The sequence below is a fragment of the Lysinibacillus xylanilyticus genome, assembly GCF_001708185.1.
Classification (GTDB): domain Bacteria; phylum Bacillota; class Bacilli; order Bacillales_A; family Planococcaceae; genus Lysinibacillus; species Lysinibacillus xylanilyticus_A.
The window spans coordinates 172,337-224,520 of the sequence record NZ_MDDN01000005.1 but is presented as its reverse complement, the minus strand read 5'-3'; the positions used below and the strand labels follow the sequence as shown (position 1 = coordinate 224,520).

The 52,184-nt window shown below is 36.3% G+C and carries 47 protein-coding genes, 6 tRNA genes, 2 rRNA genes and 2 pseudogenes; 46 read left to right on the top strand and 11 right to left on the bottom strand.

The window, feature by feature from the left end:
- Positions 1–128: ribosomal RNA gene (locus BFJ97_RS13090) — 23S ribosomal RNA — on the top strand; the annotation flags it as partial.
- A 186-nt stretch (positions 129–314) separates the two neighbouring features.
- Positions 315–430 (top strand): 5S ribosomal RNA (rrf, locus tag BFJ97_RS13085).
- A 103-nt stretch (positions 431–533) separates the two neighbouring features.
- Here rrf and mbcS read toward each other — a convergent pair.
- The gene (mbcS, locus tag BFJ97_RS13080; RefSeq protein WP_068985089.1) at positions 534–2,111 is read right to left on the bottom strand and encodes an acyl-CoA synthetase MbcS; all 1,578 of its coding nucleotides are present in this window, start codon (positions 2,109–2,111) and stop codon (positions 534–536) included.
- 268 nt (positions 2,112–2,379) lie between these two features.
- Here mbcS and BFJ97_RS13075 point away from each other — a divergent pair.
- The 17 genes and pseudogenes from BFJ97_RS13075 (at position 2,380) to BFJ97_RS12995 (ending at position 15,940) form a co-directional block, all read left to right on the top strand.
- Positions 2,380–2,456: transfer RNA gene (locus BFJ97_RS13075), tRNA-Asn, on the top strand.
- Between the two features lie 115 nt (positions 2,457–2,571).
- Positions 2,572–2,646: transfer RNA gene (locus BFJ97_RS13070), tRNA-Glu, on the top strand.
- A gap of 73 nt (positions 2,647–2,719) precedes the next feature.
- A tRNA-Val gene (locus BFJ97_RS13065) sits at positions 2,720–2,795 on the top strand.
- Between the two features lie 14 nt (positions 2,796–2,809).
- Positions 2,810–2,893, top strand: a tRNA-Tyr gene (locus BFJ97_RS13060).
- Between the two features lie 15 nt (positions 2,894–2,908).
- A tRNA-Gln gene (locus BFJ97_RS13055) sits at positions 2,909–2,983 on the top strand.
- A 14-nt stretch (positions 2,984–2,997) separates the two neighbouring features.
- Positions 2,998–3,070: transfer RNA gene (locus BFJ97_RS13050), tRNA-Lys, on the top strand.
- A 425-nt stretch (positions 3,071–3,495) separates the two neighbouring features.
- Positions 3,496–4,401 carry an arginase gene (gene rocF, locus BFJ97_RS13045; RefSeq protein ID WP_068985088.1) on the top strand — a complete coding sequence of 302 codons (906 nt, stop codon included), beginning with the start codon at positions 3,496–3,498 and terminating at the stop codon, positions 4,399–4,401.
- A gap of 133 nt (positions 4,402–4,534) precedes the next feature.
- Positions 4,535–5,098: an RNA polymerase sigma factor SigW gene (gene sigW / locus BFJ97_RS13040; RefSeq protein WP_068985087.1), complete on the top strand. Its 564-nt coding sequence runs from the start codon at positions 4,535–4,537 to the stop codon at positions 5,096–5,098.
- 13 nt (positions 5,099–5,111) lie between these two features.
- Entirely contained in the window at positions 5,112–5,738 is a 627-nt protein-coding gene (locus BFJ97_RS13035) for an anti-sigma factor family protein (protein ID WP_068985086.1), read from the top strand.
- Between the two features lie 149 nt (positions 5,739–5,887).
- The gene (gene cdaA / locus BFJ97_RS13030; RefSeq protein ID WP_068985085.1) at positions 5,888–6,724 is read left to right on the top strand and encodes a diadenylate cyclase CdaA; all 837 of its coding nucleotides are present in this window, start codon (positions 5,888–5,890) and stop codon (positions 6,722–6,724) included.
- On the top strand, positions 6,717–7,847 hold the full coding sequence (locus BFJ97_RS13025) for a CdaR family protein (RefSeq protein ID WP_083227030.1): 1,131 nt from the start codon (positions 6,717–6,719) through the stop codon (positions 7,845–7,847). The genes cdaA and BFJ97_RS13025 overlap by 8 nt, the downstream gene beginning before the upstream one ends.
- Positions 7,848–8,164: 317 nt before the next feature.
- Positions 8,165–9,517 carry a phosphoglucosamine mutase gene (gene glmM, locus BFJ97_RS13020; RefSeq protein WP_068985084.1) on the top strand — a complete coding sequence of 451 codons (1,353 nt, stop codon included), beginning with the start codon at positions 8,165–8,167 and terminating at the stop codon, positions 9,515–9,517.
- A 904-nt stretch (positions 9,518–10,421) separates the two neighbouring features.
- Positions 10,422–12,224 carry a glutamine--fructose-6-phosphate transaminase (isomerizing) gene (glmS, locus tag BFJ97_RS13015; RefSeq protein ID WP_068985083.1) on the top strand — a complete coding sequence of 601 codons (1,803 nt, stop codon included), beginning with the start codon at positions 10,422–10,424 and terminating at the stop codon, positions 12,222–12,224.
- Between the two features lie 410 nt (positions 12,225–12,634).
- Positions 12,635–12,951 (top strand): annotated as a pseudogene (locus BFJ97_RS25835) (IS4 family transposase); the annotation flags it as partial.
- A gap of 45 nt (positions 12,952–12,996) precedes the next feature.
- A complete protein-coding gene (locus tag BFJ97_RS13005; RefSeq protein ID WP_068985081.1) occupies positions 12,997–13,659 on the top strand; it encodes a response regulator transcription factor in 663 nt (220 codons plus the stop codon).
- Entirely contained in the window at positions 13,652–15,109 is a 1,458-nt protein-coding gene (locus BFJ97_RS13000) for a sensor histidine kinase (RefSeq protein WP_068985102.1), read from the top strand. The genes BFJ97_RS13005 and BFJ97_RS13000 overlap by 8 nt, the downstream gene beginning before the upstream one ends.
- Positions 15,110–15,229: 120 nt before the next feature.
- Positions 15,230–15,940, top strand: a complete 711-nt coding sequence (locus tag BFJ97_RS12995; RefSeq protein WP_068985080.1) for a hypothetical protein — start codon at positions 15,230–15,232, stop codon at positions 15,938–15,940.
- 559 nt (positions 15,941–16,499) lie between these two features.
- On the opposite strand, the gene BFJ97_RS12990 is transcribed toward BFJ97_RS12995, so the two are convergent.
- Positions 16,500–17,411 (bottom strand): DMT family transporter, encoded by a 912-nt coding sequence (locus BFJ97_RS12990; protein ID WP_068985079.1) that lies wholly within the window; start codon positions 17,409–17,411, stop codon positions 16,500–16,502.
- A gap of 126 nt (positions 17,412–17,537) precedes the next feature.
- Between BFJ97_RS12990 and BFJ97_RS12985 the strand changes: the two genes are divergently transcribed.
- A complete protein-coding gene (locus BFJ97_RS12985; protein WP_068985078.1) occupies positions 17,538–18,983 on the top strand; it encodes a PLP-dependent aminotransferase family protein in 1,446 nt (481 codons plus the stop codon).
- A gap of 928 nt (positions 18,984–19,911) precedes the next feature.
- Positions 19,912–20,117: pseudogene (locus BFJ97_RS23680) on the top strand (protein rep); the annotation flags it as partial.
- Between the two features lie 155 nt (positions 20,118–20,272).
- On the opposite strand, the gene BFJ97_RS25205 reads toward BFJ97_RS23680, so the two are convergent.
- A complete protein-coding gene (locus BFJ97_RS25205) occupies positions 20,273–20,470 on the bottom strand; it encodes a hypothetical protein (protein WP_254660165.1) in 198 nt (65 codons plus the stop codon).
- 760 nt (positions 20,471–21,230) lie between these two features.
- Between BFJ97_RS25205 and BFJ97_RS12975 the strand changes: the two genes are divergently transcribed.
- The 3 genes from BFJ97_RS12975 (at position 21,231) to BFJ97_RS12965 (ending at position 24,638) form a co-directional block, all read left to right on the top strand.
- Entirely contained in the window at positions 21,231–21,578 is a 348-nt protein-coding gene (locus BFJ97_RS12975; protein ID WP_068985077.1) for a VOC family protein, read from the top strand.
- Positions 21,579–22,445: 867 nt separating this feature from the next.
- Positions 22,446–23,660, top strand: coding sequence for a tyrosine--tRNA ligase (gene tyrS, locus BFJ97_RS12970; protein WP_068985076.1), 1,215 nt, complete (start codon positions 22,446–22,448; stop codon positions 23,658–23,660).
- Positions 23,661–24,116: 456 nt separating this feature from the next.
- The gene (locus BFJ97_RS12965) at positions 24,117–24,638 is read left to right on the top strand and encodes a DoxX family membrane protein (RefSeq protein WP_068985075.1); all 522 of its coding nucleotides are present in this window, start codon (positions 24,117–24,119) and stop codon (positions 24,636–24,638) included.
- A gap of 131 nt (positions 24,639–24,769) precedes the next feature.
- Here BFJ97_RS12965 and BFJ97_RS12960 read toward each other — a convergent pair whose 3' ends face one another.
- A complete protein-coding gene (locus tag BFJ97_RS12960; RefSeq protein WP_083227029.1) occupies positions 24,770–26,434 on the bottom strand; it encodes a methyl-accepting chemotaxis protein in 1,665 nt (554 codons plus the stop codon).
- Positions 26,435–26,881: 447 nt separating this feature from the next.
- Between BFJ97_RS12960 and BFJ97_RS12955 the strand changes: the two genes are divergently transcribed.
- The 10 genes from BFJ97_RS12955 to BFJ97_RS12910 all read left to right on the top strand — a co-directional run bounded on the left by BFJ97_RS12955 (position 26,882) and on the right by BFJ97_RS12910 (position 34,214).
- Positions 26,882–27,163 (top strand): CD3324 family protein, encoded by a 282-nt coding sequence (locus tag BFJ97_RS12955; RefSeq protein ID WP_068985073.1) that lies wholly within the window; start codon positions 26,882–26,884, stop codon positions 27,161–27,163.
- A 133-nt stretch (positions 27,164–27,296) separates the two neighbouring features.
- A complete protein-coding gene (locus BFJ97_RS12950; protein ID WP_068985072.1) occupies positions 27,297–27,878 on the top strand; it encodes a GNAT family N-acetyltransferase in 582 nt (193 codons plus the stop codon).
- Between the two features lie 122 nt (positions 27,879–28,000).
- Positions 28,001–28,516 (top strand): GNAT family N-acetyltransferase, encoded by a 516-nt coding sequence (locus tag BFJ97_RS12945; protein ID WP_068985071.1) that lies wholly within the window; start codon positions 28,001–28,003, stop codon positions 28,514–28,516.
- 208 nt (positions 28,517–28,724) lie between these two features.
- Positions 28,725–29,102, top strand: a complete 378-nt coding sequence (locus tag BFJ97_RS12940) for a GntR family transcriptional regulator (RefSeq protein WP_068985070.1) — start codon at positions 28,725–28,727, stop codon at positions 29,100–29,102.
- Positions 29,102–29,959: an ABC transporter ATP-binding protein gene (locus tag BFJ97_RS12935; RefSeq protein ID WP_068985069.1), complete on the top strand. Its 858-nt coding sequence runs from the start codon at positions 29,102–29,104 to the stop codon at positions 29,957–29,959. The genes BFJ97_RS12940 and BFJ97_RS12935 overlap by 1 nt, the downstream gene beginning before the upstream one ends.
- 4 nt (positions 29,960–29,963) lie before the next feature.
- Complete coding sequence (locus BFJ97_RS12930) at positions 29,964–30,578, top strand: ABC-2 transporter permease (RefSeq protein WP_068985100.1); 615 nt, start codon at positions 29,964–29,966, stop codon at positions 30,576–30,578.
- Positions 30,579–30,602: 24 nt separating this feature from the next.
- The gene (locus tag BFJ97_RS12925; protein WP_068985068.1) at positions 30,603–30,860 is read left to right on the top strand and encodes a hypothetical protein; all 258 of its coding nucleotides are present in this window, start codon (positions 30,603–30,605) and stop codon (positions 30,858–30,860) included.
- Between the two features lie 214 nt (positions 30,861–31,074).
- Positions 31,075–31,596 (top strand): class I SAM-dependent methyltransferase, encoded by a 522-nt coding sequence (locus BFJ97_RS12920; RefSeq protein ID WP_068985067.1) that lies wholly within the window; start codon positions 31,075–31,077, stop codon positions 31,594–31,596.
- Between the two features lie 256 nt (positions 31,597–31,852).
- Entirely contained in the window at positions 31,853–33,301 is a 1,449-nt protein-coding gene (locus tag BFJ97_RS12915) for a PLP-dependent aminotransferase family protein (RefSeq protein WP_068985066.1), read from the top strand.
- 4 nt (positions 33,302–33,305) lie between these two features.
- A complete protein-coding gene (locus BFJ97_RS12910; RefSeq protein ID WP_068985065.1) occupies positions 33,306–34,214 on the top strand; it encodes a D-alanine--D-alanine ligase in 909 nt (302 codons plus the stop codon).
- An 86-nt stretch (positions 34,215–34,300) separates the two neighbouring features.
- Here BFJ97_RS12910 and BFJ97_RS12905 read toward each other — a convergent pair whose 3' ends face one another.
- Positions 34,301–35,140, bottom strand: coding sequence for a YitT family protein (locus BFJ97_RS12905; RefSeq protein WP_068985064.1), 840 nt, complete (start codon positions 35,138–35,140; stop codon positions 34,301–34,303).
- Positions 35,141–35,521: 381 nt separating this feature from the next.
- Between BFJ97_RS12905 and BFJ97_RS12900 the strand changes: the two genes are divergently transcribed.
- A complete protein-coding gene (locus BFJ97_RS12900) occupies positions 35,522–36,646 on the top strand; it encodes a serine hydrolase (RefSeq protein ID WP_139114437.1) in 1,125 nt (374 codons plus the stop codon).
- 511 nt (positions 36,647–37,157) lie between these two features.
- On the top strand, positions 37,158–37,703 hold the full coding sequence (locus BFJ97_RS12895) for a cupin domain-containing protein (RefSeq protein ID WP_068985063.1): 546 nt from the start codon (positions 37,158–37,160) through the stop codon (positions 37,701–37,703).
- A 26-nt stretch (positions 37,704–37,729) separates the two neighbouring features.
- Here the strand turns inward: BFJ97_RS12895 and BFJ97_RS12890 are convergent, their stop codons facing one another.
- Genes BFJ97_RS12890 through BFJ97_RS12880 form a run of 3 tightly spaced genes read right to left on the bottom strand, consistent with a single transcriptional unit; the run spans position 37,730 to position 40,039 of the window.
- Positions 37,730–39,196 (bottom strand): serine hydrolase domain-containing protein, encoded by a 1,467-nt coding sequence (locus BFJ97_RS12890; protein ID WP_068985062.1) that lies wholly within the window; start codon positions 39,194–39,196, stop codon positions 37,730–37,732.
- Between the two features lie 7 nt (positions 39,197–39,203).
- Positions 39,204–39,701 (bottom strand): hypothetical protein, encoded by a 498-nt coding sequence (locus BFJ97_RS12885; protein ID WP_068985061.1) that lies wholly within the window; start codon positions 39,699–39,701, stop codon positions 39,204–39,206.
- On the bottom strand, positions 39,698–40,039 hold the full coding sequence (locus BFJ97_RS12880) for a PadR family transcriptional regulator (protein WP_068985060.1): 342 nt from the start codon (positions 40,037–40,039) through the stop codon (positions 39,698–39,700). The genes BFJ97_RS12885 and BFJ97_RS12880 overlap by 4 nt, the downstream gene beginning before the upstream one ends.
- Positions 40,040–40,201: 162 nt before the next feature.
- On the opposite strand from BFJ97_RS12880, the gene BFJ97_RS12875 reads away from it, so the two are divergent.
- From BFJ97_RS12875 to BFJ97_RS12855, 5 genes are all read left to right on the top strand, one after another.
- On the top strand, positions 40,202–40,723 hold the full coding sequence (locus BFJ97_RS12875; protein WP_068985059.1) for a GNAT family N-acetyltransferase: 522 nt from the start codon (positions 40,202–40,204) through the stop codon (positions 40,721–40,723).
- A 30-nt stretch (positions 40,724–40,753) separates the two neighbouring features.
- The gene (locus BFJ97_RS12870; protein WP_068985058.1) at positions 40,754–41,098 is read left to right on the top strand and encodes a YunG family protein; all 345 of its coding nucleotides are present in this window, start codon (positions 40,754–40,756) and stop codon (positions 41,096–41,098) included.
- A 587-nt stretch (positions 41,099–41,685) separates the two neighbouring features.
- Complete coding sequence (locus tag BFJ97_RS12865; RefSeq protein ID WP_068985057.1) at positions 41,686–42,279, top strand: NADPH-dependent FMN reductase; 594 nt, start codon at positions 41,686–41,688, stop codon at positions 42,277–42,279.
- Positions 42,280–42,712: 433 nt separating this feature from the next.
- Complete coding sequence (locus BFJ97_RS12860) at positions 42,713–43,651, top strand: ring-cleaving dioxygenase (protein WP_068985056.1); 939 nt, start codon at positions 42,713–42,715, stop codon at positions 43,649–43,651.
- 14 nt (positions 43,652–43,665) lie between these two features.
- Positions 43,666–44,274, top strand: a complete 609-nt coding sequence (locus tag BFJ97_RS12855) for a flavin reductase family protein (RefSeq protein ID WP_068985055.1) — start codon at positions 43,666–43,668, stop codon at positions 44,272–44,274.
- A gap of 45 nt (positions 44,275–44,319) precedes the next feature.
- Here BFJ97_RS12855 and BFJ97_RS12850 read toward each other — a convergent pair whose 3' ends face one another.
- Positions 44,320–45,261 (bottom strand): aldo/keto reductase, encoded by a 942-nt coding sequence (locus tag BFJ97_RS12850; RefSeq protein WP_068985054.1) that lies wholly within the window; start codon positions 45,259–45,261, stop codon positions 44,320–44,322.
- A gap of 132 nt (positions 45,262–45,393) precedes the next feature.
- Complete coding sequence (locus tag BFJ97_RS12845) at positions 45,394–46,146, bottom strand: IclR family transcriptional regulator (RefSeq protein WP_068985053.1); 753 nt, start codon at positions 46,144–46,146, stop codon at positions 45,394–45,396.
- Positions 46,147–46,552: 406 nt separating this feature from the next.
- Here BFJ97_RS12845 and BFJ97_RS12840 point away from each other — a divergent pair, with 406 nt between their 5' ends.
- Positions 46,553–47,953 carry an amino acid permease gene (locus tag BFJ97_RS12840; protein ID WP_068985052.1) on the top strand — a complete coding sequence of 467 codons (1,401 nt, stop codon included), beginning with the start codon at positions 46,553–46,555 and terminating at the stop codon, positions 47,951–47,953.
- A gap of 103 nt (positions 47,954–48,056) precedes the next feature.
- On the opposite strand, the gene BFJ97_RS12835 is transcribed toward BFJ97_RS12840, so the two are convergent.
- On the bottom strand, positions 48,057–48,446 hold the full coding sequence (locus BFJ97_RS12835) for a RidA family protein (RefSeq protein ID WP_068985051.1): 390 nt from the start codon (positions 48,444–48,446) through the stop codon (positions 48,057–48,059).
- Between the two features lie 425 nt (positions 48,447–48,871).
- Between BFJ97_RS12835 and BFJ97_RS12830 the strand changes: the two genes are divergently transcribed.
- From BFJ97_RS12830 to BFJ97_RS12815, 4 genes are all read left to right on the top strand, one after another.
- The gene (locus BFJ97_RS12830; RefSeq protein ID WP_068985050.1) at positions 48,872–49,912 is read left to right on the top strand and encodes an AI-2E family transporter; all 1,041 of its coding nucleotides are present in this window, start codon (positions 48,872–48,874) and stop codon (positions 49,910–49,912) included.
- A 347-nt stretch (positions 49,913–50,259) separates the two neighbouring features.
- Complete coding sequence (locus tag BFJ97_RS12825) at positions 50,260–50,523, top strand: CD3324 family protein (protein WP_068985049.1); 264 nt, start codon at positions 50,260–50,262, stop codon at positions 50,521–50,523.
- Positions 50,524–50,648: 125 nt separating this feature from the next.
- Complete coding sequence (locus BFJ97_RS12820) at positions 50,649–51,188, top strand: GNAT family N-acetyltransferase (protein ID WP_068985048.1); 540 nt, start codon at positions 50,649–50,651, stop codon at positions 51,186–51,188.
- A gap of 533 nt (positions 51,189–51,721) precedes the next feature.
- Positions 51,722–52,177, top strand: a complete 456-nt coding sequence (locus BFJ97_RS12815; RefSeq protein WP_068985047.1) for a GNAT family N-acetyltransferase — start codon at positions 51,722–51,724, stop codon at positions 52,175–52,177.
- The last annotated feature ends 7 nt before the right edge of the window (positions 52,178–52,184 follow it).

Below are 52,184 nucleotides of genomic sequence, written 5' to 3'. Positions count from 1 at the left end.
CTCAAGATGAGATTTCCCATTACGCAAGTAAGTAAGATCCCTCAAAGACGATGAGGTAGATAGGTTCGAGGTGGAAGTGTGGTGACACATGGAGCTGACGAATACTAATCGATCGAGGACTTAACCAAAATGTTTGAAACATTCAATGCACGTTTATCCAGTTTTGAAAGAACAAAACCTTTCATATAAGGGTTTCAAGATACGAGTAGTTCGAGGAAGCGATGGAGAGAGGGAAGGAGCGTACTCAAGTACGTGACTGACTGAGCGACAGAAGCTGACGAAGAAATACGACGTATATTGGAAGCCGACAATAGTCTAGTGATGATGGCAAAGAGGTCACACCCGTTCCCATACCGAACACGGAAGTTAAGCTCTTTAGCGCCGATGGTAGTTGGGGGCTTCCCCCTGTGAGAGTAGGACGTCGCTAGGCGCAAAAAGTCGCTGCTGATAAAATCAGTAGTGGCTTTTTTTATGTTCAAAAGTAGAAGGAGACATTTCAACCGAGTAATTGGTGAAATGTCTCCTTTATTATTTTATACAGTTGCTGCTCGTAACTCTATACGACGAATCTTGCCCGAAGTTGTTTTTGGTAGTTCATCGATAAAGACAATACTACGAGGATATTTATAAGGAGCTGTTAATGCTTTAACGTGCTCCTGTAGCTCTTTTGTTAACTCCTCTTCATCTCGATCTCTGAACCCTTCTCGTAAGATGACGAAGGCTTTAACAATATGTCCTCTAATTTCATCTGGTGCTGCAACAACAGCACATTCTTGTACAGCTTCATGTTTATTTAAAGCATCCTCTACCTCGAATGGACCAATTGTATAGCCTGATGAAATAATAATGTCATCTCCTCGACCTTCAAACCAGAAGTAACCGTCTTCATCACATTTTGCTTGGTCACCAGTAATATACCAATCGCCACGGAAGGCAGCTTGTGTGCGTTCAGGTTCGCGATAGTACTCTTTAAATAGAGCAGGAGATGATTTGTGTATTGCGATATCTCCAACCTCTCCAATCGGTACCTCGTTGCCTTCATGATCTATAATACGGACAATATTGCCTGGGGTAGGAACACCCATTGACCCCGGACGTAACTCAGTGTTTTCAAGTGTGCCGATTAATAAAGTGTTTTCCGTTTGGCCATAGCCATCGCGCACTTTAAGATCAAAGTTGTTCTTAAATGTTTCGATGACTGGTCGATTTAATGGCTCACCAGCAGAAACTGCACTACGTAGAGAAGATAGATTATAGTCTTTTAAATTATCAAGCTTCGCCATAATTCGATATTCCGTTGGAGTACAGCATAATACATTGACCTTTTCATCTTGAATTAGCTGAAGGTATGTTTTTGGATCAAATCCTCCGTGATATACAAATGCAGTTGCGCCCAACATAATTGTGGATAAAAATGGACTCCAAATCCATTTTTGCCATCCTGGAGCTGCTGTAGCCCATACTAAATCACCTTCGCGTACACAAAGCCATTGAGACGCGGCTGTTCTAATATGTGCATATCCCCAACCATGAGAATGAACAGCTCCTTTTGGTTTGCCAGTTGTACCAGACGTATAAGAAAGGAATGCCATATCATCTCGTTTAGTAGCAGCTGCCGTAAATGTATCTGGCTGTGTACTAGCCAATTCATTTAAAGATGTCCAATCACCTATAGCAGAACCTATAATCAATTTATTATTTAAAGCCTCTACTGAAGAAGTAATACGATCAACCTCACCAATGAACGCTTCATAGGCAATTACGGCACTTGCAGAAGAGTGCTCCATACGATACTCTAAATCACTAGCACGTAACATTTCTGAACATGAAATAGGAACAATACCAGCTTTTAGGCAGCCAAGGAAGACAAAGTAAGCCTCAGGCAAACGTGGAATAATAACTAATACGCGATCTCCCTTTTGAAGCCCCTTCTTCGTAAAGGCATGCGCGTATTGATTCATTTTTTGTACAAGCTCAACATAGGAAATTGTCTGGCGCTCTTGTTGAGTATTTAGCCATCGTATTGCTTGACGGTCATTATCCTGGGAAAATTTCTCTAACTCCTCTGTAATATTATAAAATTCTGGTGCAATTAAATCGTTTGTTACCATGTGAACATTCCTCCCCCAAACAAATTTAATAGAAAATTCATAAAACTATTCTCATTTTAACAATTACAATAATATACAGCAAGAATATTTTATACATAGGATAGAAATATTAGATTTAATAGAGAACTATTATGGTATTTGTTAATGTCCAGGAAGGCTTCGACAAAAAATATAAAAATTTTCACAAAAAGTATTGCATAATTTAGTGTGCTTGCTATAATAATAAATGTACTTAAGAGGTTTTAAAAACCAAATTGAATACTATTGTTCCGAAGTAGCTCAGTTGGTAGTAGCACCTGACTGTTAATCAGGTTGTCGCAGGTTCGAGTCCTGCCTTCGGAGCCATTTTTTTGCTCATTTTTAAGATAATCTTATACATATAAATAATTTTAAAAAAGTGTTGCATTAAAAAACAAATAGTGTTAGAATAAATATTGTCTTGTTTGAGACATTGAAAAATGGCCCCTTGGTCAAGTGGTTAAGACACCGCCCTTTCACGGCGGTAACACGGGTTCGAATCCCGTAGGGGTCACCATTTTAAAAGCTTTGTAGTAATGCGAAGGCTTAAAAAGAATATAAACTGTTAAGAAATAAACACCTGTTTCTATGGAGGATTAGCTCAGCTGGGAGAGCATCTGCCTTACAAGCAGAGGGTCGGCGGTTCGAGCCCGTCATCCTCCACCATAATGTGTTATTTCGGAGGGGTAGCGAAGTGGCTAAACGCGGCGGACTGTAAATCCGCTCCTTAGGGTTCGGCGGTTCGAATCCGTCCCCCTCCACCAGTTTTTATAAATGATTGGGGTATAGCCAAGCGGTAAGGCAACGGATTTTGATTCCGTCATGCCTAGGTTCGAATCCTAGTACCCCAGCCATTTTTTTCTTTTATGAGCCATTAGCTCAGTTGGTAGAGCATCTGACTTTTAATCAGAGGGTCGAAGGTTCGAGTCCTTCATGGCTCACTTTTTTATAGAATAAAACTTATTCAAAAGTGTTACATTAACTACAGATACTAATCTCTTGCTGAAAACAGTAGGAGATTTTTTTTATGTTTTTTTTCTGACTCTTCATCGAAATATGTACTTAACTGCACATTCTACTCCGGGAGAGCGCTTTCTACAAACATAGTCTAAAGCCTCCTCGTTGCTCATACTTCGCTCCTGCGGTGTCTGAGATCTCACGGCTATTCCTCCAGAAAGTTTTGCTCTGTGACGACAACAAAGCGACCGTAGCTTCTCGCCTTCCTTCGCGCCATATGCTTTCATGACAACAAACCTTTTAATGAAGACTAGATTTTAGTTGTATAAATATGCGAAAAACTGTTGAGTTGAGCCAAGGTAGATGTAGGCTTTACAATAGTCTTACAACTCAAAGGGGGTATGGAAAGATGAATAAATTAAATATTTCTATTATTGGTGTGCCTACTGATTATGGGCAAACACGTAGAGGAGTAGATATGGGACCAAGTGCTATTCGCTACGCAGGTGTTGTAGAACGCTTAGAGGCAATTGGTCATGAGGTACAGGATCAAGGGGATATACGTGTTAGTCAGAAACAAGAAGGTACTATTGTGGATAAACAACTATTAAATTTAGAGGAAGTTATTGATGTAAGTACATCTTTAGCAAACAATGTAAATGAAGCATTGGAACAGAAGAAGTTTCCACTTGTATTTGGTGGTGATCATAGTATTGCTATTGGTACACTTGCAGGGCTTGGCGAGCATTACAAAAACTTAGGCGTTATCTGGTTTGATGCACATGCTGATTTAAATACTCCTGAAACGACACCGTCTGGTAATATACATGGTATGCCGTTAGCTGTTAGCATTGGGCTCGGTCATGAACGCTTAGTGCAAATTCGTAATTATGCGCCAAAAATTAAACCGGAAAACGTTATTATTATTGGGGCACGTTCTGTAGATCCAGGAGAGCGTGAATTGATTCGTCAACAAGGAATCAAGGTGTACTCAATGCATGAGATAGATCGTCTTGGTATGACGCGTGTAATGGAAGATGCTCTGGCCTATTTAAGAGAGCGCAATGTAGATGGTTTGCATTTATCACTCGATTTAGATGGGTTAGATCCACTTTATACGCCAGGGGTGGGGACACCTGTACCTGGTGGTATTACGTATCGAGAAAGTCATTTAGCGATGGAAATGATTCAGGAATCAGGTATGCTAACATCTGCTGAATTTGTTGAGGTTAATCCGATTTTAGATGAAAAGAATAGAACAGCAGATGTTGCTGTTGCATTAATGGGTTCTTTATTTGGTGAAACACTAGTTTAAAGAAATTTAACAAAAATTTGCCTATTGCCACAATGTATAAAAATCTTTTGATATAATTAATAACAAAATGAAACTTTTCTTATAGTTGGGTCGTATAGTATAAGACAGTTGTAAAGGTGGAGAAATCAACACAATGGATGCGTTCGTAAACAAGAAAATAAAACAAGTGCTTAAGGGCGATCAAAACGCATTTGCCGATATTGTGAGTCTCTATCAGCACAAACTGTACCAAGTATGCTATAGGATGTTAGCAAACAAGCAAGAATCTGAGGATATTGCTCAGGAAGCGTTTGTTCGTGCCTATATGAACTTGCATACTTTTGATCAGAAAAGAAAATTTTCGACGTGGCTTTATCGTATAGCGACAAATCTCTGTATAGACCGCATCCGGAAGAAAAAGCCGGATTATTATTTAGATGCGGAAGTAGCTGGTACAGAAGGGCTTGATATGTATTCGCAAATCGCAGCAGATGATCAGCTACCAGAGGAACAGGTAGAGCAAATGGAATTACAAGATCGGATTCAATATGAGATTGGATGTTTGCCGGATAAATACCGTTCAGTTATAGTGTTGAAATATATTGAAGAATTATCGTTGCAGGAAATTAGTGAGATTTTAGATATGCCTCTTGGAACGGTGAAAACGAGAATTCACCGCGGACGTGAAGCATTACGTAAGCAATTAAACAATCTGTAGGAGGGGAAGCGTCATGAATACTTGTCCAGAGCATATTATAGACTATATGCATGATTATTTAGATGGTGACATTAGTCGTGAGCATGAGCAAGAGTTAAAACAACATTTGCATACATGCAGTGATTGTAAACAATTGATGCAGGAATTGAGTGAAACAATCGCCTTTGTGAAGAGTGCTTCCCATATTACAGCACCTCCGCATTTTGAAGAAGCTGTGATGGCTCGTTTACCGAAACCCAAAAGTCGTGTAGGCATACAAAAATGGATTCGCCGGCATCCGTTCTTTGTGGCAGCAGCAGTTTTTTGTTTATTCATGAGTGCAACTTTACTTGGTAATTTTATGGATGACCAGCATTTCTCCGTGACCACACAACCAAACCTAGTTGTTGAAGGGCAGACGGTTATTGTGCCTGAGGGAGAAGTTGTAAAAGGCGACATTGTTGTTAAAAATGGTGATTTAATTGTTGAAGGTGAAGTGGATGGCAATGTCACAGTTATTAACGGACAGTATATGGCATCTTCAGCAGTTGTTTCAGGTAAAATAGAGGAAATTGACGAAGCATTCGAATGGCTCTGGTATACGATCAAAAATTCAGTAAAAGATGCCATAACATTCGAAGAGAACCAAGAAACTAAATAACACTCTATACGTCCTAAAAGATAGTGCACGTGAGAGGCTGAAAGGTCTACTCTTTTGAGTAGACTTTTTATTTGAAAAAAGTTACATTTGTTAAGGATGTGCTATACTAAAATGTGTATGTATTCGCAATGAAAAGTGGGGGATGCCACATGCAAATTATCGAACAATTCACAGATTTAACACCCGTGAATATTGTTATTAACTTCATAGATGTACTGCTTGTTTGGTACGTTGTTTATAAAATTTTAACCCTCATTAAAGGTACGAAGGCTGTCCAATTATTAAAAGGAATTTTCGTGATTATTATTGCGCGCATCGCTACTGATTATTTAGGGTTACAAACTTTAGGTTGGATGCTAAATCAAGTCATCGAGTTCGGTTTCTTGGCGATTATTATCATTTTCCAACCTGAAATAAGACGTGGTCTTGAACAAATTGGTCGAGGTAAGTTATTCCAACGTTCAACTAGTCAAGTGGAGGAAGAGCAAACCAGACTTATTGAGGCCATGAAGAAATCTGTTAGTTATATGGCCAAACGTCGTATTGGGGCGTTAATTTCTATTGAGAAGGAAACTGGTCTAAATGAATATATCGAAACAGGCATAGGTCTAAATGCTGAAATTTCATCAGAGTTACTGATCAACATTTTTATACCTAATACACCACTTCATGATGGAGCGGTTATTATGCAGAAAGATAAAGTAACGGCAGCAGCCTGTTATTTACCGCTTTCTGAAAGCCCGTTTATCTCAAAAGAGCTTGGGACACGCCACCGTGCTGCACTTGGCTTAAGTGAAGTGACAGATGCCATTACTATTGTTGTATCAGAGGAAACTGGTGCCATCAGTATTACACTGAATGGTAATCTACACCGAAATCTTACTCTAGAGGAATTCGAAGGTCTGTTACGTAAAATGTGGTTCGGATCAACACAAGAATCAAATGCAGCCTCTAAGTTGACTTGGAGGGGGAAAAAGAATGGATAAAATGATGGATAGCCCTTGGGTGTTACGAATCATCGCATTAGTTCTAGCTTGTTTGTTATTTTTCTCCGTTCGTACTGAATTATCTCCTTTAAGTAAAACAATAACAAGTGAGCAAACAACGGTAATTCGCGATGTACCAGTAGATGTTTTTTACGACGATAAGAACCTTATTGTTACAGGGATACCAAAGACTGTGGATGTTACAATAAAAGGACCGATGCCGCTTGTTATACAAGCACAGACATCGAAGGATTTCTCCATATTCGCAGATTTAAGTAAATTACTAATTGGTGAACATACCGTAGCGTTGAAGTACGAGAATATTTCTGATAAGTTGCAAGTTACATTAGACCCAGCGACTGTAAAGGTAAGTATTGAGGAAAAGGTCACGCAGGAATTTCGTGTTGACCCTGAGATGAATAATCGTTTAATTGAACAAGGCTATATATTAGAAGGCATGACTGCTAATCCAGCTACGGTGTATGTTACAGGTCCCAAAAGTGTTATTGAAAACATTAGTTATGTAAAAGCTACTGTAACGGGTGAGCAAGGCATGAAAGAACCGTTCTCACAGGTAGCGACAGTTAAAGTACTAGATCGTGATTTAAATAAGTTAGATGTGAAGATTGAACCAGAAACTGTGAAGGTACAAGTAGATATTGGAGCATATAGCAGAGAGCTGCCTGTTGTGCTTAAAGAAGTAGGGAAAGCGGCGGATGGTATTATCGTCAACAAATTAACATTTAATCCTACAACGGTGAAAGTGTATGGTAGAAAATCTATCATAGATGCTTTAACGGCCATACCAATAGAGGTGGATCTATCAAAAATTACAGAATCAAAAACTTATGAATTTGATGTGAAATTACCAGAAGGTGTCACAAGTAGTTCTGCTTCAAAAATTAAAGTGAAAGCAGATATTACGAAGGTAGAGCAGGAAAAAACAACGACTACAACAACGACTACGACTCCTGAACCTACACCTGATGCTAAGCCCGATACTAAGCCTGATAGTAAGCCTGATACTAAGCCTGATCTTAATCCGTCGCCTCCTTCAGAGGAATCTAACGATCATTCTGAGGACAACACGACTACTGAGAAAACAGAAGATATTGATTCTTAAACAATAACTGACTATAATTTTATTTTGATTCAGTAGAGATTTTGTTCTCTATCGGTAAGGGTATTCATTTTCGAATTTGAAGCATTAACGAAAACGAGGTACTCAGGCTAAAATCAAAATAGCCTATGCTAAATTAATCTGTGCTGACTAGAAAGTGTAACGCATTACAAGCCCAGATAAATTTGGATAGGGGCATAATTAATGGTTACAGTAAATGAACGAAAATAGACTTTTCCAAAAGTAAGCAGATGAGCGGTCTAGTTGTCAGTGTAGACAAGCATGACCACCATCTTGCATTGAAGGAGAGAATAATCAAAATGGGTAAATATTTTGGAACAGATGGCGTCCGTGGCGTCGCGAATAGTGAATTAACACCGGAATTTGCATTTAAGCTTGGCCGCGTAGGTGGCTATGTTTTAACAAAGGATGCAACTGACCGTCCAAAGGTTTTAATCGGTCGTGACACACGTATTTCAGGTGAAATGCTTGAAGGTGCACTTGTAGCTGGTCTTTTATCAATCGGCGTAGAGGTAATGCGTCTTGGTGTTATTTCTACACCAGGTGTGGCTTATCTTACTCGAATTATGAGCGCAGATGCAGGCGTCATGATTTCAGCTTCACATAACCCAGTTGCTGACAATGGTATTAAATTTTTCGGTCCTGATGGCTTTAAGCTAACAGATGCGCAAGAAGCCGAAATCGAAGCGATACTAGATGCACCAGAGGATACATTGCCACGTCCAATCGGGGCAGATTTAGGCTCTGTAACCGACTACTTCGAGGGTGGACAAAAATATATTCAATACTTAAAACAAACAGTGGATGAAGAATTTGATGGTATCCATGTAGCATTAGATTGTGCGCATGGTGCTACGTCTTCACTAGCTACACACCTATTTGCAGATTTAGAAGCTGATATTTCAACGATGGGTGCCTCACCAACAGGCTTAAATATTAATGACGGTGTTGGCTCAACACATCCAGAGGGCTTAGCTAAATTCGTTACTGAAAAGGGTGCTCATGTTGGTCTAGCATTCGATGGCGATGGTGACCGTTTAATCGCAGTAGATGAAAAAGGTAATATTGTTGATGGTGACCAAATTATGTTCATCATTGGGAAGCACTTGAATACAGTTGGTCGTTTGAAAAAGCAAACAATTGTTTCGACGGTTATGAGTAATATGGGCTTCTACAAAGCTGTTGAAGATCATGATATGCAAAGTGTACAAACAGCTGTAGGTGATCGTTATGTCGTAGAAGAGATGCGTGCCAATGATTATAATTTAGGTGGCGAGCAATCTGGTCATATTGTTTTCCTAGACTTTAATACAACGGGTGACGGCTTATTAACAGGTATTCAGCTTGTCAACATCATGAAAGCTACAGGTAAAAAACTGTCAGAGCTTGCTTCTGAAATGAAAATTTTCCCACAGCGTTTAGTCAACGTACGTGTAACAGACAAGCATGCTGTAACGGAGAATGCAAAGGTTGCTGCAGTGATTGCTGAGGTAGAAGCTGAGATGGCTGGGAACGGTCGCGTTTTAGTGCGTCCTTCTGGTACAGAGCCACTTGTACGAGTAATGGTGGAAGCGGCTACAGAGGCAGACTGTGAGCGTTATGTAGAGCGTATTGCAGATGTTGTCCGTGCTGAAATGGGCTTAACAGAATAAACAGTCTATAACTCGATTTCCTTAAACAAGGAGGTCGAGTTTTTTTAGGTTCCATAATATTGGTTGGAGTATCTGTACAATTAAAGGCGATTATGAATACAGGGTGCAAGTTTCCTATTGTACCTGTAGAAACAAGAGTGACGGAGGATAGAAGAGCCAAGGTGATGGGTAGAACTTTATAAGCCGCCAGAACGTTTGGGGAAGCTTCATATTGTGCTTCTGCCTTGACATGAATCCCTTGTAGTAAGAAGTTACAATAACAAGAATTAGCATCATATTTCTAATAGAATTTCCAGTTATTGTTTTATAGCAGATGTTTGTCTACATTTTGTCACTAAAAAGAAGGGTAAGTAGGTGTTTTTTATAACGAAAATTTGACGTACAGCATATGATTGAGTATGATAGTGAAGTTGAAGATGAGGTCCGACCTTATCATTTAACGAGCGCATAAGGAGGGAAGGAAGCGCAAAAACGGAAAACAATTATAGCGCCTGAGCTGAAGAAATTGGACGAAAGTATCTTCAGCAGACGAGGTGGAGGTTTATCGAAAGTTCGGCGGATGCCTCCCGATCGACATACCCGATTGTCACTTTTCATTTTGAAAGCATTTGAGTGATTGAATGTACAGAAGATGGAGAAGGTATAGTTAAAGCAATAGATAAATAGAGAATCTCTCGTATCGAATGATAACTCTTCAGACGGCTGAATGAGTGTTGATAATATGCATGTATTTGTATGTTTATTTTATCTTTTAGTGGGTGTCCAAACACCTGCTAAATCGGACGCAATTATGCCGAGGCAAAATGATAAATAAGCATAGCTTTTACGTTCATAAAAAATTTCGATAGGCTGAGGTCAAATTTGTCATTGCGTCAAATTGACAATATCGGAGGATAAGAAATTTATGTGTGGAATTGTAGGATATATTGGTGAATCAGATGCAAAGGAAATTTTATTAAAAGGTTTAGAGAAACTAGAATACCGTGGTTATGACTCAGCGGGTATTGCAGTACGCAATGAAGATGGTGTAACAGTCTTCAAAGAAAAAGGACGTATTGCAGATTTACGTGAAGCTGTAGACGAAGACGTTGCTGCTAAAGTAGGTATTGGTCATACACGTTGGGCAACTCACGGTGTGCCGAACCGTTTAAACGCGCACCCTCACCAAAGTGCATCAGGACGCTTTACGCTAGTACACAATGGTGTGATTGAAAACTATCATTTATTACAAAAAACTTATTTAAAAGGCATTCCAATGAAATCTGATACAGATACAGAGGTCATCGTGCAATTAGTAGAGTTATTTGTGAAAGAAGGTCTAAGTACGACTGAGGCGTTCCGCAAAACTTTATCTTTATTACACGGCTCTTATGCATTAGCTCTTTTAGATGCAGAATCGGCTGATACGATTTTCGTTGCGAAAAACAAATCTCCACTTTTAGTAGGTGTTGGTGACGGCTTCAATGTTGTAGCTTCAGATGCGATGGCGATGCTACAAGTAACAGATCAATATGTGGAGCTACACGATAAAGAAGTCGTAATCGTACACAAAGCTGGCGTTGAAATTACGACATTAGACGGTACAGTAGTAGAGCGTGCACCTTATACAGCAGAGCTTGATATGAGCGATATTGAAAAAGGTACTTACCCTCACTATATGTTAAAAGAAATGGATGAACAGCCAACAGTTATGCGTAAAATTATTCAAGCATACGAAGGCGAAAATAGCGAATTAACAATCGACGCTGATATTTTAGAAGCATTACGAGCAGCAGACCGTCTATACATTATTGCAGCCGGCACAAGCTATCACGCGGGCTTAATCGGTAAGCAATATTTCGAAAAAATGGCTGGTATTCCAGTGGAAGTTCATATTTCAAGTGAGTTCGGCTACAATATGCCATTACTATCAGAAAAACCATTGTTCATCTTTATTACACAATCAGGTGAAACAGCAGATAGCCGTCAAGTACTAGTGAAAATTAAAGAGCTAGGCTACCCAACGTTAACAATCACAAACGTACCAGGCTCTACACTATCACGTGAAGCGGATCATACGCTTTTATTACATGCAGGCCCAGAAATTGCAGTAGCTTCAACAAAAGCGTATGTAGCACAAGTAGCTGTACTTGCTCTAGCAGCATATGTAACTGCGAAAGCTAATGGCAAAGGCTTAGAATTCGATTTAAAACAAGAGCTTGCGATTGCAGCAAACGGTATCCAAACAATTATCGATTCAAAAGATGTCTTAGAGGATATCGCAGAGGACTACTTAAAGATCGCACGCAACGCATTCTTCATCGGCCGTAACATAGACTTCTATGTAAGCCTTGAAGGTGCCTTAAAGTTAAAAGAAATCTCTTACATCCAAGCAGAAGGTTTTGCAGGAGGCGAGCTAAAACACGGTACGATTGCCTTGATCGAAGAAGGTACACCAGTGTTTGCCCTTGTAACACAAGAAGCAGTAGCATTAAATATCCGTGGTAACGTCAAAGAGGTAGCTGCACGTGGAGCATACCCATGCATTATTGCAATGGCTGGCGTAGATGAAGATGGTGACCGTTTAGTAATCCCTCATGTGCATGAATTACTAACGCCTCTTGTATCTGTAGTGCCATTACAATTAATTAGCTATTATGCTGCCTTACACCGCCGCTGTGATGTAGATAAACCACGTAACTTAGCTAAATCGGTAACTGTTGAGTAGTTGATTAGTTAGAGTTCGCTACTATTGTTGTATCGAAAAAAAGATTGACACTTGTTAAAAAAGTGCGTTACTTGAAAAAAAGATTATTACCGCTGTAGCTGTGGAATGACAAAAAAGTCGGGAACTGACATTCAACGATATAAATGAGAGTAGAAAAAATAAAATCAAATAAAAAACTCGATCCATTAGTCATGGATCGAGTTTTTTATTTATTTTAATGAACAAGGTGAAATCCTAAAGTCATTAACTCAAACTTCGCAGCTAGAAAAACCAGTTCAAAACAGATAGCTGTAGGTTGCACTATATGGATTTATGTTTCTTGACACAATTTTAGGTATACAAAAAGCACCTCATTCTTTGGTATAGTGTGATTGACTAAAACACTACCAAGCAGAAGAGGTGCTTCCACTATGATAGAACAGAATGACCAAAAGAATCAACTACCAAAAGAATTTCGTGAATTAGAAATTAATAAACATATAAAAAACGCCGGGATTATAAAAGTATTTGGCTTTTCGACAAGCTATTTATTTCAGCTTGTCTTTTGCCTCGTATTCCAACACAAAAGCTGGTTTACCCTACTTCAAAGTAAAAAAGTGATCAATATCCAGGAAAAGATACGGTTTATCGTTTCCTAAACCATTCGAAATTTGCATGGCCCCGATTTCTCACTCTATTCAGTGCACACACGATTAAAAAAGTAAGTGTGTTACAACTTCATACAAAATACAGATTGCGAGACTATAATGATTAGAATAGGAGGGATCAAAACATGTCATACCATATTTTAGTAATCGAAGACGACCAAGATATTCAGGAAGTCATAAAAGAGTTTTTATTGGCTCAGAATTATATTGTCCATGCGGCATCGGATGGGTTGGAAGGCGTACAATTATTTAACCGATTCGATTTTGATTTGGTGATTCTAGATATTATGATGCCGAACTTGGACGGTTATCAAGTATCTCAATTGATCAGAAGTAAATCGAACGTACCGATCATTATGCTGACCGCACTTGATGAAGAGCAGAATCAAGTGAAAGGCTTTGAATTAGGCATTGACGATTATATAACGAAACCTTTCTCTTTTCACATTTTTATCAAAAGAGTCGAGGCGATTCTCCGAAGAAGCCACTCTAAGGAAAATGAAAATATCCTTAAGTTCCACGAACTTGAGCTTGATTGTGATGGGTATAAAGTGTTCATAAATGGAAGCGAAGTGACTCTGACTATCAAAGAATTCGATATCGTTCAGACACTGCTCGAGAACAGGGGCAAGATTGTAACAAGAGAAGCCCTGATAGACAAGCTTTGGGGCTACGACTTCTATGGGGATACCCGCATTATCGATACCCACATGAAGAACATTAGAAAAAAAATAAATGTTCCTTATATCAAAACGGTGAAGGGTGTGGGATATAAAATTGATCAATAAACTGCGAAAACGGGCTTTCTGGAAAAGTATAACCTGGAAAATATTTGTCGTCACTACGCTGCTTTTATTTATATCTGCGGCGATTATTTATTCTACCTTGTATTTTTTTCTGCCGATATTTTACGAAAACTATAAAAAGGCGCAAATGGATACCGCTGTAAAGGAATTGATAACAGACGCCCATAGTCTTTCTTTTCAAGATGCGCTTCAACGCCTCGATGAATTTGGACAAAAGACGAATGCTATGCCATTTTTGTTTAATGATCAACAGCAGATCGTGTACCCCAATTTTGTTTCGTCAAGCGGCAGCGCGGTTGTGAGCGGTTCTTCCGTGGATGATATATCCATTTTTATATCGTCGGGCAGTCCCCTAACGGAACATTCTCCGAATCAATACATCATTACCGAACCAATTGCTTTTAAGGATCGTGTATTGACGCTTAGAGTAAATACAACACTGCAGCCGATAAATGAAGCTTCACAAGTATTACTTATGTTGATTCCCTATATCGGCCTTTTTATTTTCTTTGTCTCGGTTAGCGGGGCGTTGGTGTACTCGCGAATCGTATCCAAGCCGCTGCTGGCGATTAACCAGGCGGCCAAGAAAATGTCTAATCTGGACTTTGCGGTTAAAATCGAACATAAGTTGACGGATGAAATCGGCGAGCTGTCTGATAGCTTAAATGACATGTCGACAAAATTGCAGAGAACGATGCAGGACTTGAAAACAACGAATATGAAATTAAGAAGCGAAGTGGAGAAGGAAAGGCAAATCGAAACCAAACGTCGGGAGCTATTCGGAGTCATTTCCCATGAACTAAAGTCGCCGATTACAGCTGTGAAAGGGCAGCTTGACGGGATGATTCACGAAATTGGCATTTACAAGGATCGAGATACGTATTTGAGAAGGTCCTATAAGATATTGGAAAACATGGAGCATTTGATCCATGACATCCTACATATATCTAAATTCGAACACCAAATCGTTTCTCCAAAATCGGAGTATATCAACCTGTCTGCATTGATCGGAGCGATTATTAAAGACTTCGATTATTTTACAATGGAGAAAAATATTCGAGTAATCATTGATATTGAAGCCGATCTTTTTATTCATACGGATCCAAAGCTTTTAGAAAAAGCGTTAAAAAATGTGATTCATAATGCGATTGTCTATTCCCATTCGTCAGAGCAAGTGATGATTCAATTAAAAAAGACGGAGAGCGGAATATTAAAGTTTCAAGTTTTAAATACAGGCGCCCATATACCGGAGGATGCTTTCAATCAAATCTTTGAGCCTTTTTACCGTCTGGAAAAATCAAGAAACCGAAATACCGGAGGCAGTGGGTTGGGATTATATATTGTAAAGATGGTACTCGAAGCTCTGTCGATCAATTTTTCAATGAGAAATACGGAGCAAGGCGTTTTATTTAGTGCCGATATTCCCGGGTAAAATACACACAAACTCCAGATTAACTACAAATCAACTCCAGTTAGCCCTGTTAGATTTATAGACAAGAGGAAATTGAAAAACAAAAACAATTTTCCTCAAACCAAAATGGAGGGATTCACCATGAAGAAAAAACTTTTGTTAGGCACATTTGTATTGGCAACTGCACTCGCCCCGCTCAGTGCATATGCGGAAAATGGGGCACAATTCGGAGGAAAGATTGGCAACACTTATAGCACGTCTGTCAAAGTGCAGCCGGGAATAGAATCTGAAAATGAGATTGGATTTGCGGGAAGCGTTCCTCCGAAGGAAATACTTACGCAAATGATTGAACAGGTGAAGAAGAACGTAGACAAAACAGGTTCTCAAACACTTGTTGTAAAATATGTACCACAAATGGGTCAGGAAGAAAAACTGACGGTTTCGCTTGACGACTCGACAGGGAACATCATTACCAAGATTCAAAAGAAATTTAAAGATGCTAGGCCTCTTAGCGCAACCGCAGCTCCCGTAGGCAAGCAGGAGATAAACGGTTCGGCTGCGAGTAGCATCACAAGCGTGTCTGTCAAAGTGCAGCCGGGAACAGAACCTGAAAACGCGATCGGATTTACGGGAAGCGTTCCTCCGAAGGAAATACTTACGCAAATGATCGAACAGGCGAAGAAGAACGTAGACAAAACAGGATCTCAAACACTTGTTGTAAAATATGTACCGCAAACGGGTCAGGAAGAAAAACTGACGGTTTCGCTTGACGACTCGACAGGGAACATCATTGCCAAGATTCAAGATAAATTTAAAGATGCCAAGCCTCTCAGCGCAACCGTAGCTTCTTAGCAAAAATAAATAGTAAAAATTATGGAGAAGGTTATCAATAAAAGTCTCTCGCTTGGGTACGTTGTTTATTGATGATCAAGATCAAGATCATAAAGAAGAGCATAAACAGGCCAAAATCTGAACTCAGGCAGATTTGGTCTGTTTGACATTTGTTCGGTTATTGCTGTCGAACAAGGTACCTCCTTACATACTCAGTGGCTGCCCAACTATAGGGTGCAAGTCCCGAACCCCGAAGACAGAAGAAGAGGTTAGCCAAGAGCAAGGGTATCCGTGGCGACGCGGAATCTGAAGGTAAAACACCGGTCCAAGGAACACGAATCTCATATAAGGCTAGGTATGATTGGATGAGTGTGCATAACGAGGAATGATATCAGAAATCGTAATTGAAAAAGTATATCTTGCATAAGGGGCAACAGATTTACGTAAATCAATTGATGAGCTAGCGGCTATTGTAAAAGAAGAATTTGAGTTAGACACCTTTTCAAACGCGAGCCATGAAGCAATCAAACTTGTTTTGTAAACAAAAATGACCACTCTTAGGACGTGGTCACTTTTCATACTAACTTATCTTTTTTAAATTGAGGGCTGGGTTTATCACTGCTCCTTTTTTCACAACATATAACCCAGCGAAAATAACAAGTCCACCAAACAATTGCATGATATTCACCTGTTCGCCTATCGTTACAGCTGCAAATATAACTGCAAATAGTGGGACAAGATACATATAAACCATTACTTTTGTTGAACCAATTTTACTAATTCCAACATACCACATTGCTAGTCCAAAAATCGTTGCAAATATAATAGAATATCCTAACGATCCCCAACTTAGCGTATCAGACGGCAATGTTAAGGAGTCTACATTTATTAAGCAGTATAAAACAAGCGGGACAATTCCTAATAACGTTGACCAAGCGGTTACTCGCATCGCAGAATATTTTGTAATTAGCGGCTGAGCAAGGATTGGATACCAGCCCCATGCGATTGACGCAACCAATCCAATTATATTTCCAAACCATGCATATTCATATGCAGATTGGTTCGTATGCCCAGTTAATAGTACAAGTGCTGCTCCTCCGAAAGAGAGCATAGATCCGATTTGTATTTTCAGAGAAAAACGTTCTTGTTTATGCAATACAGCTAAAATCCCTGTAAAGATTGGTGACATCGCAATTAGTAATGAGGCGTTCGTCGCAGAAGTATATTTTACTGAAAGCATAAATAGCGTTTGATATAATGTTGTCCCAACAATACCAACCACCAAAAGTCTCAACCAGTCTTTCCTCCCTATACGTAATGAACGTTCCATAATAAAGGTAATAAGTAGCAAAATTGGTGATGCAATTAAAAATCGCATACTATTAAATTGAATGGATGACATATATGCCACTCCATATTTTCCTATCGAATAGTTTGCTCCCCATACTAAAGCAACTGACATTAGGAGCCATTCCATTTGCTTTTGTTTCATCCAAATCTCTCCTTCACACATTTAGTATAGAGAAATTGGCCCCCTGTTACACCAGCCAATTCACTGTTTTTTCACACAGCCAATTTGCTATAATGGTTAGAATGAAGGAACAAGGAGACGTTACAATTGAAATGGAAGTTAGATCTAGATAGTAAAATTCCGATTTATCTACAAGTTCTTGATTATATTGAAAGGCGTATTATGTACGGAGAGCTTCCACCAGGGAGTTTTCTCCCTTCGGAACGCAAGCTAGCAGAACAGCTTCAAGTAAATCGAAGTACAATTACAACAGCCTATAATGAACTACGTGCAATTGGAATTGTTGAGAGTACAACTGGAAAAGGAACAAGGGTGAGTACACAGATGTGGGGTGTATCACCAAAATTCGCACCGAATTGGAGTGGTTTTGTGGAAGGTGGGACATTTTTACCTAACTTACCACTACTTCGTTATATTCGTGAGGAAGTACAGCAAAATGAAAATATCATTGATTTTGCAAATGGTGAACTTGGATGTGATTTATTTCCGCATCAGCAATTACAAGCAATTTTGCATCAACAACCACTAACGCAATCGTTAAGCTATGATCACCCACAAGGATATCTTCCTTTACGAAAAATTGTAGCTAAGTATATGAAGGAGCATTTACAAATTGATGCAACCGAACAATCGATTATGATTACTTCCGGTGCGCAACAAGCACTGCACCTTATTGTGCAATGTTTATTAAATCCAGGTGATGCAGTAGCATTTGAAAGTCCGTCGCATTGTTATTCCTTACCTCTTTTTCAATCAGCTGGCATTCGCATTTTCCCATTACCTGTTGATGAACATGGCATTCATCCAGATGATGTTCATGAACTTTATCGAAAGCACCGGATTAAAATGATTTTCTTAAATCCCAATTATCAAAATCCAACAGGGACACTCCTTCATCCAAAAAGAAGAGAAACACTTCTATCTTTATGTGCCGATTTACGAATTCCGATTGTCGAAGATGACCCTTCTAGTTTATTAACATTAGAAAATAGAGAACAAACATGTTCAACATTAAAATCAATCGATACAAACGGAACAGTCATTTATGTTCATTCTCTGTCTAAACTGATAGCACCAGGCTTGCGAATCGGCTGGCTCGTTGCTCCTCAGTCCGTTATTGAACGATTATCAGATGCAAGGCACCAAATGGAATTAGGCTTAAGTATCTTTCCGCAATGGATTATGCAACAATTCTTTGAAACAGTTCCATTTGAAACACATTTACAACAGCTACGTTCTAAATTATTACAAAAAAGAAATGTATTGGTAGACGCATTACAATGCTCCCTACAGAAGGAACTCTCATTCCCCGTGCCGACAGGTGGCATTTACATATGGGGAAAATTAACGCAACCTATACAAGAAAAACAACTCACTATTCAAGGTTTAAAACAACAAGTTGCCTTTATGCCTGGCAGTATTTTTGGTGCAAAAGATGGTTATATCCGTCTATCATATGGAAAAGTAGATATAAATGATATTACTGAAGGGATCTCTCGACTTCAAAAAGCAATCAACTCTTGTTATAAGTAAAGGCTTCCAACTATACAATTGGAAGCCTTTTGATTTACATATATGATTTGTACCAATCCGGTATATAAGTAAATGTAAAGTAACTCCAAAATATACGATAAAAGTTGATTTTGGAGTTATTTTTTGTTTACCTCACTTTTTTTGGCACACTACAACTGGATGGCATATCCGTTGACCATGGCAAGACTTTATCAATTTCTTCTTTATTTTTCAATCGGTATTGGGGAGTGTTTCAAACAAATAAAGAAGATAGTGATAGGGACTTAAACTAGTAGGTGGGGAATATTTGACGCTTACAATTAAAATGGATTTAATAATTGGAATAGCTATTGTACTTATTGTGTTTTTCTCTTCAAGCATAATTGAAAAAAGGTTAAAATCTATTGAAAAAAAACAATCGTGTAATAGAAATACTGGAAGACATTAGAGATAAAATATAAATTGATATTCCACTAATAGGTGCTTTAGTGCAACAAGGATTTATACAATATACAAAACAAACCTAATAAACGTTCTCAAATGAAAGTTTGGAAACACATCAAAAAGCCACAAATGTTGTTAAATCAACGTTTCGTGGCTTTTCTTGTGAACATTGTTTATACATCTTTTTATACATGTGGCGCAAACGGTTGATGTAGCAGTATGTTTACTTGTTGGTTTGTTCTTCACTTTGCATAAAATCCTGTATATTTCTGTAACGTTATACGCATAAATCTGACGGGACCCCATGTTGCGGAAAATATGATAATTAGAAAAAGTAAATTAGTTTAAACTAGTTTCAATTAACTCATTTTTTTGAATCAAAATTACTAAGAGCCATAGGTAATAAAACGAATCGTACAAACAAGAACAATCTCGTTGTTCCTTTATTGGTTCGTTTAAATCATCTTAGAATCAACGTTAGTTCGTTCTTTCGTTGGAACGTCCGCTCAAAGATTTGGAAGAAGAATTGTATCGAAAACGTATGGTTTCATATGGCGGATTGCTGAAAGAAATACATAAGCAATTGAACTTGGATGACATCGAAGTTGGTGATTTGATACGGGTGGATGATGAGGATTCGGATGTTGAAGAAAAAGCGTATTCGATTGTTATCAGTGGAACTGGAAGGCGCAAAATTATTTCATTTGTTAGGAGGAGCAATTAATATAATAAAAGAGGAACGAAAACATCCAAGTGAAAGGGTCAATAAAGAATTGCTGGAAGCTTACAGTCACTATAACCGTATCTATCAGCGGTCGCCAGAAGAACAAGACTATATGGCTTTGTTGCGAAGAGAACTGTTAGAATTACATATTTTTATTAAGATTTTTTTTTTCCAATAATGAAACAATTAATAATAAAACGATAATAAAAACAAAGGGAATAGAATAAGGGATATTTGAAATAAAATTAGGGATATCAATTATTTTTAAAAAGGTTAGAAGCGAAAAAAAAGCCATTATGCCTAAAACTCCTGATAACATTAGTCTTATTTTTTTAAGCATAATTTATCATTCCTTTCGTTAGTAGTTTCCGTTTGCTTACCTACGCATTCTGAACATTCTTTTGTTCATTGCTATCAATCTTTTTCATGTTCCTCTTTTTTTTACTTTTCCCCGGGTATGTTAATAACATATCATTAGTTATGAATATTAAGAAATCAAGTTTTGTTAATAATTGAACAAAAATTAGGGAAAGTCAGTAAATTATCTATTACTTCCGAGAAATTTGTTTTAATTTTGCTTGTTTTTATAGTGTAATAAGTTACTATCTTTCACTTAATCAATATTTTGTGTTCATATCTACATGAAATAGTTCCTAATTTAAATCGTGTTTTCCGCCTTCTTTGCTTTTTATCAATTTTTGTAATAAATAGAACAAAAATTGATAAGTTCAAAAGAATACTTATCGACAAAATTTTGGATGACAAAATCGGCGATCTGTTTCTAAACGTAGCCGAAGTAATAAGCTATTACTGAAGATCGCTAGCCAGTTACCCCTAATCCTCCATGCAGTGTCATAGCTTCGCTTGTTATACGGGATCTAAGCCCCAACCAGCCTCAATCATGTTTCTACAAGTAGGGGGCGAACGGTTTAGTTGACGGGGTCAAGCCCCACGAGCAGTTACGTTCTAGCCTGGCTACTACTATAATAAAACCATATAAAAAATGGTCAACCAGAAATATCTGGCTGACCTTATAATACGAACGGAGCAGTATAGTAAAAGAAGGGATTAAATTTAAAGAAAGACAGGGGTTAGATACGATGATAAAAGGTTTCGGAGGAATATTTTGGAGAACGGAGAATCTGGACGTTGTGAAAAAATGGTACAGTGAAGTGCTGAAGATTGAAATGGGAGATTGGAATGGGACTGTGATTAAACCTCAATTAGGAAATGAGACTATCTTTTCTTTCTTTAGTGAGAATGACAGTTATTTTCCAACAGAACAACAGGTGATGTTAAATTTCCAAGTGCATGATCTAGACGAGACTATACAGCATCTTGAACATATTGGTGTACCTCTTGTAAAGAAAAAAGAGGTTAGTGAATTTGGACAGTTTATTTGGATAAAAGATCCTGAAGGTCGACTGATCGAGCTTTGGGAGAAATAGCGGGTGTAATCGTTAATTTAACTTCTTTCAGCAAGTGTTTTTTGTACCGAAAGCGTAGCGTAAATCAATCACATTTTATGGAGATAAATAAATTTATTGACAATTCTAATAATGGTGCTATGATAATTATCAAGATTTGCATAACAAAGAATTGTTGATAACAGTTCGGAGTATAAGAGTAAAAGCGTTGAAGAGAACGAGTAGTTTTAACTTCAATCAACGTCTGTCCAAACATCCACTGAAATATAGGAACTCAGTCAAAGAACGCCACGTCCTGTGGCAACGACTGAGTGACCAACATCATGTTGGCCAAAAGCTTCGGCGGATGTCACGGAATCGGTTAGGAGTTCACAAAGGATGTTAGCCTAAAATCATCGCATCCATGCGATAACGGCTAATTGACCTGCATCGGTGCTGCTGCCGCTACGCTTTCGCGCAAAAAACATCTGCAGGCCTAAGCACAAAGCCGATTCCAGACGCAATTATGCCGAGGCATAATTGATTGAATACCTTACAGAAAGTAGCCGGATGCTGAGAGGCGCAAGGAAAGTTAAAATGAATACATCTTGGAGCTGCGTACCGAACTTTAGTAGGCTACGACGGGTTTGCATCCGTAATCAATGCAAAGGTATCGCAATTTTGCCGTACCTATTGAGAAGGGTTATGTAAATAACTCTTAAATTAAGGTGGTAACACGTTCATAAACGTCCTTTAGGTTAATTCCTAAAGGGCGTTTTTTATCTTCATTTAGTAGGTGTCCTACATCGAATAAAGATAAAGCATCCGGACGCAATTACGCCAAGGCGAACTTGATTTTTGCTCTTATAGAACTTGCAATATTAATTCATATTTAAGGAGTTGTATTGTATGTTTTTAAAACCAGAGGAACAATTAGAGATTATTCAAAAGGGTATAGACCAGATTGTGAATGAAGAAGAGTTATTAGCAAAATTGGAGCAATCTTTTAAGGAACAAAAGCCTTTAACGATTAAGCTTGGTTTAGATCCTTCTGCGCCAGATATTCATTTAGGGCATGCTGTTGTTCTACGGAAAATTAAACAAATGCAAGATTTAGGTCATCGAGTTGTCATTATTATTGGCGATTTTACAGGCCGTATAGGAGATCCAACAGGAAAAGCAAAAGGGCGCGTTGCACTAAGTGATGAAATTGTTAAGGAACATGCTAAAACATATTGTGAGCAAATTTTTAAAATTTTAGATGAAGAAAAAACAACTGTACGTTTTAATAGTGAGTGGTTATCAAAATTAACATTTGAAGAAGTCATTAAATTAGCTGCGACAACTTCTGTAGCGCGTATTTTAGAGCGGGATGATTTCCAGAAACGCTATAACAACCAAGTACCAATTGGCATTCATGAATTCTTCTACCCATTAATGCAAGCATATGATTCAGTTGAAATTTTAGCTGATATTGAATTAGGGGGTACCGATCAAACATTTAATATTTTAATGGGGCGTACATTACAAAAGCATTTAGGGCTCGAAAAACAAATTGCCATTTTCATGCCGTTATTAGAAGGATTAGATGGTGTTGAAAAAATGAGTAAAAGCCTAGGGAATTATATTGGAGTCAATGAAGCACCAGAAGTAATGTTCAAAAAAATAATGGAAGTACCGGATGCATTAATTATTAAATACTTTGAACTTGCAACAGATGAGCATCCTAGAGTGATTAAGGAAGTGGAAAATCGATTATTAAAAGGGGAAAATCCACGAGATATAAAACTAGAATTGGCAGAGATTATTACTACTTTATATTATGGTGAAGAAGCTGTGAAGGAAGCGAAACAATTTTTTGAAACAGCTTTTCAAAAGAAACAAATCCCTGATAACATTCCCTCAATGTTAATTGAAATAGGAAAAGAATCGGTGCTAGATATTATTCCAGCATTGATTGCAAAAAACTATATTAAAAGTAAAAGTGAATTTATGCGATTAATTAAACAAAATGGTGTTTCTTTAAATGGTGAAAAAATTACAGTAGATGACACTGACCAAATTTTAATGAATGGGGAGGTTTTACAAATAGGGAAGAAACGATTTGTAAGATTTTTAAAATAAGGGGTAAGAGGAGTGGTCAACTTTCCGTTGCAACCACTCCATTTTTTATGGAGATTTGAATTCGTTATTATCACTAGTAAACCTTATAAATCTCTCCTAAATATACCATTGACGATAATAATTAATATTGATATTATCTTTCAGTAATGATTATCATTATCAATTGTAAAAGGTAAATCCATTGAAAAAATCATGACAATTTTGCACTAAATACGATCTTAATAGTATCAGTTGCTAAACACCACGAAGGAATGGATGGAGATGTAATGATAATTCATAGGACTGAAAATGGAATGGAGATTAAGGCTGTTTATATACCCTTAAAGGAAAAGAGGGAAGATGACTGAGCTCGTCACGTTGAAAATGTGGAAGAGTTCCACGAACCAATAAATTAAGTCTGATAGGTCTATAAAAAATAGTAAGTTAGAATTTTAATAATAGGGGATAATTAAGCTTATGACATTATTATCAAAACGATTTGGAGAACAAGTCTTTCAATTACTAGTTACTTTAATGCGTCTTCTTTTTGGGGTTGGGTGGCTTTTTGCTGGTATAACGAAAATTACGGAGAAAAATTGGTTTAGTGAACCTGGAGTATTTATAAAAAACTATTTAATAATGGCACTTGATAAACCAAATGTGCCAGAATTTTATAAGTACTTCATTGCACATTTCGCATTAAAACATATTATGTTTTTTAATTACATGATTCCAATTGCTCAGATTATAATTGGTATTGTTTTAATAATGGGATTAATGATTATTCCTTCCGTTATCATTTGTCTTCTTATGCATATTAATTTTATTCTTTCCGGAAATATGAATTTAATTAGTTTAACTCTTTATACTAGTGCATTTTGTATATTGCTATTTTTAAATCGTAGCTATGTTTTAAGCTTAGACCGTTACCTTGGTATTGAAAAACGATTTAAAATAAAGAAACAAAAGATTGGAAAAACCATTAATTCAATAGCGTAGATAGATCCTTTTTTACGAAGTGTTTGTAATCAAACTATATTTTAAAAAGTGGATCTCTAATACATCCATAGAAAAAGCTGATTCAATGAATCAGCTTTTTTACTATAGAACTCAATATAATTAACTTATCCTTAAATAATGAATTTTTTCATTTCTCCTCGTAAAGCATCAGCAATAGCATTCAGGTCCTTAGCTTTTTCAGAAACGGTCTCGATGCTGTTAATTTGTTCATTTGCGGAAGCAGAAACTTGTTCTGTCCCTGCAGAGGTTTCGACTGCAGAAGCAGATATGTTTTGAATCACACCAATGATTTGCTCTTTGCGCTCATTCATCTCATAAGATAAATGTTTCACCTCTTGTGCTACTTCACTTGTTTGATCTAGAGCTGCCTTTATTGTATTAAAGATCTCACTCGTATCCTCTGTAGCTTTTGCGTTTTGTTCAACAATGCTAAGGCTCGTACTAATTTCCTGTACAGCACTTTTAGAAATATCCTGAATTGCGGTGATTTTGTTTTTAATAACTTCAGTTGCTTTAGATGTCTGTTCTGATAATTTTCGAATTTCATCAGCAACAACTGCGAAACCTTTTCCTGCTTCGCCTACACGAGCTGACTCAATGGAAGCATTTAGAGCCAATAAATTCGTTTGATTTGCGATATCTGTAATGGTATTGACAATACTTGATATATCAGAAGATGTTTTATCTACTTCTTGAACGATGCTACTTACCTGTTGTGAAGACAAGCGATTCTTCTCTGACCAAATAGAGAGTTGGTTGACGGTTTCCACACCTTGATTACTTAAATGATCAATATCCTCTGTCATGGAAGCAATCTTCTCTGTACGCTCCATAACGCTGTCAATATTTACAGAAAGCTGATTTAATTGTTCAGCACTTTTTTCTGTATCATGAGCCTGTTCTTCGGTAGCTTTTGCTATTTCATTAATGGCTAAGCTAATTTCATCAGTTGTACGTACTGAATCTTCAGAAATTTGCAATAAAATATTAGAAGAATCTGATAACTCGGAACTGGTTTTATGTATATTGACGGTAACATCCTTTAATGCCGACCGCATGCCAGAGATTCCTTTTGCCATAAGCCCAATTTCATCTTGATGATTTAATAACTTCTCTAATTCTAGGTTTTCTGTAAAGTCTAAACTTGCTGTTTGATGAATGGCTTTTTCAAGATTTTTAATGGCAGCGACAATGCGACCAATAATCCACCACATTAAAGCACCAATAATTAAAAAGCTTACTACACCAGTAATAATCTGATAGGTTAGAACAGAGTTTGTAATGGATTGAATGCCGCTTTCAGGCACCCCAATGTCGAGCACGCCATAAAGCTTGCCATCTTTATATATAGGCTCCATGATGTCATATGTCCATATACCTTGAACTTCAGCGTACCATCTTATAAATTGGTTTTTCCCGTTTTTAGCTCCATCAATCGTGTATTTGTCTTCATACACTTTTCCTAATTTATTTTTATCACTATGTGCCACCGCTTGAACGTTTGTATCAATGACAACAGCATAAGTTACATTATCTTGTTTTGCTTTTGATTCCACAAAATCTTGTAAAGATGAAATGGGGTCACTTTCTGAATTTAAGATAGTCTCCGCTTGTTTTGCCATTTCAAAGACCTGTTCGTTGGCTTTTTCAATTAAAACTTCTTTGCTATTTTTTCCAACAAACCATACTCCAAATAAAGAATTGACTACAGATGACAATAACAGCAAACCTAATGTAAATAACAATAATCGACGCTTAATACTTTTGCTTTTCAAATAGTTTCCCCCTTTTAAATAATTTATATGTAAATTCAGTTATTGAGGTTCTTTATGCCTATAAAAACTCAATAAATGCATAATTTTCAACTTTAGTATTATGCAAAAAAGACGGATTGTCAATAACAGATTATATAAGGCTTATTACTTAATAAATAAGAAGTTAAGGTGTAAAAGTCCCTTTGTTGTTTAATGAGTTTTGAAGTTTTGAATAGGTCGAAAATGCCTGTTTAAAATATATAGTAAGTTGGTAAAGCGGAAGTCAACCACACGTTATGGTGATGAGCCAATATTTCAAACTATATGGTATAATATGGATTTAACTTACGAAAAACAAGGGGGATTGTTTGATGAGAAGGTATACTATTTCTGCATAGCAAAGGCTATTGCGATAAGATGAAATGGCCTTTGCTCTTCCTAAAAAATATTAATGTTTAGGAGTGCAATATGAGCTATAAAAAAGCAAAGCATATTCTACCAGTGGAGTTACTTGAGTTGATACAAGAATATGTTGATGGTGAATATATTTATATACCGCGAAGAACAGAACATAAAAAGACCTGGGGATCCAGTACTGCAACTAGAAAAGAATTGGAAGTAAGAAATTCTAATATTTATAACGATTATCTATCGGGAGTGGATACGGGTACTTTAGGTGAAAAATATTATTTGTCCTCAAAGAGTATTCAAAGAATTGTACTAAAAGAGAAAAGAAGAAGAATAGAATAAGCCAGTGTGGTTTTTGACTGCAATGGCTTATTCTCTTTTATGAAATATGTATAAGGTTTTTTCTAGTAATATAGGTCAGCTATAATCTAATCAGCTTCTTTTGATTTCTATTCAAAAAATAGGAGAGAAAAAAATGAACTTTTCCAAATTATTAGGAACCACTTTCCCAACAGTACAAACTGAACAAATTAAATTAAGGAAGTTGAGATTGGAGGATGCCCCTACATTATTCAATTATTATTCAAATGAAAATGTATATCGTCATCTCGATTGGAATGGACCAGAAAGTTTAGAAAGATGTTATGAAGTAATGAATGCTTGGAATGAAGGCTATGATGAAGGTTGGATTTTACGTTTTGCTATTGCCAACAAAGTAACTGATGAAATTATTGGTACCATTTTCTTGAGTGAATTTGCAGGCAAACGAGCTGAAATTGGCTATGAATTATCTGAAGAATATTGGCATCGTGGTATTATGTCGGAAGCTGTGAAAGAAGTATTATCAATAGGATTTAATCAGTTAGGTTTAGTGAGAATACAGGCAATTGTTACGGAAGAAAATATAGCTTCAAAGAAGTTATTGACGAAATTCAACTTTAAGGAAGAAGGCTGCTTAAGACAATTTGAATGCCATAGTGTTACGGGCGAATGTAAAGATATGTTGATCTATAGTTTATTGCATACAGAGTTTTCGAAGAAGAATGACGAGTATTGATCTGTATTTTTTCACTTATATCAATAAGGACTAGGGGATGGCTATGAACAATTTATTTACAATCGACTGTGGTGAAGTATTACTAAGAGAATTTAGAATTGAAGATGTGGAGGCACTTTAGCTTGGACATAGCAATTAATAGTTTACAAGAACATGACGCAGAAGAATTGTATCAGTTTGAGAAGAATAATAGACTATTTTTTGAACAAATGGTACCTAGTCGTGGGGAAGATTATTATAAGTTTGAAACGTTTCAATTAAAACATAGAGAGCTATTAGCAGAACAACAAGAAGAAAAATCAAAATTCTATTTAATAAGGGACAACTCAGGCAATATTGTTGGAAGAATAAATTTAGTAGATATTGATACAACGAATAATATTGCAGAAGTTGGATATAGAGTAGGTAAAGAATATGGCGGCAAAGGGATAGGGGCTACAGCCTTAAAACTACTTTTAGAAACAGAGATCAGTGTACAAAAGATTAAGGCAAAAACAACAACAAATAATATTGCATCTCAAAAGGTTCTTGAAAAAAGTGGCTTTAAACAAATCTGTATAAGTGATGATATGTTCGAAATGAATGGTCAAATATTGCAGTTTATACATTACCCTTGGAAGAATGATTCTAATCATTAGCCGTCTGTCAAATTCAAATTTTTCAACGAGTTGTGATGATGAATAGGCAAGGTTAACAACATATTTAAATACAGAAAACATGAGGTTTGTTTTTTCAATCTCATGTTTTCTTTTTTGTGTTCAATACTAATTTTACTTGCAAAATAATAAAAATGTAGATATATTGTATATAAAGTATATACACAATATTCATTGAAGAGGTATTTGCATGCAAATTATAATTTCAAACAGCTCAAAAGAGCCAATTTATGAGCAAATTTATGCTCAAATCAAAAAGCTTATTTTAACAGGTGAATTACAAGAAGGGCAGGCATTGCCTTCTATGCGACAGCTTGCAAAGGATTTAGAAATTAGCGTTATTACAACAAAACGTGCTTATGAAGAGCTTGAAAAAAACGGATTTATTTATTCGATTGTTGGAAAAGGTTCATTCATCGCCGAACAAAATAAGGAAATGATGAGAGAAAGAAAAATAAAGGTAATCGAAGAAAATTTGTTGATTGCTATTCAAAACGCAAAAGAGATGAATCTAAGCTTAGCAGAGCTTAAGGAAATGCTTACATTATTGTATACGGAGGATGCATGATGGAAAATGTTATTGAATTACAGCATATTCATAAATCTTTTAAAGGATTTGAGATAAAGGATTTTTCTATTAATGTGAAAAAAGGCTTTGTTACTGGATTTATTGGAGGAAATGGGGCAGGTAAATCAACGACGATTAAGTTGATTATGAACTTACTTAAGCAAGATAGTGGTACGGTTTCAGTGTTTGGCATGGATTATAAGAAGCATGAAAAAGATATAAAGGAACGTATTGGTTTTGTCTATGATGAAAATATCTTTTATGAAAATTTAACGTTAAAGGATATGAAAAGGATTATTAAACCAGCCTATAAAAACTGGGATGATACCGCTTTTCAACGCTATGTTAACGAATTCGAACTGCCACTGAACAAAAGTATGAAAACATTTTCAAAGGGAATGAAGATGAAAGCTTCGTTAGCGATTGCACTAGCTCATCATGCGGAATTAATTATTATGGATGAGCCAACTGCCGGGCTCGATCCAATCTTTCGTAGAGAGTTACTAAATATTCTACATGAACTAATGCAGAATGAAGATAGAACGATTTTCTTCTCGACGCATATAACAACAGATTTAGATCGCATTGCGGACTATATTACCTTTGTTCATAATGGGGAACATATTTTCACGAAAGAATTTTATAAAATTGAAGAAGAATATGCCATTGTAAAAGGGACATTAGATTTATTGGATCGTGAAACGGAACAGGAGTTTATTTCAATCCGAAAAACGAACACAGGTTTTGAGGCATTAACAGCGGATAAAAATCGTGTGATAAACATATTTGGAGATACTGTTATTGTGGAAAAGCCAACGCTTGAAGATATTATGTATTATACGAAAAAAGGACGGTAATGGTATGGTTAACCTTATACTTAAGGATATTATAATACAAAAGAATACGATAATATTCTACATTGCTACGATTATACTCTATTTGTTGGTAGATGTTTCGCCAATCTTCTTAGGAGTTTTATATAGTGTCGTATTTATCATGACTGCTTTTTCTACGGATGAAAAAGGTAACGCGAATATTCTTCTAAATTCACTTCCATATACAAGAAAGGAAGTCGTCAGTTCTAAATATATGGGTGCATTACTATTTACATCCGTTATTATTTTTATCATATATCTTGGCGATTTCTTCTTGAATGGAATGGGAGAAGTGTTTTTATGGAGAGAAATACTGCTTATTATGGGGCTTGTTATGGTTACAATATCTTTTATACTGCCAATCTCTTATAAATTCAAAAGCAAACATTTATTGATGATTTTAGTTGCTTTAGTTGGTCTCTATCTAGTAACAATCACCATTTTAATTCCTAATCTCCATGATATATTAAGAGAGTTTGTTCAGAACTTCCTGGCTTTACAAGAAACGCAAATGTATTTCGTAGCTATCCTTACAACGGTTATTTTATATATTGGATCGTGGCTACTGTCTATTCGTATATATGAGAGAAAAGCTTTTTAGGATGTAGTTTAAAGGAGGGTAATTGTGGATAAATCTAAAGCTCTTATTTCTACGTTAGTGACCTTACTTGGGATTTTTATTGTTTTTGGGTTATTGGATAAAATCGAAGTTGATGTAAGAGGAACTGACAATCTATCTGGAACTTTAGATAATGTAGGCATTACATTTATAAATTTATACAATATAGAAGCTTATAATATTGGTGCGAGTATTGCTGTAATGATCTCTGTATTATATTTGATTTTTGTTTTAGCTAATAAAAAGCCAGCAAATGAAAAATAACTTGATCCGATTAGACCAAGTTATTAATACATAATAAACGGAGTGGCACCTCTTTAATAAAACGCTCCATTAAAAAACAGCTTGATCTCATAAAAAATGGGGTTGAAGCTGTTTTTGATTTTTACTGTGTATGCTCCTTTCTGTTTATCTTATGTTCAGTGTAATTGATTTAGGAAATATCTATAAATATAATATAATAAGGAGAAAGAATATTTTGTCTATTTTAAGAATGTTAAAAATTCAGAATGGTTGGCGTAAAATGCTAATTAAGTCGAATGAACAATTGCTTATTTTACTGGATAATTTATTGCGTGAACCACAAAATTTTTGGAATGAATTTTATGATAAAACATTTAAAAAGATACCTTTCTTTGTTAATAAACCTGATGAAAATCTAGTTTGTTATTTAGAAAAAAAGATGATTCAGCCTAGTAAAGTTTTAGAGCTAGGCTGCGGTGCAGGACGAAATGCCATTTACTTAGCGAAGCAAGGTTGTTCAGTTGTTGGTGTTGATGTATCGGATAGAGCATTACAATTGGCGCAAGAAAGGGTTGATGAAGCTAACATAAATGTAGAGTTAATTGGTTCCAATATCTTTGAGCTGGATCTACAAGAGGAGAGTTTTGATTTTATTTATGATTCAGGCTGTTTCCATCACATAGCCCCTCACCGACGTGTGACGTATATTGAATTGATTCATACATTAAAACCAGAGCTCATCTCTATTATGTCCTGATAGAGAGAAACCCTCAATCTGATTGAATGGAATCATAATAAAATAGAAATTTATTATTTTTAAATAACTTTATGAATGAATATAACTTCCATTTTGATCTATTTTTTTCAAAAAGGGAGTTTTTCTTTTATTATAAACACAACGCTTGCAATAAATGTGGTTTCTTTGAGCAACCACTACGAAAGAAAAATACATAGGGTGTGGACCTTTTAGGTTAAATGTAGTTATGCAAAAATGAAGCAAGGGGGTCAAGGGAGTGTTTAATGATTTTAAGCTTATAGATGATCGTCCGGTATATGTGCAATTAAAGGATTATTTAAAGGAAATGATTATGAATGGACATCTGCTGGAGCATCAGAAGCTTCCTTCCACCCGTGAACTAAGTAAATTATTATCAGTCAGTAGAAATACAGTACTGAATGCATATGCAGATTTAGAGCAAGAGGGCATCATCTATGCGGTGAAGGGAAAAGGCAATTTTGTAGGAAAGGTCACAACATTGAAAACACCATCCATTGAATTGAACTGGAAGGAAAGACTTAATAAGGCTACCTTGTTAGCCGATGAATTAGATTTAATAAGGCAAGATATTCATTGGAAAAAAGGGATGATTTCATTCAATAGTGTTGCTCCGGAAGAAAAGCTATTTGACGTTGAAAATTTTAAGAGGGCTTTTTTGACGCGGATGTCCATGGAAGGGGATATCGTTTTGAATTATGGCTATGCGAAGGGCTATAAACCTCTAATCGAGTACCTGCTGCACTATATGGAAATGAAGGGCGTCGATACTTCCAATAAAGACATTTTGATTACGAATGGTTTTACGGAGGGACTGGATATTTTAATATCCTCCTTAGCTAAAAAATCCGGCCGAGTGCTTTGTGAAAACCCTACACACCATGCTGCATTAAAACTTTTTCGCTTACATGGACTTGAAATACACGGAATTGACATGCAGGATGATGGGATCGATATTGATCAAGTAGAGAAAAGCTTATTAGAAAAGGATTATGATTTTGCATATTTAATCCCGTCCTATCATAATCCGACAGGGATCGTTACCTCCTCTGAAAAAAGGAATGCTATCATTCGACTTTTTTCGAAACACCAAATCCCTATTGTAGAGGACGGCTTTAATGAGGAATTACGTTATTCAGGCTCCCATTTAGCGCCGCTTATGACTTTCATTGGAGCGGGTAACAGTATTGTTTATATTAGTAGCTTTTCAAAAATTTTATTCCCAGGCTTACGTGTTGGTTGGATTTTAGCAGATAAGCAACTCATCCATTGTTTAGAAAGTATGAAAAGAGCGCGGACTATTCATACATCAACACTAGATCAGGCTGTTCTTTATCAATATTTACAAGACGGCTATTTTGAAAAATACTTAAAAAAGGCCAGATCGGTCTATAAGAAAAAATATGAACTAGCCCGTCAAGCTTGCAAGCAATACATTTCTTTTAAAAGAATGACGGGAGATGGTGGACTTCATCTCTTTATTGAGTTAGAGGAAGGAATAAACGCTCGGATCTTATTAGAAAAGTGCTATAAAAAGGGAGTTGTTTTTTATCCTGGAGATGTTTTTTACACGAATGGTGGGGGAAGTAACACATTTCGATTAGGATTTTCTCGGTTACAGGACGAGAATATTGTCCTTGGTATTCAAATCATTGGTGATACTTTAAAAAATGACATGGGGAGTTGAAAAAATGAGAGTTGGCGTTGTTATGGGAGGGGTATCCTCAGAAAAACAAGTCTCAATTATGACAGGGCAAGAAATGATTGCTCATTTAGATCAGAGTAAATATGAAGTTGTAGCAATTGAACTACATGACAAAAAAGAGCTTATAGAAAAGGTGAAAAACCTGGATATAGCCTTGTTAGCGCTTCACGGTGAATTTGGAGAGGATGGAACGATTCAAGGTGCCCTAGAAACGTTGGGTATTCCATATACGGGAAGTGGGATACTATCAAGCAGTATTTGTATGGATAAAAATGTATCCAAAAAAATTCTTCGTTATGAGGACGTTGAAACACCGGACTGGCTTCATTATTCAAATAGAGAAGAGCTTCAGTTAGATCAAGTAGAAAAAATGGGCTATCCTCTAGTCGTAAAACCAAATTCGGGTGGCTCTAGCGTAGGCGTACAAATAGTACATGATAGTGAATCTTTATTAGCCTCTGTTGCTGAAGTATTCAAATGGGGCTCTGAAATCATTATTGAAAAGTATATTAAGGGCGATGAAATAACATGTGCCATTATTGATGGCAAGCTTTTACCTATCATCTCAATCAGCCATACAGCAGCGTTTTTTGACTATAAGGCGAAGTATGATGATGAAGCAACGATTGAAGAGGTTGTTGAGTTACCGCCTGCAACCCATGAACGTGTTGCTAAAGCCGCAAAAGCCTGCTATAACGCATTAAAATGCAGTGTTTATGCTAGAGTTGACTTGATGGTGAAGGATGGAATCCCGTATGTCATGGAGGTCAATACATTGCCAGGGATGACCCAAAATAGCTTGCTACCTAAAAGTGCACTTGCGGCTGGAATCAGTTATACGAAATTGTTGGATATGATAATTGAATCCTCCTTAAAGGTTAGGAAAAGCGAGTAAGTATGCATAATAAAAAAACACCTCTACGTTAACAGGTGATTACCCTGTTTCAACAAAAGGTGTTTTTCAAATTCAGTTCTTATAAACTAAGCTTTCGATAATTCAATAAATCCTTGTCCAAACACATCTCTTACATCGTGAATGGCGATAAAGGCATCCTTGTCTATTTCTTTAACGATTTTCTTTAGCTTTACAACTTCCTGTTTACTAATGACAATATAAAGAATTTCTTTTTGCTCTTTCGTATAATAGCCATGACCTGATAGGACTGTGACGCCTCGATTCATAAAACCACTCACATGGCTGGCAATCTCTTCGGGCTTTTTCGAAATGATCGTAACTGCCTTTTTAGGGTTCACACCTTCAATTACAAATTCCATTACCTTCGTTCCGACATATAGCATAATAATAGTGAGCATTAATGCTTCTGCCCCAATAATAAAATAAGATGAAAAAGCAACAATTAAATCAAAGAATAATAAGCCATAACTAACACTCCAGCCTAGATATTTGTTCGTCATTCTAGCTAAGATTGTTGAACCTGCTGTTGTTCCACCAACTCTTATAATTAAGCCTATGCCAACGCCAGCAAAAACCCCGCCAAAAATAGTATTCACAATAATTTCATTTGAAGAAATAGACCATGATTCTGTCAAATGTAAAAAGAGTGAATGGAAGGATACGGCAATAATCGTATAAATCGTCGTTTGTCTACTTAAGAATCTATAACCAATCACTAATAAAACTGCGTTTAGCAAAAAGCTTACAATACTTGGCGACCAACCAAACAGATAAAACGCGATAATTGTTATACCTGTTACGCCACCTTCACCTAAATCATTAGGAATAACAAATAAGTTTACAGCCAGCGCAAAAAGCAGCGACCCAACCATAATCATTAAAATATCCATAATGTATTTCTTCATACACACACCACCATAAAAAATTGATTTTTTCCTAAAGAACATACTATATCAAGTTCTATTCATATTATATACTTTTTGGAATGTTCATTTGTGATAAATCTGTAATTGTTAGTATGTCCTTTGTCAGAGAGAAAATTGAATAGTATATTTGCGTAGAAGAGATGGCCAATGGTGATGCCGGAAATATTGGTGTAAATTGGGGTATTTTTGAAAAATTGCCTATATAAATATAGTAAGTTACACTATTAAGGAGGTCTAGGCTCTTAACATCTTGGAGGCATTGAAGTGGGGAGTTACTAAAAGTGCAGATAGCATTGCGTGTGGATAATGCTAACTCCACAGCATTGCAAGAAGGGGCTTATTAATAATGGAGGTATTAATTTGAATATAGTACTTTGGATTATCGCAGGTATATTAGTTTGCGGTGGTTTAGTGATGGGAATTGGATTTTGGATGTTTAAGAAAGAAATAAATGAAGAGAATCCTGACTATATTGTACAATTCATCAGGGACAATATAGCTAGTGAAAATGTATCCTTAGCGATTAATTACAATAATGAGAAATGGGTAGATGTTAATACGAATAAGCAATTTCCTTTAGCCAGCACGGTTAAAATTATTATAGCCATAGAATATGCACAACAGGCAGCAGACGGACGTATAAGTCCTCAACAACAAGTTAGTTTAAAGGAATTAGAAACATTTTATATTCCAGAAACAGACGGTGGGGCACATGAAGCATGGATCTCTGAGTTAAATCAAAGCAAAAATATTGATAGCGTACCTTTAAGTGAAGTAGCAAATGGAATGATTGCTTACAGTTCTAATGCAAATACGGAATATTTAATGCGAGTACTAGGGCTTCAAAATATTAATGAGGTTCTAAAGAGTTTGGATCTAGTAGATCATGAACTTTTATATCCAAGCACAAGTGCAACGTATATTCCTACTCAATTGATGAATGAAAAGAATATAACTAAAGAAGAAACATTAAAAGTTATGAAAAATATGGATATGGCTGAATATCGGGATCGAGCGCTGAATATTCATTATAACTGGTTAAAGAATCCTCTTACTGATGAGGAGAAAAAACAGTCATTAAAAACTCTAAATATGGATATACAAAAAGTATGGTCTGATCGTTTGGTAAAAGCAACTACAGCGGACTACATTTCTATTTTAGAAAAGCTCAATAGTAAAAAATACTTTCATGAAGATGTACATAAGTATCTTGATCCAGTCTTGGAACAATTAATGCAAAATCCTAAAAATCGCGAATGGCTAACTCATGCAGGTCAAAAGGGTGGATCTACTGCATTTGTTTTGACACTAGCGTTCTATGCAAAAGATAAAGATGGTAATCAGACGGAGATTGCTTTTTTTGCTAATAACTTAAGTATGATAGAACAAGCAAAATTATCTAAAAACCTGAATGGTTTTCAATTGAAATTTTTAAAAGAAGAGAAGTTTCGTATGCAACTAAAAAAAGAATTGTCCGAGATATAAAATTCTTGTATAGTACTGCAGGTGTGTTGTTTAACCACTTTTATTCATCACAAAGCTCTATTTCCACTACGGGTAATCCTCTCTGATATATGAAAATGAAGTACATTCCGTCCGTGCTTTGCATACGATAATTTTATCTACATTCAGCAAATGGTTTGTAATGAAAGCGAAGTTCCTACCTCTGAAGAAGCTGGGATGAATGCGGATGTGGTTTCTTTTCAGGGTATCCAAACATCTACTGAATGAAGAGATAGCCTCCGGCGGATGTCACGGATTTTGAAAGGATGTTAGCCTAAAACCTTCGCATCCTGCGAAAACGGCTAATTGACCTGCATCGGTAAAAACGCCACATCCTGTGGAATTACTGAAATGACCGACATCGTGTCGGCTCTCGTGCAGGCCTAGGCACAGGTCAAAATCCGGATGCATTGTTTATCTGTAGCGAAAGCGAAGCGTCAGCTACAATTACGCCAAGGCGAAATTGATAATATGTATGAGAGGATTGAAGTAAATGTACTATCCTTATTACGGAAATACATCGGTGTATAATTATGGTTATCAACCTGTGTACTGGGCTTATCCTAACAATGTAGCATATGATAACGGACCGAATTCCTTCTATTATGTCAACAATGGCAACAACAATCCCCAGCTAAAGGATTATGGACCAAAGCCCTTTGTCGTTAACATCGAAGAAGCTACTAAGCAGAACAATAATTACCGTACTACACTATGGACGGGATCAAATTTGCAGGTTACAGTTATGAGTCTTAATGTTGGAGAAGATATTGGCTTAGAAATGCACCCTCATGTTGATCAATTTTTACGTATTGAACAAGGCAATGGAGTCACTCAGATGGGTCCTAGCAAAGACAATTTAAACTTCCAAAGAAATGTAAATGAAAATTTCGCAATAATGGTTCCGGCTGGTACGTGGCATAACGTAACGAATACAGGGAATATACCCCTAAAACTTTACACGATATATGCTCCGCCAAACCATCCATTTGGCACTGTACATGTTACGAAAGCAGATGCGATGGCTGCAGGTGATTAAGGTTTAATGAAAAAGACAACTCCTACTTAGAGAAGTTGTCTTTTTTGATGTCGTTTAAATGATATATAAATAGATAATAAGCCATTTAATGTTAAAAGAGTAACCATTAATATAGTCAAAAAGGCAATGTCAGGAGAAAAAGATCTAATAGTGTTCCAAGGTGATCCTGTACTATAACTCAATAACGGAATGGTGAAAATTGCCAAAACTAAAAGTGTTATACCGAAAATACGCCATACACGTCTTTTTTTCGATTTTTTTGATTTTGCCTTTATTAGTAGGCAAATAAACATCGCGAAAAGTAAACATAATAGAGCAATTGTTATGAGTTGAATAGTAGGTTTATATTTAGGTACATCAACCGGTTCTTCTCCGTTTAAAATATTGATAATCCCTTGTTTAAGATATAGAAGTGCCTCTTCTTCTAATATATGGCTTTTATTAGTGAGAATCACACCACCCCAACCTGTTTCCGGTATAAAAAATACTTCTGAACGTGCATCAGGGTTTGAACCAGAATGCCATATCATCTCTTCTTTTGAGTTTGGATTTGTGATTCGTACACCAAGGCCATAATATCGATTTTTACTAGTTTGAACGAGAGGGGATACATAAAGGTCCATAGCATTTTTGCTTAAAAAATTATTATTGTCAGATTGACTAAGAAGTCTAATGTATTGGACCATATCTGTTGCACTTGCTGTTATATATCCATATGGTGCCCCGCCATTATCGTAGGTTACTGAGCTTTTTCTTGGAAGACCAAACCATGACTGATAGCCAGATAAATATCCTTTTTTATAGGCCATGCTTTCATTAGCGGCTGCATTTTTCATCCCTAATGGTGAAAAAACTTGTTCTTCCATATACTCAGAATAGGTTTGATTGGTAACTTCTTCGATGAGAGCACCCAGAATAGAAAAGTTAGCATTACTGTACTGGTGTTTTTCCCCAGGTGCAGCAGTCAACTTAACATTCGATAAACTTTCTACATTGTCCTTTATAGCACTTAAATCTTTAGATTCTTTATCTGAAATAGATAAGCCAGAATAAGTGCTTATCCCACTAGTTTGTGTGAGTAAATGTTTGATGGTAATTTGGGATGCTACTTGTTTATCTTTAAGCGTAAACCATGGAATATACTTTTGGACTGGATCATCTAATTGAACCTTGCCTTCATCAATTAATCTCATTATGCCTAAGCCTGTTAATGATTTACTAATAGAGCCAATTGCAAAAGGAGTGTCAGTAGTTACTTTTTCAGCAGATTCTCCCGTTACGCCCCACGATTTGGAGTAAAAAAGATCATTATTATGAACAATGGCAATAGATGCCCCAGGAACTCGCTGTTCTTTCAAAAAGTTTTCGACATAATTATCTAAAGTACGCTCAATATTTTGTTGTGCGGAAATTTGTGAGACTGGGAGAAATAGATTGAACGGAATCAATAATAAACATATTAATATAACTTTAAATATCGGAAATGTTTTCATTGTTATGTCACCTATTTCTTCCAATAAATTTTACTGCAAGTATAGATATTGAACAGGAAATAGAAATACTCATTAACATCAGTAAGGAATTCCACCAAGCATTATTAGAAATTTGGTAGACAATATGATAATCAAATGTTGCGTTCATATGTTGCGGGTTAAAGGAATCCGTTAAAAACATCGATAGTATTAGTTGGGAGCCAAGATAGGCAACAATAAAAGTACAAAATCCAATAATTAATGATAATCCTGGTCTACTTTTCCGTATTTGTTGTATTTCCGAATGAAGGTCGATCCCCTTAATCTCTAGAAAATCTTTAATAAATGTCGTAGTATCTCCCAATTCATCTATACTATCTATTCCATAGTCACGACATTCTTGAATATGTTCTACCAGCTGCTGTTTGATATTCCTTCTTTCTGTTGTGCTGATACGATACTGTTTCAATTCCTTTAGGACTTCGTTTAAATATTGCTTTTCTGCTAAACTCAATTCCATTGTCATTCAAAAAGTTCTCCTTTCAAACCACTTTGCAGTAGTGATTTTATATCTTGTTGTAGCTCCAACCACTCGTTGATTTTTTTTTGAAGATACACTTCTCCTTTTTCATTGATTTCATAATAAACTCTAACCTTCCCGTTGTCCGTCATTTCACGGTAAGTATCAACCCATTCATGATCCTTCAGCTTAGTCAAAATGGGATAAATGCTGCCTACTCCTTTCAGTTTTAAGTTGTGTTTTTCTAACTCCTTCATAATTTCATAACCATAACTTTTTTTCTGCGACAATATAGACAACACGCACATTTCTAAATGACCTTTTATTAAACTTGTTCTATCCATAAATTGACTTTAACAAAAGTATATACTTCTTTCAAGTATATGTTTTTGTTACGAATACTTTTGGGAGGACATAAAATTTCAAAGCATATATCATGCAGCATAAAGGAAATGTGGTATTTTAAGTTCAAGAACGCTAATTTTATTCATTGGAGGATTATATGAATGGAATATCTACTATTAGTAGACGAAATTGAAAATTTAGTGGAATTACTAACTCAAAATAAGTGGATTCATCATATTGACCAAATTTTAAAAGAGGAATCTATTCGAAAAGCGTATGCAGAAGGATACTATCAAAACGATCGCGAAACGCATTGGATCATTGATAATGAAGAAAAGGTTGGGATTATCATAATTCATGACATAAATGCAATCCCATTATTCGATATCCGTTTAGATGCACGTTATAGAGGAAAAGGATACGGGGTAAAGACACTTCTCTGGTTACAAGATTACTTGTTTGGAGAAAGAGGTAAGATTCGTACTGAAGGTTATACGAGAGTTGATAATATTGGTATGAGAAAATGCTTTACGAAAGCAGGTTTTGTGAAAGAAGGTTATTTAAGAAATGCTTGGGAAAATGCAGATGGTACGGTGACAGATAGTATCTTATATGGTGCAATTAAAGATGATTGGATGTTAGGTAGAACAACGCCTATAAAAATGGATGATGTACCCTATTAAAAATTTTAGGTTAGAAAAGGGTGTAGTGGAATGTACACAGAAAAAGATTTGCTAAGAGCTTTAAAAAAATCCTGGTCAAGTCAATCAAGTTCAAAATGGAGTCTAGATAATCCGGCAAGAGGACAATGCGGAGTTACTGCATTAGTTGTAAATGATATTCTTGGAGGCGATATTTATAAAACATGGCTTGATGAAGGCTGGCATTTCTATAATATGCTCGCAGGGGAAAGAAGAGATTTTACAGAAGAGCAGTTTTCGTACAACCTCGAATATCAAGACCTTTGTTCAAGCAGAGAAGAGGCTTTTCAAGATACCAATGATGCTCAATATAGCTATTTAAAATCGCAAGTTTATGAGAATTTAGGACAAGGATAGAGAGTCGAAGGAAGAAATGTTGGTATCACAACAACTCTGCTAAATCTCGTTTCCTCCATGGTGAGGTTTACATTGGATGAAAAATATCAAACATATCTCATTCTAATTTGTCTGATTCTCTTGATAGTTTAGTATGGCATAGTACTATTTTGATTCCAGCTTAGCGATTCATCCTGTGATAAAGTAATCTTTGAACTTTTGCGGAAGTGTTTTTTTGAATGATAATTTACCTTTGTTCATTTCTATATTTAGCTATTCACCAAAAGTTGGAGATGGAATATTCGTGCAATAATACATCCTGTTGCCCCGACGCCCTCAGGAAAGCGCTCAGCAGGAACGAAAATCACCCTATTTTATAGTGATAAGCCATATTAATTTAAATTTATTCTTTTGTTTATAGTTAAACAGAGATGTTGTTAAGATAACATCCTTGCTTTTTTTTACACTAAACAAACTTGTTGACGTAAATTAAACCAGCGTGTTACTATTATCTCGAATTCAAGATAACTGAATTCGAGATAAATGAATTTTAACCTTTTAATCCGGGTGGAAAGTTTAACTTTTCACATCATAAGGAGGTAATCATAATGGGTTTTTTAAATAAATTTTTCAGTTCAAAAAAAGAGGAGGAAAAAACAATGGCAGAATTAAATATCGGGATTATTATCGGATCAACACGTGAAGGGCGTGTTAGTCCACAAGTAGCACAATGGGTAAAAGAAATCGCAGATCAACGAGGAGATGCTAATTATACAATTATTGATATTGCGGATTACAAATTACCTTTACTAGGTGAACCAGAGCAAGATGCTTCAGGCGCTCAAGGTTGGTCAGAAATTATTGCAAAACAAGATGGGTTTGTATTTATCGTACAAGAGTACAATCACTCTATTACAGGTGCTCTAAAAAATGCACTAGATTATTTACGTGTAGAATGGAATAACAAAGCTGCAGGTATTGTATCGTATGGTTCTGTAGGTGGTGCACGTGCAGCTGAACATTTACGTGGTATTATGGGCGAGCTTTTAATTGCAGATGTCCGTGTACATCCAGCATTGTCACTATTCACAGACTTTGAAAATGGTACTGATTTTAAACCAAAAGAGGTGCAAACAGATTCTGTTAACCAAATGTTAGACCAATTAATTCCTTGGTCAAAAGCTTTATATACAATTCGTTAACTTCTTTCAGCAAAAGTCTTTTGTACCGAAAGCGTAGCGACAGGTACAGAAGTCTCCCACCTCTATAGGTGGTGAAATGAATGCGAATAAAAGCTGTTTTTCAGCGGGTGTCCAAACGCCCGCTGAAATAGAGGAACTCAGTCTAAGAACGCCACGTCCTGTGGCGACGACTGAGTGACCAACATCACGTTGGCCCAAAGCCTCCGGCGGATGTCATGGAATCGGAAAGGAGTTCAATAAAGGATGTTAGCCTAAATTCATCGTATCCATGCGATAACGGCTAACTGACCTGCATCACGCAGGCCTAAGCACAAAGCCGATTCCAGACGCAATTATGCCAAGGCATAATTGATTTTTGTTCAAAGATTGAGGTAGAACGGTATTGGATAAAGTATAGGTGAGAAATACATTTATCATGAAAGGGACTGTTAACATGAAAAAACATACTGCGGGTATTCACCATATCACAGCCATTGTAGGGCATCCACAAGAAAATATTGATTTTTATGCTGGTGTTTTAGGCCTTCGTTTAGTTAAACAGACGGTAAATTTCGATGACCCAGGCACATATCATCTTTACTTCGGTAACAAAGGTGGTAAGCCGGGGACAATTATTACATTCTTCCCATGGGCGAATGCTTATCAAGGTCGCATTGGTGATGGTCAAGTTGGTGTAACTACTTATGTTGTACAAGAGGGAGCACTATCTTATTGGACTAATCGCCTTGCAAAATTCGCTATTCCATTCCAAAAAGCAGAACGCTTTGGTGAACAAGTAATACAATTTGATGATCCACACGGACTTCATATTGAATTAGTGGCACGTCCAGAAGGCGAATTGAATGAATGGACATTTGGTGAAGTAACTCCTGAGGTTGCGATTAAAGGATTTGGTGGTGTAACACTTTATTCAAGTCATCCTGAAGAAACAGCAAAAGTTTTAACTGAAGTCATGGGACTTGAAAAAGTAGCAACGGAAGGTGAGTATACTCGTTACAAATCTAGCGCAGATATTGGTAATACAGTAGATTTAAAAGTTGTTCCTGGTATGCGTGGTCAAATGGGAGTCGGAACAGTTCATCATATTGCTTGGAGAGCCCAAGATCATGCGGACCACCTAGAATGGCAAGAGTATGTAATGAATCATGGACAACATGTAACTGAAGTGAAAGATCGTAATTATTTTAATGCGATATATTTCCGTGAACCTGGTGAGATTTTATTTGAAATTGCGACAGATCCACCTGGATTTGCTCATGATGAAACACCTGAGACAATGGGTAGCCAATTAATGTTACCAGCTCAATATGAACAGCATCGTGAACAATTAGAAAGAACATTAATTCCAATCGAAGTGCGTGCGCTTGATTAAGGAGGATGAGTCGTTTGATTTCGATTGATCCTACGAAAAATACTGAGCGTGAAAACTATAAATTATTAATTGGCAGTATTATTCCGAGACCAATTGCCTTTGTTACGACGAAGTCAGAGCAAGGAGTCATCAATGGCGCACCTTTTAGTTTCTTTAATATTGTGTCATCAAATCCACCTATGATTTCTCTAGCGGTTCAAAGACCACAGGAGCGCTTAAAAGATACCGCTCGACATATTCATCATCAGCAACAATTTGTTGTGCATATTGTAGATGAGGGGAACGTTAAGCAGGTGAATGAAACGGCAGCTTCATTACCTGTAACTGAAAGTGAAATTGATAGAGCTCAATTTACATTAACCGATAGCCAGTGTATATCTGTACCAGGTATTAAAGAGGCAAAGGTTCGAATGGAATGCAGCTTAGTACAGACGATTCCTTTGATGAATGGTGACGAACAGACAGGTGATTTGTTCATTGGTCAGGTTGTACAATTTCATATAGATGAAACCATTTATAATGAAGGTCGTATTGACCCGAGGGAATTAAAAGCGGTTAGCAGACTGGCTGGCTCAAATTACGCAAAAATTGGAGACATATTTGCGCTAGAACGTCCTCAATAAAAAATGCGAAAATGTTGATATAACAGCATTTTCGCATTTTTTGTTTTATTTTTTTATTAAAATTCCTTCTATATTCAGTAAATCTCCTTTTGTTAAAAGGACATCGGTTGCTTTTACATTGGTAGCTACTTGTTTTTTATGTTTCCCGCCTGGGATAACTGCATCAACGCCATCTTGATCTAATAACCAAGCAAGTGCTAGATTTGGTAATGTGGTTTCCTTTTCCTCAGCAATTTTCTTTAATGCATCCACTTTTACTAACGTACGCTCAAATAATTCATCTTGGAATAAAGGATCTGAAATTCGCCAGTCTCCTGTATCTAATTTAAAGTCTTTTGTATATTTTCCACCGAGTAGGCCATATGCAAGTGGACCATATGGAATAAATGAAATATCCTTTTTTACACAGTATGGCAATAAATCTTGTTCTGCTGATCGATTCAACATATTGTATGGAGATTGTAAGACAGCAATATCATTATGCACATTCGCTTCTATAAGCTGATCTAATGTTACGTTTGAAATGCCTATTGCTCGGATTTTTCCTTCTTCTTTCAAGCGTGATAATTCACCAATCGCCTCAGCAAGAGGAGTTTCATTATCCGGGAAATGTAAATAGTAAAGGTCTACATAATCCATCTGTAGTCGGTTCAAGCTATTTTCGAGTGCACTTCGTAAATATTGCGGATGATTATTTGTCTTTACTGAACCATCCTCAAACCAATGTCTACCTCCCTTTGTCGCTAAAACGAAATCTTCCCTTGGATATTTCTTTAATACTTCGCCGACGAGCTCTTCTGAACGCCCTGTTCCATATATGTCTGCTGTATCAAAAAAATTTATCCCTAAATCAAGTGCAGCTGAGACTAGCTCCTTCCCATCTTGTTCATTTAAGTTTTCATATAAGTTATGTCCACCTACAGCATTCGTCCCAAGACCAATTTCTGAAATGTTGATATTCGTTTTTTTTAATGTATGGAATTTCATATTCCTACCTCCTCGCTTTTCTGTAATCAGAATAGAGTAAAAAAATTAAATTACCAACATACATAGCTGCAGTTTCATATATAGAAACAAATGCGTTTTAATTGCAAATAGAACTTTCCAAAGAAATTAACATTATGCTAAAAGATAATGGATTTCTTCTGTCAATTGCTGACTTGCCTCCACTAATTTTTTTACAAACGAACGAATGGCAGTTTTCTTAATTTGTTCCGTTGAACCATGCAAAGCAATCGCACCGAGGACCTTTTCATTCACATAAATCGGAACGGCAATACAACATTTACCTAGATTCGTTTCTTCATGATCAACAGCATATCCTTGTGCTTTAATGACCTGTAAGTGAGGAATCAAAAGACCATAATCATAGAAGGTTTTTGCTGTAAATGTATTCAGTTCAATACTATTTAATAGTTCACGTTGTTTTTTAGGTGACAGATGAGCTAATACTACTTTTCCAAGTGCGCTTGAATGCATGGGTGTTCGAGTATCGATTGCGTGAAAAGCAGGCTGTTCAAAAGGCTCCCTGATCACATTTTTTATCACCATCTCACAATCTTCCAAAATACCAATATAAGTCGTTATTTCTTCTTGCCGGGCTAATTGATAGGGCGCTACGAGAGATGTCCACTGGATATCTTTATGCCAAAATAAATGTTCATCCCTAAAAATATGCGGATTTAATTGATAATACTTATGATATTTAATCACATAGTTCATTTTTTCTAGTGTATAAAGCATGCGAAAAACGGATGTCTTGTTCATTGATAATTCTTCCATAATTTCAGTTAATGTAAGAGAATGTTTTTGACGTAATACATCCAAAATCAAAATGCCTTTTTTTAATGTCGATACTTCATAGGACTCCATTTTGCCCGCTCCTAACTTCTAAAATAATTTAATCTGTACGTGTGAATTATTAATAGTTACATTTTTAATATTATAAAGGCAATCATTTATTTTTTAGCATAAGCAAAACTCAAATTTGTAAAGTAGTAGACAATTAAAGCAAGAAATCCCATTATTCATATTGTGAAACCCTCACATATGGAAATTGAAGCATCTTCTATCGTCGCGCTTCCCTGTAAATTAATAACCTGAGATAGGTAAATTCTGTATAAAATAATATGTCGGATAGCTTCATTTTAAGCAAGGTATTAATTGAGTCAATAATCTTATTATTGACTCAATTCTAAAAGATAGATAATATAATAATTATTTTAAAAAATGTATAAATATTATGTTTACTATTTTTATTGAATACGGAGTGGTTATTATGGCAAATTTTTTACGAACAAAGTCAATCGAGCAAGCCAATAAAATAACTGAAGTTGAACGCTTTAAACTTAAACGTGAACTGGGATCGTTGCAATTATTGCTGTATGTACTAGGAGCCACAATTGGAGCGGGGATTTTTGTACTGCCAGGAACTACAGCTGCTTTACATGCAGGTCCTGGTGTCGTTGTTTCTTTCCTAATTGGGGGTCTTGTAACAATTGCAGTTGGACTTGCTTATGTCGAATTCGCAGCGATGGTACCTGTCGCCGGGAGCGCTTATACTTATTCTTATATTGCATTAGGTGAAATTATTGCTTGGATAATCGGTTGGGACTTACTATTAGAGTTTATCGTTATTTCTAGTACAGTTGCAGTTGGTTGGAGTGGATACGTCAATTCGTTTTTACAATCGGTGGGAATTCACTTGCCAGGAGTTTTAACAAAGGATATTGCTCATGGTGGGATTGTGAATCTACCTGCTGTGGCTGGTTGGCTTATTGTGGCTTGGATTGCACTAAGCGGAATTAAAAATGTGGGCCGATCAAATATGTTATTTACAGCTGCAAAGGTTGGCGCGATTATCTTATTCCTTGCTATTGGGGCTTTTCACGTTAACCCTATAAACTGGACACCATTTACACCGTTTGGCTGGTCAGGTGTAATGGCGGGAGCGGCATTAGTGTTCTTTGCTTTTACTGGATTTGATGGTGTAACAACTGTTCTGGAAGAAGTAAAAAATCCGCAAAAAACAATACCAAAAGCTTTAATTGGTGGTTTAAGTGTATTAACGCTTATTTATGCACTTGTTGCACTAGTATTAACAGGTATTGTACCATCCCCTGAGTTAGATGTTCCAAATCCTACTGTATATGCACTACAATCTGTTGGTATTCAATGGGGAGGTGCTATCATTGCAGTATCAGTTATTTTTGGATTGCTTGCTACGATGATTGCCAATACAACTAGTGCGACACGCGTGCTGTTTGCAATGAGCCGTGATGGACTTCTACCAGAACGTATTGCACAAACAAATAAGAAAACAGGAGTACCTGTATTATCAACTTTAATTGTGGTTGGAACAGGAATTCTCTTATCAGGATTTTTATCGATCGGAGAATTAGCGGAATTTGCTAATATCGGCGGTTTAACTGCTTTTGCTTTAACAACAGTTAGTGTTGTTGTCCTTCGCTATACACGACCAGATCAACCACGTGTATTCAAAGTACCAGCGTTATGGCTTGTAGCAACTGTAGGTGTTGGAGGATGTCTTGTATTAATTTTTAGTCTCCCATTATTTACGATACTACGCTTTTTGTTATGGTTGGCAATAGGTTTAGTTATTTATTTTGCCTATGGATATAAACATGCTAAAATGAACGCTAAAAATGAAAATCTATAAATGTGACATACACCCCTTTGGTTCTAAAGGGGTGTTTTTATAACTAACTAACTTACATACAGAGCTGGACGCACATTCTTGTTCATACCAACATATTATAGGTTTAAATTTCCTGACATGCCCAGGCATCAATCTCAACCTTTAGGGTAGGGGCAGCGAGTGCTACTACGTAAATTAATGTCGTACATGGAAGGTGATCACCAAGAAAATCACTTATTATTTGTTTTCTTTGATCTGCATTCATTTCCCCAACGCAATAAAAGACTAGCTTCGTTAAATCTTGAATTTCCATATTTGCACTTTCAAGATTCTTTCGGATATTTTCTAATGCTAACTTCATTTGAGCTAATGGCTCTTCAGGTACAGTCCCGTCTTTCTCCATTCCTATTTGTCCAGATAATGTTAACCATCTCTGTGGTCCTGTCACCTCAATCTGATGTACATAAGGAGCAACTGGTAGATGAATGTCCTCCGGGTTTCTTGCAACTTTCATATAATCAATCCTTTCTATTATGGTGAAAATTGTAATGATAATATCATACTAAAACTAATTCTAATTTTACTACCATCATGAAAGAACTTACATTGGATATGGTGGTTGAAAAGGTTATAATAGAATAATAGAATCAAGGCTTATAACGCTGATACAGCTTTCAATAAAGTACAAAAGTAGTGTCATTAATTTTTATTATGATAAGGCATACAATTCTTTTCGCTCCTTGGATTAATTATTTTCTAATAAGACTTAAAAAGCGCATGCATTTAAGTGGTAATGGGAATAATATTCCAATGAAGGAGGGAAATTACATAAGGATGATACGTAATGTTTTACATCAATTTTTTACTTGCTTATGTTCATTTGATAGCGACACCCAGGCAGTAAAGACAGCGAAGCCGTATTGTAGAAGGAGTGAATACATGAGTAATTTCTTTCGAAGTAATGGATTTAAACGATTTATAATTCTAGTCGGGATCGCTGTTGCACTATATTTGATGCGAAGTATGATTAATCTTGTTCTTCTCACGTTCATTATTACTTACTTGATGAATCAGCTTACCACAAAGACAACAAAAGAGATTAGAAAGTATGTACCAATGAACGAGAAAGCCGTGACAGTTACCCTCTATCTTTTACTTGTTGCAGGGATTGTGGCTGTTATCTATAAGTATTTGCCCGTCGTAACCCAACAAATTACGCAGCTTTTTGACCTTATTGCTAGCTTTAGTCTCGATCCAGATGATAACGAGATTACAAGGTATTTAGCTCCAACTTTTGAGAAAATTGAACTTGGCAAATATTTAGAGCAGGGTGTGGACCTAACTCTTAAAAATATTACGAATATTGGTAAAATCATCTTACATGTGTTCATCGCCCTAATTTTAAGCTTGTTTATTTTGCTTGAGAAGAAACGTATTACGGAATTTACAGCGAAATTTAAGGATAGTAAAGTGAGTCACCTTTACTATGAGTTACAATATTTCTCAAGAATATTCATTCGTTCTTTTGGTAAAGTGATTGAGGCACAATTTATAATTGCAGCCGTCAATTGTGTTTTATCTGTTATTGCCCTATATATTATGGGCTTCCCACATTTGATTGCATTAGGGATTATGCTCTTTATATTAGGGTTAGTACCTGTCGCAGGGGTCATTATGTCTTTGATTCCTCTAAGTATCATTGCATACAGTATCGGTGGTTTCATGTACATTTTTTATATCTTGGTTATTGTTATGATTTTACATGCTATAGAGGCATACTTCTTAAATCCAAAGCTTATGTCGGCGAAGACAGATTTACCGATTTTCTATACATTTATCGTTATTCTCTTCTCAGAGCATTTCTTCGGTGTGTGGGGCTTAATTATCGGTATCCCATTATTTATGTTCTTACTCGATATTCTGGGGGTTACGTCCTCAGAGGGTGAAGAGCAACATGCCACGGCAGTGCCAGGTAAGTAAAGTGAATAAAGTTTTTGTTCAAAAAGGAATCAAGTGTGTATGATTCCTTTTTGTCTTTGTTAATTGAAAAAAATATATATGCTAAGATAAACTTGAATAAATTGACAACGTAAGGGGGGATAGAAGTGAGTGAATATAGTAAGTTCCTAGATACGGAAGCAGCCCATGCAAAGCTTAATTTTAATATGGCAATACTTTGCATGGGGTAAATTTTAACTTCTTTCAGCAAAAGTCTCCCACTTCTATAGGTGGTGAGGCATAATTGATTATTTGCCTCGAAGTATTTCTTATAAAATTAGCTTTGCTACCTTATTTTATTTTCAATATAAAAATGAGGGGTTGGCAATATGGCTTATAAGAAGGCTTCAGTTATCTTACCGAAAGAGCTTTTACTAGAAATCCAAAAATATGTTCAAGGTGAAATGATTTATATTCCTAAAATAGAAAACACTTATTTAGAGTGGGGTGCACGTTCAGGCACAAAGAAATATATTGAAGGTAGAAATAAGTCGATAAAAGAAGCGTTTACGAATGGAACTTCAATTGAACAACTATCTACCCAGCATCATCTAGCGGTAGAAACGATTAAAAAAATTGTTTATACAAGGTAACTCGTAGAAGCACTAACAGCTGAAATGTTGGTGCTTTTCGTATGTCTAAAACGTTTCTTAAAGGAACTAGGCATATTCTTTCTAATCGAAATCCCTTTTAATATAGTTCAAGGGAGGGATTTTTAATGATTATAGGACAAGATGTATTTTTAAGACCAATTACTGAAAATGATGTAGATAGTATTTTCATGTGCTTTCAAAATGAAGAAATTATGTATATGACGGGCACTCGTCACCTTTTAACGAAAGGTCAGATTAAAGAGGCTTTGAATCGATTTAGCGAAGATTCCACACGTTATGATTTTGCTATTTGTTTAGTAGAGAATAGTCAAATTATCGGTGATTTAGCCATTATGGAAATAGATTTGGACAATAAAAAGGCCATGTTCCGTATAGCTTTACACAGTATAGAGAATTGCGGCAAGGGATATGGGGCTGAAGCGGTTCAGCTTACTCAAAAATTCACGTTCGAGGAGCTTCAGCTTAATCGCTTAGAATTACAAGTGTACTCCCATAATCTCCGGGGGATAAAATCGTACGAAAAGGTAGGTTTCAAGAAGGAAGGCATACTAAGGCAATCCTTATATATGAACGAGAAGTATTCTGATGAAATTATTATGAGTATTCTTCGTGATGAATATATGGAACTAAAAAAGAACCATTAGAAAATATAGATCGTTGCCAGCGCTGATTTAGTAGTGCTGGATTTTTTTATGATAGATCGTCATAAATAAATCTGAGGGGAGAATATACAATTTCGTAATTTTGATTTAGATGATTTTGAGCAGGTGGTAGACTTATGGCGAAAATCAGGATTAATACCTTCACGTTCGGATACATTGGAAGGCATGAAGGCAAGTTGGCTGTGAAAAAGTAAATTTATTAATTGAATTAAGTAATCATAATGTTCAAGACTTTTATGAAAAACAGGGTTATAAAAGGGATGACTTAATCTTTATGGAGAAATGCCTTAACTAGTTTCTTAAAAAAGGAGAGTCCTAGATAAAAATACAAGATTTTGCTATATTTAAGTAATAAGAGTTACAAATGGTAAAATATGATATACTTTTATAGAAATACAGTTAAAGGGGGCGGTCATTATGACAAACAAAACTGTTTTTATGATGAAATACTGGGGGATAACGCATAATTAACAATGATATGAAGCGTTTCCCTGAATTCGGAAGGGGAAAAATGTATGAATAAGAATGCTGTGAAAATTGTAGAAGTCAATGCAGAGAATTGGTATGAGTGTTGCCTATTACAAATATCAGAAGAGCAAAGAGATTATATTGAACCAAACGCTATTTCAATAGCACAATCAAAGTTTGACCCAACATTAAAACCATACGTTATTTATTTTGAAGAGCGAGTAGTAGGTTTCTTAATGTTTAATTCTGTAATAGAAGAGCTTGATGGCTATTGGATATATAGAATTATGATAGATAAGCATTTTCAAGGTAAGGGTATAGGGAAAGCAGCTACTGAGCTAATGATTGCAGAAATAGCTAAATTACCAAATGCGCAAAAAATTATAGTAGGTTATCATCCAGAAAATAAAGGTGCACATTATTTATATTCAAGCTTGGGATTCAAAGATTATGGTGATCGCTTTGGTAAAGAAATGGCTGTCATTAAATATTTAAACGAATAATAATCAA

Bases quoted from the DNA above. Each gene is read 5' to 3' on its own strand.
- BFJ97_RS12990 (WP_068985079.1), bottom strand. From the start codon at position 17,411: ATGAAACAAAAGCAAATGGAATGGCTCCTAATGTCAGTTGCTTTAGTA.
- BFJ97_RS12845 (WP_068985053.1), bottom strand. From the start codon at position 46,146: ATGGAGTCCTATGAAGTATCGACATTAAAAAAAGGCATTTTGATTTTG.
- BFJ97_RS12830 (WP_068985050.1), top strand. From the start codon at position 48,872: ATGAGTAATTTCTTTCGAAGTAATGGATTTAAACGATTTATAATTCTA.
- BFJ97_RS12880 (WP_068985060.1), bottom strand. From the start codon at position 40,039: ATGGATAGAACAAGTTTAATAAAAGGTCATTTAGAAATGTGCGTGTTG.
- glmS (WP_068985083.1), top strand. From the start codon at position 10,422: ATGTGTGGAATTGTAGGATATATTGGTGAATCAGATGCAAAGGAAATT.
- glmM (WP_068985084.1), top strand. From the start codon at position 8,165: ATGGGTAAATATTTTGGAACAGATGGCGTCCGTGGCGTCGCGAATAGT.
- BFJ97_RS12905 (WP_068985064.1), bottom strand. From the start codon at position 35,140: ATGAAGAAATACATTATGGATATTTTAATGATTATGGTTGGGTCGCTG.
- BFJ97_RS12935 (WP_068985069.1), top strand. From the start codon at position 29,102: ATGGAAAATGTTATTGAATTACAGCATATTCATAAATCTTTTAAAGGA.
- BFJ97_RS12870 (WP_068985058.1), top strand. From the start codon at position 40,754: ATGTACACAGAAAAAGATTTGCTAAGAGCTTTAAAAAAATCCTGGTCA.
- BFJ97_RS12850 (WP_068985054.1), bottom strand. From the start codon at position 45,261: ATGAAATTCCATACATTAAAAAAAACGAATATCAACATTTCAGAAATT.
- BFJ97_RS12890 (WP_068985062.1), bottom strand. From the start codon at position 39,196: ATGAAAACATTTCCGATATTTAAAGTTATATTAATATGTTTATTATTG.
- cdaA (WP_068985085.1), top strand. From the start codon at position 5,888: ATGCAAATTATCGAACAATTCACAGATTTAACACCCGTGAATATTGTT.
- BFJ97_RS12815 (WP_068985047.1), top strand. From the start codon at position 51,722: ATGAATAAGAATGCTGTGAAAATTGTAGAAGTCAATGCAGAGAATTGG.
- mbcS (WP_068985089.1), bottom strand. From the start codon at position 2,111: ATGGTAACAAACGATTTAATTGCACCAGAATTTTATAATATTACAGAG.
- BFJ97_RS12950 (WP_068985072.1), top strand. From the start codon at position 27,297: ATGAACTTTTCCAAATTATTAGGAACCACTTTCCCAACAGTACAAACT.
- BFJ97_RS12825 (WP_068985049.1), top strand. From the start codon at position 50,260: ATGGCTTATAAGAAGGCTTCAGTTATCTTACCGAAAGAGCTTTTACTA.
- BFJ97_RS25205 (WP_254660165.1), bottom strand. From the start codon at position 20,470: ATGCTTAAAAAAATAAGACTAATGTTATCAGGAGTTTTAGGCATAATG.
- rocF (WP_068985088.1), top strand. From the start codon at position 3,496: ATGAATAAATTAAATATTTCTATTATTGGTGTGCCTACTGATTATGGG.
- BFJ97_RS12955 (WP_068985073.1), top strand. From the start codon at position 26,882: ATGAGCTATAAAAAAGCAAAGCATATTCTACCAGTGGAGTTACTTGAG.
- BFJ97_RS12995 (WP_068985080.1), top strand. From the start codon at position 15,230: ATGAAGAAAAAACTTTTGTTAGGCACATTTGTATTGGCAACTGCACTC.
- BFJ97_RS13035 (WP_068985086.1), top strand. From the start codon at position 5,112: ATGAATACTTGTCCAGAGCATATTATAGACTATATGCATGATTATTTA.
- BFJ97_RS12840 (WP_068985052.1), top strand. From the start codon at position 46,553: ATGGCAAATTTTTTACGAACAAAGTCAATCGAGCAAGCCAATAAAATA.
- BFJ97_RS13005 (WP_068985081.1), top strand. From the start codon at position 12,997: ATGTCATACCATATTTTAGTAATCGAAGACGACCAAGATATTCAGGAA.
- BFJ97_RS12820 (WP_068985048.1), top strand. From the start codon at position 50,649: ATGATTATAGGACAAGATGTATTTTTAAGACCAATTACTGAAAATGAT.
- BFJ97_RS12910 (WP_068985065.1), top strand. From the start codon at position 33,306: ATGAGAGTTGGCGTTGTTATGGGAGGGGTATCCTCAGAAAAACAAGTC.
- BFJ97_RS12895 (WP_068985063.1), top strand. From the start codon at position 37,158: ATGTACTATCCTTATTACGGAAATACATCGGTGTATAATTATGGTTAT.
- BFJ97_RS12975 (WP_068985077.1), top strand. From the start codon at position 21,231: ATGATAAAAGGTTTCGGAGGAATATTTTGGAGAACGGAGAATCTGGAC.
- BFJ97_RS12965 (WP_068985075.1), top strand. From the start codon at position 24,117: ATGACATTATTATCAAAACGATTTGGAGAACAAGTCTTTCAATTACTA.
- tyrS (WP_068985076.1), top strand. From the start codon at position 22,446: ATGTTTTTAAAACCAGAGGAACAATTAGAGATTATTCAAAAGGGTATA.
- BFJ97_RS13025 (WP_083227030.1), top strand. From the start codon at position 6,717: ATGGATAAAATGATGGATAGCCCTTGGGTGTTACGAATCATCGCATTA.
- BFJ97_RS12835 (WP_068985051.1), bottom strand. From the start codon at position 48,446: ATGAAAGTTGCAAGAAACCCGGAGGACATTCATCTACCAGTTGCTCCT.
- BFJ97_RS12865 (WP_068985057.1), top strand. From the start codon at position 41,686: ATGGGTTTTTTAAATAAATTTTTCAGTTCAAAAAAAGAGGAGGAAAAA.
- BFJ97_RS12940 (WP_068985070.1), top strand. From the start codon at position 28,725: ATGCAAATTATAATTTCAAACAGCTCAAAAGAGCCAATTTATGAGCAA.
- BFJ97_RS12860 (WP_068985056.1), top strand. From the start codon at position 42,713: ATGAAAAAACATACTGCGGGTATTCACCATATCACAGCCATTGTAGGG.
- BFJ97_RS12885 (WP_068985061.1), bottom strand. From the start codon at position 39,701: ATGACAATGGAATTGAGTTTAGCAGAAAAGCAATATTTAAACGAAGTC.
- BFJ97_RS12875 (WP_068985059.1), top strand. From the start codon at position 40,202: ATGGAATATCTACTATTAGTAGACGAAATTGAAAATTTAGTGGAATTA.
- BFJ97_RS12930 (WP_068985100.1), top strand. From the start codon at position 29,964: ATGGTTAACCTTATACTTAAGGATATTATAATACAAAAGAATACGATA.
- sigW (WP_068985087.1), top strand. From the start codon at position 4,535: ATGGATGCGTTCGTAAACAAGAAAATAAAACAAGTGCTTAAGGGCGAT.